Origin of the sequence: Psychroserpens algicola, from assembly GCF_014526325.1 — a bacterium.
Classification (GTDB): domain Bacteria; phylum Bacteroidota; class Bacteroidia; order Flavobacteriales; family Flavobacteriaceae; genus Psychroserpens; species Psychroserpens algicola.
Genome location: NZ_JACNMJ010000001.1, coordinates 1,210,783 through 1,268,453 on the forward strand (window position 1 = coordinate 1,210,783; position 57,671 = coordinate 1,268,453).

At 34.0% G+C, this 57,671-nt stretch carries 48 protein-coding genes and 1 tRNA gene (1 of these 49 running past the window's edge); 20 read left to right on the plus strand and 29 right to left on the minus strand.

The features are described from left to right. A protein-coding gene (locus H7350_RS05105; RefSeq protein ID WP_235989262.1) for a tetratricopeptide repeat-containing sensor histidine kinase crosses the window boundary here: on the minus strand, positions 1 to 203 show its 5' portion. Its footprint begins 1,777 nt before the window's first position; only the first 203 of its 1,980 coding nucleotides appear in the window; the start codon lies at positions 201 to 203; its stop codon lies off the left edge, out of view. Between the two features lies 1 nt (position 204). After that, positions 205 to 939, minus strand: a complete 735-nt coding sequence (locus H7350_RS05110; protein ID WP_204344781.1) for a LytR/AlgR family response regulator transcription factor — start codon at positions 937 to 939, stop codon at positions 205 to 207. A gap of 686 nt (positions 940 to 1,625) precedes the next feature. Here H7350_RS05110 and H7350_RS05115 point away from each other — a divergent pair. Further along, complete coding sequence (locus H7350_RS05115; protein ID WP_204344782.1) at positions 1,626 to 2,615, plus strand: ribonucleotide-diphosphate reductase subunit beta; 990 nt, start codon at positions 1,626 to 1,628, stop codon at positions 2,613 to 2,615. Positions 2,616 to 2,803: 188 nt separating this feature from the next. Then, positions 2,804 to 5,287 (plus strand): ribonucleoside-diphosphate reductase subunit alpha, encoded by a 2,484-nt coding sequence (locus tag H7350_RS05120; RefSeq protein WP_204344783.1) that lies wholly within the window; start codon positions 2,804 to 2,806, stop codon positions 5,285 to 5,287. 70 nt (positions 5,288 to 5,357) lie between these two features. On the opposite strand, the gene H7350_RS05125 is transcribed toward H7350_RS05120, so the two are convergent. Next, positions 5,358 to 6,080 (minus strand): DUF6503 family protein, encoded by a 723-nt coding sequence (locus tag H7350_RS05125; RefSeq protein WP_204344784.1) that lies wholly within the window; start codon positions 6,078 to 6,080, stop codon positions 5,358 to 5,360. Between the two features lie 87 nt (positions 6,081 to 6,167). Between H7350_RS05125 and H7350_RS05130 the strand changes: the two genes are divergently transcribed. Next, the gene (locus H7350_RS05130) at positions 6,168 to 6,683 is read left to right on the plus strand and encodes an RDD family protein (protein ID WP_204344785.1); all 516 of its coding nucleotides are present in this window, start codon (positions 6,168 to 6,170) and stop codon (positions 6,681 to 6,683) included. Positions 6,684 to 6,729: 46 nt separating this feature from the next. Here H7350_RS05130 and H7350_RS05135 read toward each other — a convergent pair whose 3' ends face one another. After that, positions 6,730 to 9,009: an inorganic phosphate transporter gene (locus H7350_RS05135; protein ID WP_204344960.1), complete on the minus strand. Its 2,280-nt coding sequence runs from the start codon at positions 9,007 to 9,009 to the stop codon at positions 6,730 to 6,732. Positions 9,010 to 9,301: 292 nt separating this feature from the next. Between H7350_RS05135 and H7350_RS05140 the strand changes: the two genes are divergently transcribed. Continuing rightward, positions 9,302 to 9,658 (plus strand): toxin-antitoxin system YwqK family antitoxin, encoded by a 357-nt coding sequence (locus tag H7350_RS05140; protein WP_204344786.1) that lies wholly within the window; start codon positions 9,302 to 9,304, stop codon positions 9,656 to 9,658. A 73-nt stretch (positions 9,659 to 9,731) separates the two neighbouring features. On the opposite strand, the gene H7350_RS05145 is transcribed toward H7350_RS05140, so the two are convergent. Together H7350_RS05145 and H7350_RS05150 are read right to left on the minus strand one after the other, a co-directional pair. Further along, complete coding sequence (locus tag H7350_RS05145) at positions 9,732 to 12,560, minus strand: TonB-dependent receptor (protein WP_204344787.1); 2,829 nt, start codon at positions 12,558 to 12,560, stop codon at positions 9,732 to 9,734. Between the two features lie 117 nt (positions 12,561 to 12,677). Next, the gene (locus H7350_RS05150; RefSeq protein WP_204344788.1) at positions 12,678 to 13,952 is read right to left on the minus strand and encodes a hypothetical protein; all 1,275 of its coding nucleotides are present in this window, start codon (positions 13,950 to 13,952) and stop codon (positions 12,678 to 12,680) included. A gap of 200 nt (positions 13,953 to 14,152) precedes the next feature. Here H7350_RS05150 and H7350_RS05155 point away from each other — a divergent pair, with 200 nt between their 5' ends. Beyond that, positions 14,153 to 15,496, plus strand: a complete 1,344-nt coding sequence (locus H7350_RS05155; RefSeq protein ID WP_204344789.1) for a deoxyguanosinetriphosphate triphosphohydrolase — start codon at positions 14,153 to 14,155, stop codon at positions 15,494 to 15,496. Positions 15,497 to 15,726: 230 nt separating this feature from the next. After that, positions 15,727 to 15,900, plus strand: a complete 174-nt coding sequence (locus tag H7350_RS05160) for a hypothetical protein (protein ID WP_204344790.1) — start codon at positions 15,727 to 15,729, stop codon at positions 15,898 to 15,900. On the opposite strand, the gene dxs is transcribed toward H7350_RS05160, so the two are convergent. Next, a complete protein-coding gene (dxs, locus tag H7350_RS05165) occupies positions 15,878 to 17,656 on the minus strand; it encodes a 1-deoxy-D-xylulose-5-phosphate synthase (RefSeq protein ID WP_204344791.1) in 1,779 nt (592 codons plus the stop codon). The two genes, H7350_RS05160 and dxs, sit on opposite strands and share 23 nt — an antisense overlap. 22 nt (positions 17,657 to 17,678) lie before the next feature. Continuing rightward, a complete protein-coding gene (locus H7350_RS05170) occupies positions 17,679 to 18,563 on the minus strand; it encodes an energy transducer TonB (RefSeq protein WP_204344792.1) in 885 nt (294 codons plus the stop codon). Positions 18,564 to 18,642: 79 nt separating this feature from the next. Here H7350_RS05170 and H7350_RS05175 point away from each other — a divergent pair, with 79 nt between their 5' ends. Further along, on the plus strand, positions 18,643 to 19,092 hold the full coding sequence (locus H7350_RS05175) for a nucleoside deaminase (RefSeq protein WP_204344793.1): 450 nt from the start codon (positions 18,643 to 18,645) through the stop codon (positions 19,090 to 19,092). Positions 19,093 to 19,248: 156 nt separating this feature from the next. Here the strand turns inward: H7350_RS05175 and H7350_RS05180 are convergent, their stop codons facing one another. From H7350_RS05180 to H7350_RS05220, 9 genes are all read right to left on the minus strand, one after another. Beyond that, positions 19,249 to 19,440 carry a cold-shock protein gene (locus H7350_RS05180; protein ID WP_040252334.1) on the minus strand — a complete coding sequence of 64 codons (192 nt, stop codon included), beginning with the start codon at positions 19,438 to 19,440 and terminating at the stop codon, positions 19,249 to 19,251. 223 nt (positions 19,441 to 19,663) lie between these two features. Beyond that, on the minus strand, positions 19,664 to 20,278 hold the full coding sequence (locus H7350_RS05185; protein ID WP_204344961.1) for a MarC family protein: 615 nt from the start codon (positions 20,276 to 20,278) through the stop codon (positions 19,664 to 19,666). A 32-nt stretch (positions 20,279 to 20,310) separates the two neighbouring features. Next, entirely contained in the window at positions 20,311 to 20,547 is a 237-nt protein-coding gene (locus H7350_RS05190; protein ID WP_204344794.1) for a hypothetical protein, read from the minus strand. Positions 20,548 to 20,567: 20 nt separating this feature from the next. After that, a complete protein-coding gene (locus H7350_RS05195) occupies positions 20,568 to 22,346 on the minus strand; it encodes a chloride channel protein (protein WP_204344795.1) in 1,779 nt (592 codons plus the stop codon). Between the two features lie 123 nt (positions 22,347 to 22,469). Beyond that, a complete protein-coding gene (gene aspS / locus H7350_RS05200) occupies positions 22,470 to 24,224 on the minus strand; it encodes an aspartate--tRNA ligase (protein WP_204344796.1) in 1,755 nt (584 codons plus the stop codon). A gap of 172 nt (positions 24,225 to 24,396) precedes the next feature. Beyond that, positions 24,397 to 27,909 carry an efflux RND transporter permease subunit gene (locus tag H7350_RS05205; protein ID WP_204344962.1) on the minus strand — a complete coding sequence of 1,171 codons (3,513 nt, stop codon included), beginning with the start codon at positions 27,907 to 27,909 and terminating at the stop codon, positions 24,397 to 24,399. Continuing rightward, the gene (locus H7350_RS05210; protein WP_204344797.1) at positions 27,899 to 29,092 is read right to left on the minus strand and encodes an efflux RND transporter periplasmic adaptor subunit; all 1,194 of its coding nucleotides are present in this window, start codon (positions 29,090 to 29,092) and stop codon (positions 27,899 to 27,901) included. The genes H7350_RS05205 and H7350_RS05210 overlap by 11 nt, the downstream gene beginning before the upstream one ends. Before the next feature lie 18 nt (positions 29,093 to 29,110). Continuing rightward, complete coding sequence (locus tag H7350_RS05215; protein ID WP_204344798.1) at positions 29,111 to 30,454, minus strand: TolC family protein; 1,344 nt, start codon at positions 30,452 to 30,454, stop codon at positions 29,111 to 29,113. A 9-nt stretch (positions 30,455 to 30,463) separates the two neighbouring features. Next, positions 30,464 to 31,069, minus strand: coding sequence for a TetR/AcrR family transcriptional regulator (locus tag H7350_RS05220; protein WP_204344799.1), 606 nt, complete (start codon positions 31,067 to 31,069; stop codon positions 30,464 to 30,466). 123 nt (positions 31,070 to 31,192) lie between these two features. Here H7350_RS05220 and H7350_RS05225 point away from each other — a divergent pair, with 123 nt between their 5' ends. Continuing rightward, positions 31,193 to 32,167 (plus strand): polyprenyl synthetase family protein, encoded by a 975-nt coding sequence (locus tag H7350_RS05225; RefSeq protein ID WP_204344800.1) that lies wholly within the window; start codon positions 31,193 to 31,195, stop codon positions 32,165 to 32,167. Further along, positions 32,167 to 32,520: a hypothetical protein gene (locus H7350_RS05230; protein WP_204344801.1), complete on the plus strand. Its 354-nt coding sequence runs from the start codon at positions 32,167 to 32,169 to the stop codon at positions 32,518 to 32,520. The genes H7350_RS05225 and H7350_RS05230 overlap by 1 nt, the downstream gene beginning before the upstream one ends. A gap of 5 nt (positions 32,521 to 32,525) precedes the next feature. Here the strand turns inward: H7350_RS05230 and H7350_RS05235 are convergent, their stop codons facing one another. Further along, positions 32,526 to 33,041 carry an alpha-ketoglutarate decarboxylase gene (locus tag H7350_RS05235; RefSeq protein ID WP_235989264.1) on the minus strand — a complete coding sequence of 172 codons (516 nt, stop codon included), beginning with the start codon at positions 33,039 to 33,041 and terminating at the stop codon, positions 32,526 to 32,528. Positions 33,042 to 33,180: 139 nt separating this feature from the next. Between H7350_RS05235 and H7350_RS05240 the strand changes: the two genes are divergently transcribed. Both H7350_RS05240 and odhB read left to right on the plus strand, forming a co-directional pair. Beyond that, a complete protein-coding gene (locus tag H7350_RS05240) occupies positions 33,181 to 35,937 on the plus strand; it encodes a 2-oxoglutarate dehydrogenase E1 component (RefSeq protein ID WP_204344802.1) in 2,757 nt (918 codons plus the stop codon). 50 nt (positions 35,938 to 35,987) lie between these two features. Then, positions 35,988 to 37,256 (plus strand): 2-oxoglutarate dehydrogenase complex dihydrolipoyllysine-residue succinyltransferase, encoded by a 1,269-nt coding sequence (odhB, locus tag H7350_RS05245; RefSeq protein ID WP_204344803.1) that lies wholly within the window; start codon positions 35,988 to 35,990, stop codon positions 37,254 to 37,256. Positions 37,257 to 38,079: 823 nt separating this feature from the next. Here the strand turns inward: odhB and H7350_RS05250 are convergent. Continuing rightward, complete coding sequence (locus H7350_RS05250) at positions 38,080 to 38,715, minus strand: response regulator (RefSeq protein ID WP_204344804.1); 636 nt, start codon at positions 38,713 to 38,715, stop codon at positions 38,080 to 38,082. Positions 38,716 to 38,768: 53 nt separating this feature from the next. Beyond that, entirely contained in the window at positions 38,769 to 39,209 is a 441-nt protein-coding gene (locus tag H7350_RS05255; RefSeq protein WP_204344805.1) for a retropepsin-like aspartic protease, read from the minus strand. A gap of 77 nt (positions 39,210 to 39,286) precedes the next feature. On the opposite strand from H7350_RS05255, the gene H7350_RS05260 reads away from it, so the two are divergent. The 8 genes from H7350_RS05260 to H7350_RS05295 all read left to right on the plus strand — a co-directional run bounded on the left by H7350_RS05260 (position 39,287) and on the right by H7350_RS05295 (position 45,399). Continuing rightward, the gene (locus H7350_RS05260) at positions 39,287 to 40,054 is read left to right on the plus strand and encodes a TatD family hydrolase (RefSeq protein ID WP_204344806.1); all 768 of its coding nucleotides are present in this window, start codon (positions 39,287 to 39,289) and stop codon (positions 40,052 to 40,054) included. Positions 40,055 to 40,056: 2 nt separating this feature from the next. Continuing rightward, entirely contained in the window at positions 40,057 to 41,088 is a 1,032-nt protein-coding gene (locus H7350_RS05265; RefSeq protein WP_204344807.1) for an asparaginase, read from the plus strand. A 59-nt stretch (positions 41,089 to 41,147) separates the two neighbouring features. Beyond that, positions 41,148 to 41,235: transfer RNA gene (locus H7350_RS05270), tRNA-Ser, on the plus strand. A gap of 983 nt (positions 41,236 to 42,218) precedes the next feature. Then, a complete protein-coding gene (locus H7350_RS05275; RefSeq protein WP_204344808.1) occupies positions 42,219 to 42,989 on the plus strand; it encodes a MotA/TolQ/ExbB proton channel family protein in 771 nt (256 codons plus the stop codon). A 27-nt stretch (positions 42,990 to 43,016) separates the two neighbouring features. After that, positions 43,017 to 43,460 carry a hypothetical protein gene (locus H7350_RS05280; protein ID WP_204344809.1) on the plus strand — a complete coding sequence of 148 codons (444 nt, stop codon included), beginning with the start codon at positions 43,017 to 43,019 and terminating at the stop codon, positions 43,458 to 43,460. Positions 43,461 to 43,473: 13 nt separating this feature from the next. Further along, positions 43,474 to 44,082, plus strand: coding sequence for an ExbD/TolR family protein (locus H7350_RS05285; RefSeq protein WP_204344810.1), 609 nt, complete (start codon positions 43,474 to 43,476; stop codon positions 44,080 to 44,082). Positions 44,083 to 44,099: 17 nt separating this feature from the next. After that, positions 44,100 to 44,573: an ExbD/TolR family protein gene (locus tag H7350_RS05290; RefSeq protein WP_204344811.1), complete on the plus strand. Its 474-nt coding sequence runs from the start codon at positions 44,100 to 44,102 to the stop codon at positions 44,571 to 44,573. Positions 44,574 to 44,670: 97 nt separating this feature from the next. Next, on the plus strand, positions 44,671 to 45,399 hold the full coding sequence (locus H7350_RS05295) for a porin family protein (protein WP_204344812.1): 729 nt from the start codon (positions 44,671 to 44,673) through the stop codon (positions 45,397 to 45,399). Positions 45,400 to 45,405: 6 nt separating this feature from the next. Here H7350_RS05295 and H7350_RS05300 read toward each other — a convergent pair whose 3' ends face one another. Beyond that, positions 45,406 to 46,011, minus strand: coding sequence for a hypothetical protein (locus tag H7350_RS05300; protein WP_235989265.1), 606 nt, complete (start codon positions 46,009 to 46,011; stop codon positions 45,406 to 45,408). Positions 46,012 to 46,022: 11 nt separating this feature from the next. After that, positions 46,023 to 46,364 carry a helix-turn-helix domain-containing protein gene (locus H7350_RS05305; RefSeq protein WP_204344813.1) on the minus strand — a complete coding sequence of 114 codons (342 nt, stop codon included), beginning with the start codon at positions 46,362 to 46,364 and terminating at the stop codon, positions 46,023 to 46,025. Positions 46,365 to 46,501: 137 nt separating this feature from the next. Here H7350_RS05305 and H7350_RS05310 point away from each other — a divergent pair, with 137 nt between their 5' ends. Further along, the gene (locus H7350_RS05310; protein WP_204344814.1) at positions 46,502 to 48,115 is read left to right on the plus strand and encodes a hypothetical protein; all 1,614 of its coding nucleotides are present in this window, start codon (positions 46,502 to 46,504) and stop codon (positions 48,113 to 48,115) included. A 186-nt stretch (positions 48,116 to 48,301) separates the two neighbouring features. On the opposite strand, the gene rpoN is transcribed toward H7350_RS05310, so the two are convergent. The 7 genes from rpoN to tsf form a co-directional block, all read right to left on the minus strand. Beyond that, the gene (gene rpoN / locus H7350_RS05315; protein ID WP_204344815.1) at positions 48,302 to 49,762 is read right to left on the minus strand and encodes an RNA polymerase factor sigma-54; all 1,461 of its coding nucleotides are present in this window, start codon (positions 49,760 to 49,762) and stop codon (positions 48,302 to 48,304) included. Positions 49,763 to 49,900: 138 nt separating this feature from the next. Further along, the gene (asnS, locus tag H7350_RS05320) at positions 49,901 to 51,331 is read right to left on the minus strand and encodes an asparagine--tRNA ligase (protein WP_204344816.1); all 1,431 of its coding nucleotides are present in this window, start codon (positions 51,329 to 51,331) and stop codon (positions 49,901 to 49,903) included. 30 nt (positions 51,332 to 51,361) lie between these two features. Beyond that, entirely contained in the window at positions 51,362 to 53,770 is a 2,409-nt protein-coding gene (locus H7350_RS05325; RefSeq protein WP_204344817.1) for an efflux RND transporter permease subunit, read from the minus strand. A gap of 73 nt (positions 53,771 to 53,843) precedes the next feature. Continuing rightward, entirely contained in the window at positions 53,844 to 55,121 is a 1,278-nt protein-coding gene (locus H7350_RS05330; protein ID WP_204344818.1) for a DUF5686 family protein, read from the minus strand. A gap of 61 nt (positions 55,122 to 55,182) precedes the next feature. Continuing rightward, positions 55,183 to 55,740: a ribosome recycling factor gene (gene frr, locus H7350_RS05335; RefSeq protein ID WP_204344819.1), complete on the minus strand. Its 558-nt coding sequence runs from the start codon at positions 55,738 to 55,740 to the stop codon at positions 55,183 to 55,185. Between the two features lie 49 nt (positions 55,741 to 55,789). Beyond that, positions 55,790 to 56,497, minus strand: a complete 708-nt coding sequence (gene pyrH, locus H7350_RS05340; protein ID WP_204344820.1) for a UMP kinase — start codon at positions 56,495 to 56,497, stop codon at positions 55,790 to 55,792. Between the two features lie 119 nt (positions 56,498 to 56,616). Beyond that, complete coding sequence (tsf, locus tag H7350_RS05345) at positions 56,617 to 57,591, minus strand: translation elongation factor Ts (RefSeq protein WP_204344821.1); 975 nt, start codon at positions 57,589 to 57,591, stop codon at positions 56,617 to 56,619. Positions 57,592 to 57,671 lie beyond the last annotated feature (80 nt).

The window sequence follows — 57,671 nt, forward strand, 5'->3', positions numbered from 1 at the left end:
ATACTATCTCTCGTATGAGTTTTGAATAACGAATCTATTGTAGCATACTGTTTAGGCTGTTTTGATTTTAAAATTTTTAGCTGGTCATCAAAACTTGATTGCTCCTGGGCAATTGTCAATGCAGGATAGATATATACCAATAGAAGTATAACTAATATCAAATTAGAACAACATACTGAAATATGTGATTTTTGAAACTTCAAATTATAACTTTTCTAAGAAATCAGATTTACGTTGTCTTGCAACAGGAATTTTATGATTAGACTCCATGACAACATAGCCTTCACTTTTAATAAACTCTTTTATTTTAGTTAAGTTAATAATAAATGAGTTATGGATTCTAAAAAAATAATGCTCAGGTAGAATGGCATTAACCTCTTTTAGTTTTTTGGTGATTACAATATTTTGCTGTTTGCTAGTAACTATCGTACTGTAATTGCCGTCAGATTCTACAAAAAGGATATCATCTACATTCAAAAAAATTAACTTTCCGTCGGTATTAATCGTGATTTTTTTCTTGTCAAACTTTTCATTGAAATTCACTAGAACTTCTTCTATTTTGGAAGAAGTGACTAATCTGGAATTAAACTTTTTAATTTTTTTAATGGTTTCCTGTAAATCGTCAGAATCTATTGGTTTTAACAGATAGTCAATAGCTTCGTGCTTCAGAGCTTTAATAGCATATTCATCATAAGCTGTTGTGATAACGACCGGAAAATCTTTATTAGAAAGTTTTTCTAGAAACTGAAAACCATCCATGGTTGGCATTTGAATATCTAAAAACAAACAATCGGGCGTGTTCAGATTTAGATAGCGAATAGCTTCTTCAGGATTTGAAAACGTTTCTAAGATTTCGATGTCGTTGCTAAAATTAGTAAGTTCCCAAGACAGGCCTTGGATAGCTTTAGGTTCGTCATCAACTATAACTGCTTTGATCATAGTATCAAATATAGAATATATTACAATACCATGTTTTTATTATGTATAGTTAGCACGTTTTTCTGTGTAATATGTTTTAAAGTCGATGTTTAAAATTTTAGCCTTACCAATTATACACTTTTTGTAACCAACTATACAAATCGAAACTTTTAGACGAAGTTATTTTATCATATTTGAACTGAAATTAAGATAACCAATCAAAAAAAAATTGAGTGATCGTGGGGATTCACTTTTTGATTAAATGCTATTAATCATAAAAGTCAGGGTCAAACCTGACTTTTTATCTTAGTTTCAATTAACACGACTTTATATTAGTAAATAGTTTTAGTTAGTTTAGTTAATTATTAGGGGGAAAAAGAGAGCAAGAAAAGCTCTCTTTTTCGTTTGGTTTTTATCCCATTTTTTTTCTTTTCGATTCTCTAGTAAACATCGCTTGTCACTACCAATTTAATAGGATTATACTTACGTTTTTAAATTCACAGCTTATTTTTTAATTATCTGATAATCAATATCTTATTATTATTTTTAACAAATCTTTAAAATTTTTATGAAATTCACATTGTTAAAAACTTGTTGAAAAGGTTTCGCAAAAAACACCAAAATATCTCCTACAATTTTCAATCTTTGTTAGTCCCAAATCACACTAGATTTTTCAGCTAATTTTTTAATAAAAAAAACCAATTAATATGTCTCAAGTTGTAGAACCAATTTTGCAAGAAAATAAAGATCGATTCGTGATTTTTCCTATCCAACATCATGATTTGTGGGAATGGTATAAGAAATCTGAAGCTAGTATGTGGACTGCAGAAGAAATTGATTTACATCAAGATATTACTGATTGGACAGGGAAATTAACAGACGATGAGCGCTACTTTATCAAACATGTATTAGCATTTTTTGCTGCTAGTGATGGTATTGTAAATGAAAATCTAGCTGAAAATTTTGTGAATGAAGTGCAATATAGCGAAGCTAAATTTTTCTATGGATTTCAAATCATGATGGAAAATATTCATAGTGAAACCTACTCTTTGTTAATTGATACTTATGTAAAAGACGAAAAAGAAAAAGCCAAGCTTTTTAATGCAATTGAAACGTTTCCTGCGATAAAAAAGAAAGCGGACTGGGCATTGAAATGGATTGAATCTCCAAGCTTTGCTGAACGATTAATAGCTTTTGCAGCTGTTGAAGGGATTTTCTTTTCTGGATCGTTTTGCTCTATATTTTGGTTGAAAAAACGTGGTCTTATGCCAGGTTTAACGTTTTCAAACGAGTTAATTTCTCGTGATGAAGGTATGCACTGCGACTTTGCAGTTCACCTTCACCAACACCATTTGGTAAACAAAGTGCCAAAAGAGCGTATTAAAGAAATTATTGTAGATGCTTTAAATATTGAAAGAGAATTTATTACAGAATCTCTTCCTGTAAGTTTAATAGGAATGAATGCTAAGCTCATGTCTCAGTATTTAGAATTTGTAACTGATGGTTTGCTTGCAGATTTAGGTTGTGAAAAAGTTTACAATACAGCAAATCCTTTCGATTTCATGGATATGATTTCTCTACAAGGAAAAACAAACTTCTTCGAGAAACGTGTTTCTGAATACCAAAAAGCTGGTGTTCTTAACAAAGAGGAAGAAGAAAATAAATACGATTTCGGTTCAGATAATTTCGATTTCTAGAACCCTAAGTAAAAACAGAAGTATTTTAACTGGTTAACGATTTCCGAAGAATACGTAACAACCAGTTTTAATTTCAGTATATAAACCTAATAATTAATCCATTGTTAATCAGTTTCCTGCTGATTAATGATAACTAACTAATCCTTTTTCTGAATGGTAGCTTCAGAAAACTAAAAAAAGTGTAACGTATGTTTGTAGTAAAAAGAGACGGAAGAAAAGAACCAATAATGTTCGACAAAATTACGGCTAGAGTTCGTAAATTATGTTATGGGCTTAATGAACTTGTTGACCCAATTAAAGTGGCAATGCGTGTTATTGATGGCTTGTATGATGGTGTCACCACTAGTGAATTAGATAATCTGGCAGCCGAACAAGCGGCAACAATGACCACAGCTCATCCTGATTATGCACGATTGGCAGCTCGAATTTCTGTATCCAACTTACATAAAAACACTAAAAAGACCTTTAGCGAGGTCATGACCGATTTATATACCTACGTCAACCCAAGAACAGGTAAAAAAGCACCTTTACTAAGTGATGAGGTTTACAAGGTTATTACTGATAATAAAGACAAACTGGATTCGGCTATCATTTATAACCGTGATTTCGGATACGATTATTTCGGATTTAAAACTTTAGAACGTTCTTACCTTTTAAAATTAAACGGTAAAATTGCCGAACGTCCGCAACACATGTTAATGCGAGTTTCCATCGGGATTCACCTTAACGATTTAGATGCTGCTCTAGAAACCTATGAGTTGATGTCTAAAAAATACTTTACACACGCTACACCAACCTTATTTAACTCAGGAACTCCAAAACCACAAATGTCATCTTGTTTCTTATTAACGATGAAAGATGATAGTATTGATGGTATTTACGATACATTAAAACAAACGGCTAAAATTTCGCAATCTGCAGGTGGAATAGGATTATCTATTCATAACATTCGCGCTACAGGAAGTTACATTGCAGGAACCAACGGAACAAGTAACGGGATTGTACCAATGCTTAAAGTGTTTAACGATACAGCGCGTTATGTAGATCAAGGTGGTGGAAAGCGTAAAGGAAGTTTTGCCATGTACATCGAGCCTTGGCATGCTGATATTATGAGTTTCTTAGATTTAAAGAAAAATCATGGTGCCGAAGAATTGCGTGCTCGTGATTTATTCTATGCGATGTGGATGCCAGATTTATTTATGAAACGTGTGCAGGAAGATGGCGAGTGGACCTTAATGTGTCCTAATGAATGCCCGGGATTATGTGATGTTCATAGTGAAGAATTTGAAGCACTATATACCAAATACGAAGCTGAAGGTAAAGGACGTAAGTCAATAAGAGCTCGTGAGCTTTGGGAGAAAATATTAGAATCTCAAATTGAAACCGGAACGCCTTACATGTTGTATAAAGACGCGGCAAACCGTAAGTCGAATCAGAAAAATTTAGGAACCATTCGTTCTTCAAATTTATGTACAGAAATCATGGAGTACACGTCTAAAGACGAAGTTGCTGTATGTAATCTGGCATCGATAGCCTTACCTATGTTTGTAAAAAATGGTGAGTTTGATCATAAAGAGTTATTTAGAATCACAAAACGTGTGACTAAAAACTTAAACAGAGTAATCGATAGAAATTACTATCCTGTAAAAGAAGCTGAGAACTCTAATTTCCGTCACAGACCAGTTGGTTTAGGGGTTCAAGGCTTAGCCGATACGTTTATTAAATTACGTTTGCCTTTTACAAGCGACGAAGCAAAAAAATTAAACCAGGATATTTTCGAAACTCTATACTTTGCAGCAGTTACTGCCAGTATGGAAGAAGCAAAAGCTGACGGGCCTTACCAAACCTATGAAGGATCTCCAATTAGTAAAGGCGAATTCCAATACAACCTTTGGGGTATTAAAGATGAGGAGTTAAGCGGACTCTGGGATTGGGCGAAGTTACGTAAGCAGGTCTTAAAAAATGGTGTGCGTAATTCATTATTAGTAGCGCCAATGCCTACAGCTTCAACATCTCAAATATTAGGAAATAACGAATGTTTTGAACCTTACACATCCAATATCTACACACGTCGTGTATTATCTGGAGAGTTTATCGTTGTCAATAAGCATTTATTAGAAGACTTAGTCGAATTAGGACTTTGGAATGAAGGTTTAAAGAATGAAATCATGAGAGCAAATGGATCTATACAAGGTGTAGATGTGATTCCTCAAGACATTAAAGAACTTTACAAAACGGTTTGGGAGTTAAGTATGAAAGATATTATCGATATGTCTCGTCACAGAGGCTACTTTATCGATCAGTCACAATCGCTTAACTTATTTATGGAAGGAGCGACTATGGCAAAATTAACGTCTATGCATTTCTATGCTTGGAAGAGTGGCTTAAAAACCGGAATGTATTACTTACGTACCAAGAGTGCTGTTGATGCTAAAAAGGTAACTATTACTAGAGAAGAAAAAGCACAGCCTGTTGCCGAAGTTGCACAACAAGTAGTAGAGGTTGATAATGTAGCGCAAAAGCAACAAAAAGCAGCTGAAACTGCAGCAAAATTTGCTAAGAAAACAGCAGATAAAGTAGACGTAGAACCAATGAGTGCAGAAGAAATGAAAGCCTTAATCGCTCAAGCTAAAGAAGCTGAAGGTGATGATTGCTTAATGTGTGGTTCTTAATAATTAAGTGTTATATATAAAAAAGCGTCTCGTTTAATAATGAGACGCTTTTTTTTACCAAAATGGAGGTTTAATTCTTTAAGATATCGGTCCCCAAATACTTACCGTCTTTATTATAATACCAGGCTCGATTTTTTGGCATTTTAATATCATTTATGACTGTGGTTTCGGTCAGCAGAATGTATTCACCACTATCAGATTGTAGCTCACCTTTGTCGTCTGTTTTAAAAAACTGGTAAACTTCCATTGCATAGGTTTCAGGATTAAAATAAAAAAACCACACATCGCTACCTACGCTTTTTTCATAAGATACTTTTATCACTAGATAAGTTTTACCTTTAAATGTTTTACGTTCTACTTTGTCATGAATGATAGTGCCTTTATCTTTCAATTTCATAGGTAATCCGTAGAGATAAGTGTAATAATTCTTATACATTTTAGCACGTTCACAACTTAGGTTATTAGCTTTTAATTGCGCTTCACTAAGGTTCGTTTTACCATTCAATGTAATGGAACAATCTGTGGTTTTAACCGTGTATTCAGTAGTTATAGTATCCCGTTTAGCTTTAACATAAAAATAATCTTCTGGTAAATTAATAATGATTTTGCTTTTACGGTTAGAAGTATTTGGGGTTTCCATAGTGACATGAAGTGTGCCGTTAAATCTTGCCCAATTTCCGTTAGGATCATGATAATTAATAGCTTTTTCAAGAAGTTGAATAGCAGAAAGCTCTTGTGCAGATGCTGGCAGAAAACTAATAATTGCAACAATAACCAATGTCAGGTATTTCATAGAGATATAATTTTAATAGTCTAAAATAAACTATTTGAGTTTAATCATAGAATACTATATTTGAAATCTACTAACCAAAGTTATATTATGAATCACCACGCTAAATACAGAATTACTCAAGACGTACTAGCATCTAAGGGTAAGCGATTTTTAAATTTTATCATTGATTATATTATTTTATACCTATTGAGTTTTGCTTTGGGAATTGCTATAGCACTCATTTCAGAGTTAACAGGGAGTTATGAATTGTACGAATTTATAGCTTTAAACGATAATTTCTGGGTGAGTTATATTTTAGGAATGTTTATTTGGTTGTTTTATTATACGCTAATTGAAACCTTTACTAAAGGACGAACTATTGGCAAGTATATTACAAAAACAACAGTTGTATTATTTGATGGAAGTAAGCCAACCATTAATGAGATACTCATACGCTCATTGTGTCGATTGATTCCATTTGAGCAATTTTCATTTTTAGGTCAGGATGCTAAAGGTTGGCACGACTCTTTATCCAAAACTTATGTTGTAGACGTAGAGAAGTTTGAAGCCAAGAGAGCGACTATGAACGAATTAAATGAAATAGGTAAGATAGGCGTTGACTAGAAGTGTTTTATAAACATAAAAAACCGACTTTAAAGTCGGCTTTTTTTTATTCTTCTTCATCTATAACTGGTAAAGTTGCAGGAACAACATCGCTATCATGAGCATCGTGATATTCCTCTAAAAGACTCATTGTAGCTTTTAATAAATCTTTGGTTTCCAATAATAGACTAAAATATAAGGTGGTATTTTTCGGACTAGATTCTTCAGTTCTGGTACGTTCAACTTGTTTTTGAATTTTTTCAGTAACCATCTCAAGAATAGCGTTCTTTTCTTTGAGAACAAGCCCAATATCTTCAAACGAATTGTTGTCGAAAGCCGTTTTTGTATCATTAAAAAGTTGCTCCATGACTTCGTCAATTTCCTTAAGTTCTTTAATTTGACTGAACTTTAACTTTTTGTGATTGTTGTTAATATGTTTGTAGCTAACATTAGAAATATAATCTAATGATTGCGCCATATCTTGAAGGTAGCCTAAGATATTAATGTAAAAGTTACTCGCTGTGACACTAGGCTCTTCAAGGTTTTTAATGAAGTAAAAAATATTGTCACGTAAATCGTCAATTTCGTTAGATAGTTTTTCAATATTCTTTTTATTCTTCTTCAAGAGTTTGTGGTTTTGAGTAGCTAAACCATTAATTGCGCTCGTGTATATTTTATTACCACGTTTTACCACGTTAGCAATATTACTTGCACTTTCAACAATTACACCCTGAGTAGAGCTACTTTCAGCTTTTTGAAGGCTATCCACTTCTTTTTGTACTTTAGAATTTTTGCGATGGCTCAGGTAGTTTTTTATTAAAAGCATTGTTGCTAAAACAAGCAAACCAGAAAGCGCATAGCCTCTTCCGTAGAATAAGATAACTGCCATAATTGCTGCAGCTACAAAAGCACTCAATGCTGTAAAAAACCAGCCACCAATAACATTTAATACTCCGGCAACTCTATATACCGCACTTTCGCTTCCCCAGGCTCTATCTGCTAATGATGTTCCCATAGCAACCATGAAAGTAACATAGGTTGTTGATAACGGAAGTTTCATTGATGTTGCAATTGAGATTAGAACACTGGCAACCATTAAGTTTACTGCTGCACGAACCAAATCGAAAGCAGGCAAATCTTCAGTTTTTGAAGCAATGAGCATTGGTTTTTCAAATTGCTTTTCAATATATGCTTTTGATGATGGTGATAATAAATTATTAAATCCTTCAGAGGCTAACATGCTAACACGAACGATGCTTCTTGATAAATAATTAGGTTCAAATCGTTCCTTGACATTATCTTGTCTCGATAGGTCTACAGAGGTTTTTACAACAGCTTTGGCTTTACTCGAAAACCATAAGGTAAGTACCATAATGAGTCCAGCAGCTAATAATAAATAATTATTTGCTTCTACTGCTTCGGCTAAAGCAGACATAGAATATTCGGTAGCTAATTGTCCACTACCAGACCAATCCAAATACCCATTATAGGCAGCCATTGGAACACCAATAAAATTCACTAAATCGTTACCAGCAAATGCAACAGCCAAAGCAAATGTACCTATGATGATGATGATTGTGTATATGTTATTCTTTGTGTAGTGAATGATTAAATATGATAATAGCGTAAATAATAAAAAGCTAATTCCTATGATTTCTAATGGGCTGCCTGCCACAATACCTTTTATGTTCTCACTCATAAAAGATGCGTTTTTCACACCTTTGATTAAGATGAAATATAAGATTGAAGTTACGGCTACACCACTAAAAATAGCTCCATATATCGAAGGTTTGTCTTGAAATTTAAAGCTTAGTAAAAGTCGTGATATAAACTGAATAAGAGCACCAACCGTAAATGCCACAACAACCGAAAGTAAAATACCTAGAATAATCTCTATTGCCTTTTCATTGTTTATGTATTTTCCTAAGTCTAATAAGCTCTGTGCGTCATCAGAATAAATTTTTAAAACCGCAACACACACAGATGCTCCAAGAAGTTCAAAAACGATAGAAACAGTAGTAGAAGTAGGCAATCCAAGAGTGTTAAAAAAGTCTAAGAGCAATATGTCTGTTATCATAACCGCCATAAAGATGATCATGATTTCATCAAACATAAATTCACCAGGATTGAAAATACCTTTTCTGGCCACTTCCATCATACCGCTGGATGACATAGCACCTAAAGCGACACCAAGACTGGCAACGATAATAATGGTTTTAAACGATACTGCTTTAGAACCTATTGCAGAGTTTAAGAAATTAACAGCATCATTACTGACACCAACTACAAGATCTGCTATTGCCAAAAAGGCGAGTGCAACGAGCATGTAGATGTAAATGTTTTCCATGTAGGATTCAAAAAAATTAATGAGAACAAATTTCATATTTTAAATTGAACACTATGTTATGTAAATGTTATGTTCTATTTAAAAATGAGATTATTTTTAGCTTTTTATCAATTGGAGTGCGGGAGTTTTACTGCTTTTTTTATGATTTAAAGCATATAAAATGAAACATTAAAACACTTAAAATCAGTATTTTAAGAGTTTAATGTTAATTTAATGTTACGTAAATGTTTGAATAGTGTAAACTTTTATATATATTTGTTATGTAATTATTAATCATTATCCCAAATTCAAGATGAAAAAGATATTCGCAATTTTATTAATGTTTAGTGTGACATTAGCATTCGCTCAGGAAGCAAAAAAAGTTGATGTCAATAAAGATGGAGACTTAACAGTAGCTACTTATTATTATGATAATGGTGCAATAGAACAACAAGGAACATTTAACGAGGAAGGTCAGCTTCACGGTATTTGGACGAGTTACAACCTTGACGGAGATAAAGTAATGGTTGGAAATTACGTTAACGGAAAAAAAGTGGGTAAATGGCTATTTTGGTCAAATAACAAACTTAAAGAAGTAGATTATGTTGACTCTAAAATCGCTAGTGTAAGTGAATGGACAGACAAAGTACAAGTTGCAATAAGTAACTAAAAGAAATAAAATTTTAAGAAAAAAAATCCCAACCATTTGGTTGGGATTTTTTTTGACTAAACTTAAACTAACTTTAAAATTTATAAGAGTATCCAAGAGAAATTTCTGTTCCTGGTTCTCTTAAAGAATATATTTGGTTTTGCGCACCAAATGATTCAAAATCACTTTCTCTTTTACTGTTTAGAATATTTGTGATTTTAAAATCTATTGCAGATTTTTTGTCTTCACCAAATGCTTTATTTAATGTGAAATTTAAACTGTTAAACGGTTGTGTGTAAACATCTGGTACAAGACCAATACCAACAACCTGAAGTGTTTCACCTTGTACATTGTAGAACAATCCTGTTTGTAATCCTATATCAGAATTATTGTAATCAAATCCAAAGTTAATCACATAAGGAGCCTGACCTTGCAGGTCACGTTCTCTTTCAATAGTTTCACCATCTCTTGCTGCCAGTTGACGACTTGTGAATTCATCCTCAGACATCGTTAATTCTGATTTGGTGATCGAGATATTTGTGGTAAATTTTAAATTTCTTAAACCTTCAGAAATAAAACCTAAACGTTGTCTTAGTTCAAATTCAGCACCATAAACTTTAGCATTACCTAAGTTAGCAACGGTTAATTGTGTTGGTGCTTGTAAGAAAAATGACTGTTCGATAGGATCTTTAAAATCTTTGTAAAACCCACTAATAGCAAACATTTGTCCGTCTTCACCAAAGCGCTCATATCGCAAATCAAAGTTATTGACATAAGTTGGTACTAAATCAGGTTCACCAATAAAAAGTCTGTTTGTAATAGGGTCAAAGATTCGAGCTGTTGACGATTCTTTAAACGAAGGTCTTGCTGTTGTACGCGAATAAGATGATCTTATGTTCGAATTATCTGTAACCGCATAAATTAAGTTTGCTGACGGAAATATGTCAAATTCATCTAAAATCAATTCTCGGTCAAAATTCCTTTCATTGTTTTGTCCCGTGTAAAATGAAGTAAAGAACTCAGTACGAACTCCTAAAACAGATTTTAATTTTTCGGATACATTAAATTCTGCTGAAACATATGTAGCTCCAATATTCTGTTCACCTTCATAAGAATCAATGGCGTTAAACTGATCACCAAAAACTAAGTAAGTTCCTGAATCTGATGTTGGATTCCAGAGGTTTTCAGAAGCGAGTAAGTTATCTGCATTACCATCAGCGATAAATGCATCATCACCTTGAATATTGAAGGTATAATCATCAATACTAAAATCTCTAAACTTGTAAGTATAAGCACCACCAAATTTAATTTTTGCAGGTTTTCCGAACATTTCTACTGTTTTGTCAAAATCTACTTTTCCAGCCCAGTTTTCTTCAATTAAATTTCTCCAAAGTTGAATTGGGAATGTCGAAGCAGAAGGGCTCACAAAAAACTGACCTTCTCCAGATTCCTGAAACGGAGTGATTCGGTGAGCTTTATCCATCACTTTAGAAAATGTTGGTGATAATTTCCACTCTAAATTAAACGCGTTTTCATCATTACTTAATCGGTGTTGACCACTAAACAATATGTTGGTAATAGAGCGTTCGGTATACGTTAATGAGTTTTTAATTAAAGGCTCAATACCACCACCTACACCATCTTGAGAGATGTTTTGCTCAAAAAAACCAGCAGTAGATTCTCCATTTTGAATGTGTAATACATTTGCTTTATACTTAGCTTTGTCTGTCTTGTAAGTAAGGCCAAGCATTCCATTTACAATCACGTTATTGATCCCTTCAGAACCTCTGGAGTCTAAAACAGAGTTTAATTCTTTTTCAGAAGCATCATTAAAGTTTTTTACATAAGCACCATCATTTCTATTTTCATAAAATGTGGTTTCGTTTTTATATGAAAATGAAGCTTGGTATCCTATTTTGTTATCACCAACTTCATATTGGTTGCCTAATGTAAAACCTAAATCGAAGTTCATTCCACTTGTCTCTTGTTTCGCTTGAAGTTCCTTTTGAAATCTATCGGTTAATGATGTTAACAGTAATCTGTTTTCAAAAGTTCCTGGAATAGGTTGGTATCTGTTAATCGGTAAATTTCTGGTACCATCGTCAAATCCTAAGAAGTCAGTGTCACTTCCTGTATAGGTTAAATATTTATCATTAAAGTGCATATCAGGATTGTATCCTGTGCCTAATGAAATTGTATATTCTGGTTTTGTTGGGAAATCTTTAGTTACAATGTCAACAATTCCTCCTGTAAAATCTGCAGGATATTCGGCAGAAGCCGATTTCAGAACAATAACGTTATCTAAGATGTTTGTAGGAAATAAATCCATTTGAATTGTATTTCGGTCTGGATCAAGACCAGGAATATCAATACCATTTAAAATAGATTTTGTGTATCGGTCTCCCAATCCACGAACATAGACATATTTTCCGCCTTCAATAGACACACCAGGAACACTTTTAACAGCGCTTGCAAGATTACTCGCTCCAGAGCTTTTTATAGATTGAGCAGATAATCCATCCATAACGACTGCAGATTTCTTTTGCATATTCAATACAGCACTTTCTGTATTTCGTTTTACACTAGTCGTTAAGATGATGGTGTCAAGTGAATTGGTTTCTAAAGTGACATCTAAATTAGTGACTTCACCAGCTTTAATTACAACATCACTAATTTCTTGTGTATTATATCCTACAAACGAAAATATGATGGTGTACGTGCCTGGATCTAATTCTAACTCGTATTTACCATCAAAATCAGATGTAGTTCCAGTGGTTGTGCCTTTTATTAAAATGTTGGCAAAAGCCATAGGTTCAACAAACTCACCATCTATAACATTTCCTGCGACTGTACCTTTTTGAGCATTAGCAAAACCAACACATACTAGTAAAAGCAGTAGGAGTGAGACTATTTTTTTTTCCATAATTAGTTAATTATCTAAACCATACTACTCGTTAAAAAGTAGTTAACGAGTAGTAGTTTATATTCTGTTAGAGTTTTCTTGACTTAATAAACACTGTGGGTTAACATAGGGTTTCAATTAGAAACCTAAGCCACCAGCAGTGTTAGAGTATGTCCAAGCTAACTCAGAAGTAGTAGCTCCAACTGTATTTGAACCTTGAGTTACTGCAGATGCAGTAGATCCAAACCCAGTAACTGTTACTGTTTCGGCTTTATTTACAAAAATGCTGTTTACATCAGTTACACCTGATGGTAATACGATTTCCCAAGTTCCAAATATTAAGTCACCATTATTGTAGTTTGTAGCAACACCATCGTTATCTAATTCAACATCAGAAGATGCTTTAAATCCGTAAGCGTAAACATTGTTTGTTGTACCTGTAGCACCACTTCTATAATCAGCATATTCACCATTTTCTGTAACGGTGTTACCAATAATTGTTGCATTTAATAATGTAAATGAACCAGTAGCAGAACCTTCTGGGCCATCGATTTCAAAAGCATGATCAGAGAAATCTCCTAATACTACTACTGCATTGCTGATTGTACCAGAATAAGCCTGATCGATGTCTAAAGCATCATCTCCTTGAGCCCAAACTAATAAGTTAGAAGCGTCAACAGTTCCTCCGAAAAACTCAATACCGTCATCAACGTTGGCAACAACCTCAATGTTATTGATAATTGTTCCAGTTCCAACACCACCAAGTGTTAATCCGTTAATTTCGTTACCTTCTCCAATTAAAGCACCACCATGACGAATAGAGATGTAAGACAATACTCCAGAGTTATCTGCTGCATCAGTTCCTCCGTATAATCCAAAAGTATCATCAGCAGGTATACCTTCAATTTGTGCTTCAGTAATATCACCAGAGAATGAACAAGGTGCATTACCTAATACTAATAATCCTCCCCAAAGACCTCTGTCATTTTCATCTAAATTAGTTCCAGCAGTTTCACCACAAGCGATATTGTCACTAGTTGATGTAAAGATAATAGGTGATGTAGCTGTTCCTACAGCGTTAATTTTAGAACCTCTAGCAATGATTAATGCTGAAGCTAAAGAACCAGTTCCAGGTGTTCCTTTAATAATAGTTCCGGCTTCAATAGTTAATGTCGCTCCATTATCTACTACAACTTTTTGGTTTAACTGATAAATATTATCGTTAGTCCAGGTTGTGTTTTCAATAATAGCTCCTGTTACAGAAACTGTCGGACAATCTTCACCATTTCCACCACCATCATTATTATTGATAATTGTAGTTTCTTCAATTATAATTGGTGTGTCGTCATCTTTGAAACATCCAGTAAATACTAAAGATGAAGTGATTAATGCTGATAATACTAATTTTTTCATGATATTTTTTTTAAATATTTTTATGTTCGTTTAGTAATTGTGCAAAGATGATGTCATTATGTAAAGTTTAAGTTAAGACCACATTAAACCTAAATCATAAAACTGTTAATTCAGTGTTACGGAATGTTACTTATTTTTATGAGTAGTAAACATTAAATTAACATTGAAATAGTTATCTTGCTGTTGCTTAAATCACAGCTATGAATTGGGAACAATTACTCTCCTTAAAACGATTTGGAGACACTCACAAACGCTTAAGAAAAGAACAAGATGAAACACGATTAGGGTTTGAAGTTGACTATGATCGTATTATTTTTTCTTCTGAATTTAGAAGCCTTCAGGACAAAACTCAAGTGGTTCCGCTATCCAAAACCGATTTTGTACATACACGATTAACACATAGTTTAGAAGTTAGTGTGGTTGGTCGTTCTCTTGGAAGACGTGTAGGACAAAAACTTTTAGAAAAACATCCACATTTAAGAGATGTTCACGGCTATCAGATTAATGATTTTGGTGCTATTGTTGCAGCTGCTGCTTTAGCACACGATATTGGAAATCCGCCTTTTGGTCACTCTGGTGAAAAAGCCATAGGTGAATTTTTTAAAACTGGTGATGGACGCTATTTTGAAGATCAATTAACCAAAAAGGAATATGAAGACCTTTGTAGCTTTGAAGGTAATGCTAACGGATTTAAAATATTAACCGAAAGCCGACAAGGTCGTATAGGAGGTTTAAGATTAAGTTATGCTACTTTAGGCGCTTTTACAAAATACCCTAAAGAATCACTCCCAAAGAAACCAACACAACATATAGCCGATAAAAAGTATGGTTTTTTTCAAAAAGACAAAGCTCTGTTTCAAGATGTTGCTAATGAGTTAGGTTTGGTGAAAAGAGGAAACGATGACAGTATTAGTTACTGTCGTCACCCATTAGTGTATTTGGTTGAAGCAGCTGATGATATATGCTATACTATTATTGATTTTGAAGATGGTATTAACTTAGGACTTATTCAAGAAGAATATGCATTAGAATATCTCATAAATCTAGTCAGAGATTCTATACAAACTAAAACGTATAATGCACTTTTAAGTACTCAAGACCGTTTAAGCTATTTACGCTCTTTAGCGATTAATACTTTAATTAATGAGGCAGTTGAGCTATTTATGACTCATGAAGAACGTATTCTATCGGGCGAGTTTTCAAAAGCATTAATGGATTACAGTACCTATGAAGCTCAAATAAACGATATTATTAAACTTAGTATATCTAATGTATATCAATCTGCCGAAGTTTTAGATAAAGAAATTGTTGGTTATAAGGTCATAGATGAGCTTTTGAGCGTTTTTTCAAAAGCGGTTGTCAACAATTTAAAAGGAGAACTGTCTAATTTTGACAAACTTATTTTAAAATCTATTGAAAGTCATGTCGACTTGACGAAAGACAATGTTTATGATTGTTTGGTATCTGTTTGCTTTTATATTTCAAAAATGTCAGATAGTAACGCTATGCTTACGTATCAAAAATTAAAAGGAAATCACTTGTAATTTAGCGAATTAGCAAAAATAAGTATCAAGTATTGGCGTTTTGTTAATATAAGTGTTGATAATTATTTAGATACTGAAAAAAACTCAAGTAAATAAGTGAGATATTTGATTCATCTAAAGTAGGTAGCTCATGGTGAGCTATTTTTTATCGCATGCATTTCATCGATTAAATTTGTGTTTAAACGATAAATGACTATATTTGTTTAACCTAATCTTTTAAACCTACACAGATGAAAAAGAATATTCTTGGAGCCGCAGTCATTTTTTTTGTAACTCTTGCATTTTTATTAATGTTAGATGATATTACAAGTAATGGTAACCCTGAAACGCAAATTAACAATGTTGAGGTATATGATTTAGATAATCAACAACCTGATATTGCTACGACTGACGAAGAGCAGTAGAACGAAATAAAATACTTAAATTTTCAGCATCAATCTTAACCGATTGATGTTGTTGTTTTATAGAGGCATGTTCGATAAATGTATCAGGTATTCCAAGAGTTTTCACTGGAACAGTATAGTTGTTTTTAGAAGCAAATTCTAAAATTGAACTGCCAAACCCTCCTATTAATACACCGTCTTCAATCGTTATAATCTCCTTATAAGTTTTAAAAATGTGATGTAATAATTTATGGTCTAATGGTTTAACAAAACGCATATCATAATGTGATATCATACTGTTAGTCTTACTCATGTCGATGGCTTCTGCTACGTTATGAGATATAGAGCCAACAGATAAAACAGCAATAGTACTTCCTTTTTTTAGCTGTATACCTTTGCCTATTTCAATTTCAGAAAAAGGTTGCTTCCAGTTTATTGTATGACCACGACCTCTAGGATAGCGAATGGCGATAGGATGTTCTAAACCATTTTGAGCGGTAAACATTATGTTGCGTAATTCGACTTCATTTCGAGGCGCAAAAATAATCATGTTAGGGATGCATCTTAAATATGCCAAATCATAAATACCATGATGCGTTGCGCCATCTTCACCAACCAAACCCGAACGGTCTAAACAGAAAATTACTGGCAGATTTTGAAGGGCTACATCATGTATCACCTGATCATAAGCACGTTGTAAAAATGTGGAATAGATATTACAAAACACAGTTAAGCCTTGAGTTGTCATTCCGGCGGCTAAAGTGACCGCATGCTGCTCGGCAATACCAACATCAAAAGCTCGTTCTGGAATTTGTTCCATCATATATTTTAATGAACTTCCGGTAGGCATTGCAGGCGTGATCCCAACAATAGATGTGTTGTGTTTTGCAAGCTCAACAATAGTATGCCCAAATACATCCTGAAACTTAGGAGCCTGTTCGATGGTTGACTTTGGAAGGAGGTCTCCTGTAACCGAATCAAATTTTCCTGGTGCATGATATTTTACCTGATCGTCTTCGGCTTGCTTTAAACCTTTTCCTTTTGTGGTAATGACATGAAGAAATTTAGGCCCTTTAACCGATTTTAAACGTTCCAATTCTGAAATTAATTCCGGTAAATCATGACCATCTATTGGACCAGAATAGTCGAAATTTAAGGCCTCAAAAATATTGTCTTGTCGTTCTTTCCCTTTTTTAACATTAGTTAAATATTGCTTTAAAGCGCCAACACTTGGGTCAATTCCAATAGCATTATCATTTAAAATCACTAATAAATTTGCCTTGGTAACACCAGCATGATTAAGACCTTCAAATGCCATTCCACTAGCGATAGACGCATCTCCAATGACAGCAATATGATGCCTATGTTCACCTTTTAATTGAGATGCAATGGCCATTCCTAAAGCCGCCGAAATTGAAGTAGAGGAGTGTCCGACGCCAAAAGTATCATAGATACTTTCATCTCGCTTAGGAAATCCGCTAATGCCATCGTGTTGTCTGTTGGTATGAAAGATGTCCTTTCTTCCTGTTAAAATTTTGTGACCATAAGCTTGATGTCCTACATCCCATATCAATTGATCTTTGGGTGTATTAAATACGTAATGTAAGGCTATTGTAAGTTCAACAACACCAAGACTTGCACCAAGATGCCCTTCTTTGGTTGCCACAATGTCAATAATAAACTCACGTAACTCTTTAGCGAGTTGAGGTAACTGGTCTGGATTTAAAAGTTTTAAATCTGAAGGGAAATCGATATGGTCTAACAGTCGTTTTTGCACCACACAAAAATACGAGAATTAATTAGTCTTCGATATCAAAGGAGATAGGCAAATTAAAAATTAAATCAACTGCCTGACCTTTATGTTTTGCGGGTTTAAACTTCGGAAATAGATCAACTACACGCCTAGTCTCTTCCTCTAATTTTGGATGAGGAGACCTGATTTTTAGATGTTTAACTATGCCTTCTTTACTTATATTAAACTGAATATAAATGCGTTGCCGTCCTGATAAGCCTAGGTTTGAAGCAATATGTGTATCAAAATTTTGTTTTACAATATCACCTAATCTTTTGTTGAAATAAGTTTTAATTTCTTGATCTGATTGCTGCTTTGGAGCGTCTACGAAATTCGGTTTTTCATCCACGGCATGCCACGACATTGGCGCATTTGGATCAACTTCTTCAACGATTATCAGGCCATCTACAATGGCGATATCTCCCATAGTCACGATTTCAGGAGGAGGACAATGAGGTGGTTTGTTTTGTATTATAATGCTATCTTTTTTTGTAGAGGCTTTGAGTTGAGATGAGTCGATGATGTGTTTAACAATTTCAACACGTTCTATTTTTTTTGATTGCCCTTTGTCATCAGAACAATTGAATAGCGTTGTTCCCATGGCTAATAATAAAGCCAACAGGAATAGTTTATGAAAAGTTAATTGTTGTTCGAATACCGTTTCTGAAATCTGTAAATTGAAGGTGTCCAATTGTTTCTGTTTGATATGTCCGCAAATACGTTGGTGTTTATTTTTATGAATAAACTCTTGGATATCATTAGTATCCATTTGGGTAAAATCGACAACTGTTTTTGAGCAGGATTGGCAAAAGCGTCCTTTGTCGTTAGGTGTCATTGTAGACCAGTTTTCGTGACAGGGTTTTGGGATAGTAATAGAATAGCGAGGTTTCATCGTTGAGTGATTTTTAGAATAGCATCAAATGTCTTGCCATGTTTGTGTTGAAATCATTTAGAATTGTATTTTTACAGCTATGGAAAATCCTTTTGACGACACCTATTACATGAAAAAAGCTTTATTAGAAGCTGAAGATGCTTTTGAAAAAGGAGAAATTCCTGTTGGAGCCATTGTGGTTATAAACGATCGTATTATTGCAAGAGCCCATAATTTAACCGAGCTTTTAAATGATGTCACAGCACATGCTGAAATGCAGGCAATTACTGCAGCAGCTAATTTTCTTGGAGGAAAATATCTGACGAATTGTACTTTATATGTGACTTTAGAACCTTGTCAAATGTGTGCAGGTGCTTTGTATTGGAGTCAGATTTCTAAAATTGTATATGGTGCCAGAGACAAAGAGCGTGGTTGTATTGCATTAGAAACGAAGTTGCATCCAAAGACTAAAATGGTTGGAGGTGTTTTGGCTGAAGAATCTTCTGCGTTATTAAAACGCTTTTTTATTGAAAGACGTAATTTGAATTAAGACTTAATTTGCGTTAAGGATGGAGGTATTGTTGGAGCTCCTTGAAAAGAGCGACTACCGAGAGCCTGACTCTCTGAAGCTTTCAGTGAGGAGAGTAACGCACAAAAAAAACGTCTAACTTTCGCTAGACGTTGAAACTGTAATAAAGTATATCTCTTAGAGAACTTGCACGTTAGCGGCAACCATCCCTTTTCTTCCTTCTTCTTCGTTGTACTCTACACTATCGCCTTCACGTAACTCAACACCATTAAGGTTTGATACGTGTACGAAAATGTCTTTTCCTGTTTCGTCGTTGGTAATGAATCCAAATCCTTTTGAATCATTGAAAAATTTAACTGTTCCAGTCATTGTAAAAAAATATATTAATTAAGCTACAAATGTACGGCATAAAATGATGCCATGTGTTAAATAATCGTAATTTTTTAAATATTTGATACTTAATAGTTTAAAAATATAAAACGTTTAGGTTTAAATTATAACAGGTTCATTTATTGTTCATCCTGTTATCATAACGCAGCATAAATAAAATACTGCCTGGTGAAAACATATGCATAATTAATTTTAAAATCTTTTATTTTAACACGATGAAAAAGTCTTTTAAACCTGTTAAAATACTTTGAACGGCATAGGCTGCCAATATCAATCCCATCACTTTACTAATTACGGTAATTCCATATTCTCCGATTCGCTTTTGAATCAAATTAGCAGCAAGTAAAATTAACATTGTAATACTAACTACAATTAAAACTAATCCTGTAGTTATAGCTTGCTGTTCGATAGTGTAAATATTATTATCGGTTAATAAAACAACTGCCATTATAGCTCCAGGAGATGCTATCGACGGAATAGCTACAGGGAAAATAGTAACGTCTTTATAATTATTAATTAAATGTTTTTCTGACTCTGGTTTACCTTCTCCAAAAATCATTGTTAAGGCAAATAAAAATAATATAACACCACCAGAAATTTGAAAGGCATCTAAAGTTACTTCCATGCCTTCAAGAATTAGCTGTCCAACTACTATAAAAAATAACAGAATGAGAAATGCGATAACTGAGGCTCTAATCGCTACCTTTTTCTTATGTCTTAGATCTAACTGTTTTGTGGCTTCTAAATATACAGGAACTGAGCCAAGAGGATCAATTACGGCTATTAAAAAGAAAATTTTTGTAATAATTTCTGCAATCATTGAGTTAATGTCTCGTTTTTGTATAGGGTTTAGTTGGTTTTGTTTTTCTGATTTTCTCGCATCTTATCAAGGTTTTCTTGGGTTAACATATAATCTTTTATGTCTTTATGTTTCCAGCGTTGATACCCAAATAACGGAAATACAACAACAAAAAGTCCGATAACGCCAAAGCCTATAAGTTTTTGTGAGTATGGTACGTCTAATACATAACCACAGATAATACTAGCAAGTGATGCGATTAAAGCGATAAGAGTAATATATTTCATTTATTGTTTCAATTCTAGTTTTATGATGTAAAATTAATCAACTCACGTCGATAAGCTGTTAGCAATTTAGACTTTGAAACAAAACCGTAATATTTTTTATGTTTTATTACTGGTAGATTCCAAGCTCCTGTATCCTGAAATTTTTTCATCACTACTTTCATAGAATCTGTTTCGTAATGAATATGTTCTGGTGGACTATGCATAAAGGTTTCTACTGAAGTTGTCGTATAAAGCGACTGGTCAAACATAACAGTTCTAATATCATCGAGTAAGATGATACCAACAAGGTGCTGGTTTTCATCTACAACAGGAAATAAATTCCGACTTGATTTAGCAACACCTTGATGTAGCATATCACCAAGTGACATATCGGGATTAAGGATGGTAAAGTCTTGCTCAATAACACTATCTAATTTCATCAATGTTAAAACTGACTGATCTTTATTGTGTGTTAACAAAGCTCCTTTTTCGGCGAGTTCTTTTGTATAAATGGTATGATCGACGGCATTTTTAGTAATAATAAACGACATTGAAACGGTAATCATTAAAGGGACAAACAATTGATAACCTCCCGTAATTTCTGCAATTAAGAAAATAGCAGTTAAAGGTGCATGAAGTACACCTGCAATAAGTCCAGCCATACCTAAAAGCGTAAAATTAGATTCAGATACCTGAAACCCTAAACCGATATTATTGATGATTTTTGCGACTACATTTCCTAAGGCGCTACCCATCACCATCGTTGGTATGATAATTCCACCAGCACCACCAGCAGCAAAGGTCGTTGTCATGGCAACAGCTTTAAAAACAGTAATTCCTATGAGTAATGCTATGACTACCCAAATATTATCGAGATAGTCATCAAAAGGCGTTTTACCTAATGCGTGCAAGTGATTGCCGTCCAGAAGGTCATTTATAAATCCGAAACCTTCACCATACAATGGCGGAATAAAATACAGCATCACACCAATGGCCAAACCTCCAACAATAAGTTTTTGTCCGTTGGTTTTAAACCGTTCAAAAAACTTATAAACGGCAAAGTATATTTTAGAGAAATAGATGGAAGCGATTCCGGTTCCAATACCTAAAATAATCAAAAACATGGTGTCTTTTAATGCAAAAGGTGTTGCCACATTATAATTGAACAATACCCCATTTCCGAGGAAAAAATAAGAGGTTAATACCGAAGACACTGAAGCGATTAATAATGGTAATAAGGAAGCGAAAGTCAGATCGAGACTAAACACTTCTACGGCAAAAATAATAGCAGCAATAGGCGACTGAAAAATAGACGCAATAGCACCAGCTGCAGCACAGCCAATTAATAGAGTTCTTGTTTTTCTGTCGACGTGAAATAATTGGCCAATATTAGAGCTTACAGCAGAAGCCGAAGCAATTGCTGGACCAAGTAAACCAACCGAACCTCCAAAACCAGCTGTTAAAGGCGCTGTAATTAAAGGCAAATACATTTTGCTTCGCTTGAGGAGTCCGTCTTTTTTTGATAATGAAAATAGGATGCTTGGAATAGCATGTTCTACCTTTTGTTTGGAGACGTATTTCACAAATAAGTAAACCAGCCACAATCCGATAACTGGTAGAATAAAATAAATACCTTTATAAGAATTGATAATACCTTTTGAAAGTATCCATTCAATACCATAGGTGATATTTTTAATGGTTACCGAAACTAATCCCGAAAGTAAGCCAATAAGAATTGCCAGTAGAAACACAAAGTTTTTTTGCGAGATGTATTTATACCGCAAAATGAGTAAACGCTTTATGAGGTTTTGGGTTGGCATAGATTAAATCTACTAAAAAATCCTGTCAAAATACACAGAAGCCTAAGCAAAGATGTAAACTTAACTTAAATTATTAATCTAAAATTATGAGATGCTGAACCAAGTTCAGCATGACAAAAAAATTTATGATTTTAAGTTAAGTTTTAAACTCAACTCTGTCAATTGCTCCTGATCAATTGGAGCAGGTGCATCAATCATGACATCTCGACCATTATTATTTTTTGGAAACGCAATAAAATCGCGAATGGTCTCTTGTCCGCCAAGAATAGCTACCAGTCGATCTAATCCAAAAGCGAGTCCACCATGAGGAGGCGCACCATATTGGAAGGCATCCATTAAGAATCCGAATTGCGCTTTAGCTTCTTCAGGAGTAAAACCTAAGTAATCAAACATTAAGGCTTGTGTTTCTTTATCATGAATACGAATTGAACCACCTCCAATTTCATTTCCGTTAAGCACTAAATCGTAAGCATTCGCTTTTACAGCTCCAGGATCGGTTTTTAATAATTCTATTTGTCCAGGTTTTGGAGAGGTAAACGGATGGTGCATCGCATGGTAGCGTTCGGTGTCTTCGTCCCATTCTAAAAGCGGGAAATCCATAACCCAAAGTGGCGCGAATGTCTTAGGGTCTCTTAATCCTAGACGTTCAGCTAATTCCATACGTAAAGCACTCAATTGCGCTCTAACTTTGTTCGTAGCTCCTGAAAGTACACAGATTAAATCCCCTGATTTTGCACCAGTCACTTCAGCCCATTTTGCTAAATCGTCCTGGTCGTAGAATTTATCTACGGAAGACTTATAAGTTCCGTCGTCATTGCATCTACAGTACACCATTCCTAAAGCGCCAACTTGCGGACGCTTGACCCAATCAATGAGTTTATCAATCTCTTTTCTAGTATAAGAGTTTCCACCAGGAACTGAAATTCCAACCACTAATTCGGCTGAATTGAAGACGTTAAAATCTTTATGTTGAGCGACAGCGTTTAATTCGCCAAATTCCATTCCGAAGCGAATGTCTGGCTTGTCATTTCCATAGAGACGCATGGCATCATCATAAAGCATTCGTGGAAATTTTTCAACCTCTACACCATTAACTTCTTTTAATAAATGACGTGTTAATCCTTCAAAAGCGTTTAAAATATCTTCCTGTTCTATAAAGGCCATTTCGCAGTCAATCTGAGTAAATTCAGGTTGTCTGTCGGCACGTAAATCTTCATCTCTAAAGCATTTTACAATCTGAAAGTATTTGTCCATTCCTCCAACCATTAATAGTTGCTTGAAAGTTTGAGGTGATTGTGGAAGTGCATAAAACTGACCTTCATTCATACGAGAAGGCACTACAAAATCACGAGCTCCTTCAGGTGTTGATTTGATTAAGTAAGGTGTTTCAACTTCAATAAATCCTTCTTTAGATAAATAGTTTCTGACTTCTTGAGTTACTTTATGTCTAAAAATCAAGCTATTTTTTACAGGATTACGACGAATATCCAAGTAGCGGTATTTCATTCGTAATTCTTCACCACCATCAGTATCGTCTTCAATAGTAAATGGAGGTAACTGCGCTTCGTTCAATATGTTTAATTCTGAAACCAAGATTTCAATATCACCTGTAGGCATATTAGGGTTTTTGGAAGCACGTTCGATGACGTTTCCTTTGACCTGAATGACGAACTCACGGCCTAAGTCCTGAGCTTGTTTCATCATGTCTTTAGAGGTGCGTTCTTCATCAAAGACCAATTGTGTAATGCCGTATCGATCGCGTAAATCGACCCAAACGATAAACCCTTTATCTCTTGATTTTTGAACCCAACCTGCAAGGGTAACTTCTGTATTGATGTGTGATGCTCTTAATTCACCACAATTATGACTTCTGTACATATCGAAATTTTAATCGTGCAAATTTAATGAAGTTTACTGAGTATTAAATAAAAAAGCCTCAACAATTGTCGAGGCTCTTTTCGCTATTAATCAAACCTTTTCTAATTCCCTAAAAGGTTTCTCATACTTTAATATAAAATCAAAGTATATTGTTAAAATTGAAATTCAATTTTTAGTCGTTATTTGTGTCTTGCTCAGTCAGTGGAATTACTTCTGCTGAGGTGTTTTTACTTCTCATCCACATTTTTAAACGTGTCACTAGATAAAATAAAATAGGCACCACAATTAAGGTTAAGAAGGTGGCTATGAGTAATCCGTAGATGACAGTCCAAGCTAAAGGTCCCCAGAACACTACATTGTCACCTCCCATATAAATGTTAGGATTGAAATCGGCAAATAATGTAAAGAAATTGATATTTAAACCAATCGCTAAAGGAATTAACCCTAAAATAGTGGTAATAGCAGTAAGTAACACAGGTCTTAAACGTGCTTTTCCAGCTTTGACGATACTTTCAAAAAGATCGTCTTTAGATAAGTAAGCATCTTCATCTAGGTCTAATTCATTTTTCTTACGGTCTATTAAAAGTTGCGCATAATCCAGAAGGACTACACCGTTATTTACTACAATTCCGGCGAGCGAAATAATGCCCACCATAGTCATCATAATTACAAAGGCACTACCAGAGATCACAATACCACCAAATACACCAATAAAACTCAAAAAGATAGCAAGCATGATGATAGTTGGCTTCGATACCGAATTAAACTGAAATATAAGAATGAAGAAAATCAATCCTAGACCAGTAAAAAACGCACCCATTAAAAATGCCATTTGTTTATTCTGTTCTTCAATTTGACCTGTATAATCTATTTTGATATCATCAGGCAAGCCTTCATAGCTTTTCATTTCATTCTGAATTTGAGCAACAATCGCTCCAGCATCTGTATATCCAGGTGCTAATGCAGAGTAAACCGTCACGACACGTCTCGTGTCTTTATGCTTGATAGCACTAAAACCAGAATTGTTTTTCTGCTTTGCAACCGCAGATAAAGGGATCTCTTTAATTTGTCCTGTATTATCTCTAAAGGTGATGTTTTGATTAAATAAAGCACTGGTGTTATATCTATTAGCTTCATTGAATCTTACATAGATATCAAAATCGTCACCATCTTCTTTATAAATGCCTGCTTTCGCACCAAAAATAGAGTTTCGCAGCTGGTCACCAATTTGTTTCGCACTAACGCCTAACTCACCGGCTTTTTCTCGATCAATTTCAACCAACATGGTTGGCTTGTCTTTATTAACATCTATTTTAAGTTCGTCAATACCAGCAACATTTTTTGAATTGATAAATTCACGCATTTGCTCGGCAGTGGCAATAAGTTCGTTATAGTCATTACCTTCAATTTCAATATTAATCGGTGAACCTGCAGGAGGTCCGTCAACATTTTTCTCTACAGAAATTAAAACACCAGGATAAATACCAACTAAGGCTTCTTGTACCTTCTGACGAAGTAATTCACTGTCTTTGCCACGACGGTATTTATATTCTCGCATCGATGCCGTAATCTTAGCTTTGTGAGGCATTTCGGCAGAAGAGCCACCATCGGTTTGCGGATTTCCGGCACCTTCACCAACTTGAGATACGGCACTTTCAACTAAGAAGTTTCTGTCGCCATCCATGTATTCACTTTGGTTGATAACCTGGTAAACACGTTGTTCAATTTGTTTGGTGATGGCATTGGTTTTTTCAATCGCAGTTCCTTGTGGATATTCGATATACACAATAATCTGGTTAGGTTTGTTGTCTGGGAAAAATTCCACTTTTGTACGTTGTGTTCCTAAGGAAATTCCGAAGGCAATAAACGCAGCAATAAGTAATAAAAACGTACCAATACTTAAGATGTAAGGACGCTTTTTAGACAAGGCGCGACGTAATTGACGTTCGTACCAATTCTCTAATTTTACTAAAGATTTATTCTGAAAATTATTGGCCCACTTTCTGATAAAAAAGCGATAAGCCCAAAGCATTATAGCTGTAAAAATCATAATGGTTCCTAAACCTCTGTAAGCACCTCCAAATAATAGGATAAGCAAGCCAATAACAGCAACAATAATGGTGATTCTAATAATTTGTTTAAGAGGCATATCCTTATCTTCAATCGTCATGTATCGTGAAACCAAAACAGAGTTAAAGAATATAGCCACAAATAATGAGGAGCCTAATACAATGGATAAGGTGATAGGTAGAATTTTCATAAACTCACCCATGATGCCTGGCCAGAGTCCTAATGGTACAAAGGCAGCAACTGTGGTTAAGGTTGAGATAATAATTGGGAAAGCAATTTCTCCAATACCTTTCTTTGCAGCTTCAATACGGCTCATGCCTTCTTCGTCCATTAATCGATAGACGTTTTCAACAACCACAATACCATTGTCTACCAGCATTCCGAGTCCCATAATGAGACCAAAAAGTACCATGGTATTTAAGCTATATCCAATGAGGCTCAATATCATGAGTGACATAAACATGGACATTGGGATCGCAAATCCGACAAATAAAGCGTTTTTAAATCCTAAGAAGAACATTAAAACGGTTACCACGAGAATGACACCAAAAATGATATTATTGACTAAGTCATCAACTTGCCCAATAGTTACAGACGATTGGTCGTTAGTGATTGAAACCTCTAAATCTTGAGGAAACTCATTATCTATTGCATCCTGTACGATAACTTGTATTTGCTCAGCAGCAGCCACCATGTTTTTTCCCGCACGTTTTTTGACATCGAGCATAACAACAGGTTCGCCAGACTTTCTTGCAAAGGTGGTTTTGTCTTCTTCTTTAAATGATACAGAAGCCACATCTTTAAGATAGGTAGCATTACCGTTTTCAGATTTAACGACGAAATTTTCAAGTTCAGAAGGTGTTTCAATTTCTCCAATAATTCTAATGGTACGACGCTGACCACTCGCTTTTAAATTTCCGGCAGATTGTGTAAGATTCCCATTTCCGATGGCACCAAGTATATCGCTAAACGTGACTTTTGCAGCCATCATTTTATAGATATCTACGGCAACTTCTACTTCTTTTTCCTGGGCACCTCTAATATCTGCTTTTTTGATTTCTTGTAAATCTTCAATTTCATCTTGAAGGTATTCAGCATAATCTTTAAGTTTTTCAACAGGATAATCTCCAGAAATATTAATGTTTAAGATGGGCATCTCTTCCGAAAGGCTGAGCTCAAAAACATCAGGTTCAACTTTAGCGCCATTAAAGGTTGGCCAATCTTCACCAGCAGTTTCACTGTCTATCTCATCTTTTACTTTTTGCTTGGCTTGATCAACAGTAATGTTTTCATCAAACTCTACAATAAGCATCGAATAATCTTCTTGAGATGTTGAGGTGATTTCTACAACATTACTTACAGTTTTCAGCTGGTCTTCTAGAGGATCTGTGACGAGTTTTTCAATATCTTCTGCTGTATTTCCCGGAAATACTGTGCTTACGTAAATTTTAGTTTCGTTTACTTCAGGGAAATTTTCTCTAGGCATGCTAAAAAATGCAGAAACACCCAGATAGAAAAAGACAGCAATAAGCACATACATCGTGGTTTTGTTGTTTATGGCCCACGATGAGAACCCGAACTCTTTATCCGTATTTTTCTTTTTCTTAGTTGTCATCATTGCCTTCTTCTTTATAGTTAATGACTTCAACCGATTGACCGTCTTTTACACTACGTGCTCCTTCTTTAATAATTTCAACTCCTTGTTCAAGATTATTTAAGACTTCGATAACATCACCTTGCGTTTTTCCTGTTTCAATAATTAAACGTTTTGCAATACCAATGCCTTTTTCATTTTTATCGGTCACGATGTATACATATTGTTCACCATCTGCATTTTCAGATATAACACTCTGCGGAATTAATATCGCATTCTCGTTAGTGTAATCGTTAATTTTTAATCGTGCGGTAAGATTAGGCTTTATGTTTTTATCTTTATTTGGAACTTCAATTTCTGCTTTGAAAGTTCGGTTAGCTGGATTGATAAAATCACTGGCTTGACGAATCTTTGTGTCTATAGTTTTACCTAACACTGGAAGGTTAACTTCAACTTTTTTGCCTTTAGTAACATTAGAAACATAACTTTCAGGAACTTCAACCTCGATGTACATATCATCAAGATTTACGATACGCATCAATTGTGTTTGTCCGGCAGCTACAACACTTCCTTGTTCAGTAATCACATCATCAATAGTTCCTGTAAAAGGCGCTCTTACCGAAGTTTTAGCGATTTGTTGTTGTAATTGATTGACCACTTCTTGCTGTGATTCGTAGGTTGATTTCGCTTGTAAAAACTGGATTTCACTACCAATATTTTGATCCCAAAGGCGCTTTTGACGCTCGTAAGTGGTTTTAGCTAAATCGGTTTGAATACGTAATTGAGCTAATTGCTGACTTAAGCCGCCATCGTCAATTTTAGCAAGTAGTTGTCCTTTATTTACTTTCTGTCCTTCTTTTACATACACCTTAGTTAAAATCCCGTTATACTCTGGAGTAATAACTAAGAGGTTTTTAGTAGTGACATTTCCCTGAAGTTCTAAAACGTGCTCAAATTTTTCTGTTTGTGCTGTGAAGGTTGTTATAAGCGGTACATGTTTGGTCGTATCTATTGTTTTGATTTTTTCATCTAACAATTTAATTTGTTCGTTAATGGTTTGTTGCTCATTAACTAATTCACCACGTTTTTTACGAATGACTTCTAAGCTATTGCTTTCTAAAACGTTTTCTACCGAATTCTTCTTTTGTTCACCGCAAGAGGCCAGAAGAATTGAGGCTAATAGGATTGTATATAAATTTTTCATGTTTTGATGTATGCTTGATTAGTTTAATGATATATTGTTTAATGCAGTTTCTAATGCAGTTTTTGAGTTGATGACATCGAGCATCGCCTGTAATAATTCCTGCTGTGCTGTGTATAGTTGTGTTTGTGCCTGGCGTAGCTCAAAACTAGACCCAATACCTTCAAAGAATTTGGTTTGATTTTTTTGTTCGATACGTTCAGCTAGTTCTAAATTTTCTTTTTTGTTTTCATAATCTTCAATCGCAAATTGGTAATCACTTTTTGCTGAAGCAATCTGAAGTTTTATGCGTTGTTCGGTTTCGGTTAATTCGGTTTTAGCTTTTTCATAATTAATTTGAGCACGTTGGGTTGATGCGCTTCTCATTCCTGAACTAAAAATCGGAATGTTTAAACTTACACCAATTAAAGAAGACCCAAACCAATCCTGGCTTTTTTTGGCAAAACTAAATTCATCACTATAAGCAGAATAACCACCATTAATAAAGGCATCAAGTGTAGGTAAGGCTTTGCTTTTTTCTAATTTCAAGAGTAAGGCTTTAGACTCGGTGTCATTTTCGGCAATTAGATAATCGATGGTGTTTTCTGGATTAGCTTCAGCTTCAAGAATGTCAAGAGACATGTTTTGCTGGGTTAAACTTTCTAAATCATCGGTAAGTGTTAGCGAATCATAGACGTCTATTCCTAAGGTGATGTTTAGCATCTGATACGCCAAAGTTTTAAGTCTGTTGGTATTATTTAAACTGCTTTTTACTCCAGACAATGTGATTTTAAGTTGCTCTACGCTTTCTTCTTCCTCTAAACCATTTTCAAAAATTTTATTCGTCTCGAAGAGGTTTTTTTCAAGGACTTCAATGTTACGCTCTAAAATGGTAACACTTTCTTCGGCTAAGAGCACATTTCCGTAGGCTTCTATAACCGATTTTCTGACTTCTAAATCTGTTTTTACTTTAGCATTTTTAGAAATTTCCAGAAATACTTTAGCCGATTGCAAACCGACAATATAAGAACCGTCAAATATTTTCTGATTTAATGTTGCAAAAGCAGTCATGCTTTGTTTGGTGCCAAAAACCACTTCAGCAAATTCACCTTGTTGACCACCAAAAAATTCGGCAGGAATAACCTGAACCTGTTGTTTTAAAAAGTTTTGATAATCAATACTGGCATTAATTTGAGGTAAGCCCGTAGCAATGGTTTCCCATTTTTGTTTTTCGGCAGCTGTAATATCGCGTTCAGCATTAAGTGCTGTGCGATTGTTTTCTAAAGCATAATCTATAGCTTCTTGAAGCGATAAGCTTGATGGCTTGTCTTGTGAAAAGCCCATACAAGTTATAATCATGCTTAATGCTATGAGTGTTTTTCTCATTTGGTAATACTAATTTTGATTGATGTTTAATAATTCTGTTAGTGTTTCAAGACCTTTTGGTGTACAAATGCCTCTTAAATGATATTCTAAATAATATTCCATCAAGGCATTCATAGAAAATGTTTTTAATGGAAATAATTCTTGGTCTTTAAGAGACACCATACCATAGAAATAAATTCTGGAAATAAAATCAATATTTAAATCTTTTCTATAAAGTCCTAACTCCATCCCACGTTTTAAATTTTCGGTAACACAACCTTGCATGACTTCAAATTGCTTTGATTTTAGTGATGCAAAAATCTTGGGATAGTATTTTTGTAACTGGTATTGAGGTGAGGTTTTTTCATTTTTTAAATGCTCCATTATAAACTGCTTGATGTCATAAACCTCTTCGATAGGGTTCTTTTTTAATTCACATATGCAGTCAATACCATGCGAAATGGTTTCAAAAATATGTAGCGTCGTGGCTTCTACTAATTTAGTTTTATTAGGGAAATGCACGTAGATGGTTTTTTTTGAAATGCCCATTTCATTGGCAATATCATCCATTGTAACACTTTTAAACCCTAAGGTTAAAAACAAATCTACCGACTTATGTATAATTTTTTCTCTCATAATCAGGGACAAAGATATGGCAGGAAACTTTAAAAACAAAAAAAGTTTCCAAAGTTTTAAAGTTTTTTTAACATTGCGTTAAAGTCTTGCGATAGGTTTATTGATTTGCACTATTTTTGTGCAATGCAAAATATTCAATTCTATCATGACGCATTTATAGAGCATCTTAACGCTTTTGTTGAGCCAAAAAAACCTGAAACGCTCTATGAACCAATCAACTACATATTGCAACTTGGTGGTAAACGTTTACGACCTGTTTTAACCCTGATGACTGCAGAAATTTTTGGTTGCGATTATACTAAAGCATTGCATGCCGCACTTAGTGTTGAGGTGTTCCATAATTTTTCACTTGTACATGATGATATTATGGATGATGCGCCATTGCGACGTGGAAAAATAACCGTTCATGAAAAATGGGACATCAATACAGGGATTCTTTCTGGTGATGCGATGCTCATCATGGCTTATCGCTTATTTGAAAATTATGAGCCAAAGGTATTTCAGGATTTAGCCAAATTATTTAGCAAAACAGCTTTAGAAGTTTGTGAAGGGCAGCAATATGATGTGGATTTTGAAACGCGTGATGATGTGACAATTTCTGAATATCTAAAAATGATTGAATACAAAACAGCCGTTTTAGTTGGTGCAGCGATGAAAATGGGTGCTATTGTTGCCGATGCGTCTGAAGAATGTAGAAATTCTATTTATGATTTTGGAAAAAACTTGGGCATTGCCTTTCAGTTGCAAGATGATTATTTAGATGTTTTTGGAGATCCAGAAACCTTTGGAAAACAAGTTGGAGGTGATATCATTGAAAATAAAAAAACGTATCTCTATCTTAAAGCTCTTGAGTTTTCTAACGCTGAAGATCGTTTACAACTCGAACATTTGTATAGTGTTAGTCCTTCTAATCCAAATGATAAAATAGACACTGTTAAGCAATTATTTGTATCTAGTGGTTCTGCTCAAGCAACTAAAGCTGAAATTGAACATTATACCAATAAAGCTTTTTCTGTTTTAGAATCTATTAAGGTTTCCGAAGACAATAAAGAAGCACTAAGGGCTTTTGGGAATAGTTTAATGAATCGAAATGTCTAATGCAACAGCCTGTTAGTTTTGAGGATTTAATAGCTAAGGCAGAAGCATTAAATCTCTATCAAAACCTTGTGATACAAGTAAATAAAGATTTTCTTCTGGCAAATATTGACCTCGATTTTGAAGTTGATATTTTACCGTCTAGTATGAAATATCTTTTGCATGAAGTTATTTTTAAACTCATTCAAGAGAAATTTGCTGACTATCTTAACCTACTTTATATCATAGATGTTTCCGAAGAAAAAATAAAACAACTTGACGGTAGTGATACTCTAGTATTATCTGAGCAAGTCACATTTTTGATATTGCAACGTGAATGGCAAAAAGTGTGGTTTAGAAATCACTATAAGAGTTAAATAATTTAGAAAAACACTCTTATAAAAGGCATCCAGGGATCAGCATAAATACTTTTTTCTCTGTCATATAACACATCATATCGAATGCCTAATGTTATATTATTACTGCGATATCCAATGCCTGCAAAAAGTGCAGGATACCAGTAATTTTGATCTTCGAAAGCCGAATTGTCAAACTTCCGACTCACATTTAATTCTTCAAATTCACCTGATAACTGAAGTTCGGGAATAGGGTTGTACAAACCAATAACACTCGCGCCAAATATGGTCGACTTAAAAACATTCTTTTGCTTATTGTAGGTTCCATTGAGACCTAATCCCATAGCGAATTCTGAATTAAATTGATATATAGCACTCGGCGCTAATGTGCCACTAAAAAAACCGTCTCCAAAACTCAAGCCTATACCACCTCCAAAACGCACATGTTCCCAAAAATTAGTTTGTCGATCAGAATTTTGATTTTGAGAAAAAGCAACAATTGAAAAATTCATAAAAACGAATACAAAAACTAAGGTTTTCATTTTTAATAGATGTGAAAAGTTCATAATCCAAAATTTGAGTTAAAATACATTCATAAATATATCAAAAACGCACCTATTTTTAGTAATTGTTGTATTTTTGTTTAAATTTTGTTGAAGCGAAAACGACTCACATCAAATAATGGATAAATATTCCTTTTTAAACGCAGCACATACAGCATACTTTGCTGATTTATACGAACAATACCAAAAACATCCTGATTCTGTAGAACCAAGCTGGAGAGCTTTTTTTCAAGGTTACGACTTTGGAAGCGAGACCTACGGCATGGAAGGTGATATTGTAGAAGGTGTTTCTGCACAAATTCCAGAGCACGTACAAAAAGAATTTCAGGTTGTAAAACTGATCGATGGCTATAGAAGTCGAGGTCATTTATTTACGAAAACCAACCCTGTTAGAGATCGTAGAAAATACGAGCCGACTTTAGCAATTGAAAATTTTGGCCTTTCTAAAGCAGATTTAGACACCGAATTTAATGCAGGTGAAACGCTAGGGATTGGGAAACAAACTTTAAAAGAAATTATCAGGCACCTGGAAAGCATTTATTGCGACTCCATTGGTGTTGAGTATATGTATATTAGAAATCCATTAGAGATTCAATGGATTCAAAACAAGTTGAATATTAATGATAATCAACCTCGATTTTCTGCTGAAGAAAAAAAGCATATTCTCAAAAAACTAAACGAAGCTGTCTCTTTTGAGAGTTTTTTACATACCAAGTATGTTGGACAAAAACGTTTCTCTTTAGAAGGAAACGAATCGTTGATTCCTGCATTAGACTCACTTATTGAAAATGCCTCTGTTCATGGTGTTAAGGAGTTTGTTATGGGAATGGCACACCGTGGTCGTTTGAGTACTTTAACCAATATCTTCGGAAAATCTGCTAAAGACATTTTTAGTGAATTTGATGGAAAAGATTACGAGCAAGAAGTGTTTGATGGTGATGTAAAATACCATTTAGGCTGGACGAGTAATCGTGTAAGCGATAACGGAAAAGAAATTAATCTGAATATCGCTCCAAACCCGTCTCACCTTGAAACAGTTGGTGCTGTTGTTGAAGGTATTGTAAGAGCAAAACAAGACGATAAATATCCAGATAATCCATCGCAAGTACTACCAATTGTAGTGCATGGTGATGCTGCAATTTCTGGTCAAGGCTTAGTTTACGAAGTTGTTCAAATGGCTAAGTTAGATGGCTATAAAACAAACGGAACGATACATATAGTGGTTAATAATCAAATCGGATTTACAACTAATTATCTCGACGGACGATCAAGTACTTACTGTACAGATGTTGGTAAAGTGACCTTGTCTCCGGTTTTACATGTTAATGCTGATGATGCGGAAGCTGTGGTTCATGCCATGCTATTTGCACTCCATTTTAGAATGAAGTTTAAGCGTGATGTCTTTATCGATTTACTGGGTTACAGAAAGTATGGCCATAATGAAGGTGACGAACCACGTTTTACACAACCAAAATTATACAAAGCGATTTCAAAACATAAAAACCCAAGAGATATTTATGCTGAAAAGCTAATAGCTGAAGGTGTTATTGATAAACAATATGTATCGCAACTAGAAAAAGAATACAAAGATAAACTGGAAGAAAATCTTGAAGATTCCAGAAAAATTGATAAAACAGTTATCACACCATTTATGCAAGATGAATGGGTGAATTATCAAACTGTTATTGAAGATAAAATGCTTCAGGCTGTTGATACGACTTATCCTAAAGAAGGTTTGGCTAAAATCACAAAAGTGATTTCAAACTTACCAGAAGACAAAAAGTTTATCCGAAAAATTGAACGTTTAGTACAATCTCGCCAAACCATGTTTGACGAGGACAAGCTAGATTGGGCCATGGCTGAACATTTAGCTTATGGAACTTTATTAGAAGAAGGTTACGATGTTCGTATTTCGGGTCAGGATGTTGAGCGTGGGACGTTTTCACACCGGCATGCTGTAGTTAAAGTTGAAGATAGCGAAGAAGAGATTTTATTGCTTAATCAAATCAGTGACAAGCAAGGTCAATTTTTTATCTATAATTCATTGCTTTCAGAATATGGAGTCGTTGGTTTTGATTATGGATATGCTATGGCTAGTCCGAAAACATTGGTTATCTGGGAAGCACAATTTGGCGATTTTAGTAATGGTGCTCAGATTATGTTAGATCAATACATTTCCGCAGCTGAAGACAAATGGAAACTTCAAAACGGTTTAGTCATGTTGTTACCTCACGGTTATGAAGGTCAAGGTGCCGAGCACTCTTCAGGTCGTATGGAACGTTACTTACAGTTATGCGCAAAAGATAATATGTTTGTTATGGACTGTACAACGCCTGCAAACATGTACCATTTATTACGTAAGCAAATGAAGGCCGAATTTAGAAAGCCTTTAATCGTGTTTACACCTAAAAGTTTGTTACGTCATCCTTTAGTCGTTTCTACTGTAGATGAATTTGCAAATGGAAGCTTCCAAATGGTTATTGATGATGCTTCAGTTAAGACAGATAAGGTTAAGACTCTGGTATTTGTAACAGGTAAATTCTATTACGACTTATTAGAGGAGAGAGAAGACCTTAAAAGAGAGGATGTAGCATTGGTGCGAATAGAACAATTATTCCCGTTACCAGAGCAACAAATTAAAGATGTCATTGCAAAATATAAAAATGCAGAAGATATTGTTTGGGCCCAAGAAGAACCAAGAAACATGGGAGCTTATGGTCATATCTTAATGCACTTAGATGAGGCTAAATCATTTAGAGCAGCTACGCGTCGACCTTATGGAGCGCCAGCAGCAGGAAGTAGTGTGCGTTCTAAAAAACGCCACCAGGAAGTGATTGATTATGTCTTTGATAAAACCAAAAACAACCAACGTTAGATTACTAAAATATAAACCGATACAAACGCTTAAAATAAAATTATAGAACGATGATTTTAGAAATGAAAGTTCCTTCACCAGGAGAATCAATCACAGAAGTAGAAATTGCTGAATGGTTAGTTGCCGATGGCGATTATGTTGAAAAAGATCAAGCCATTGCTGAAGTTGATAGTGATAAAGCTACATTAGAGTTGCCTGCTGAAGCAAGCGGAACAATTACACTTAAAGCAGAAGAAGGCGATGCTGTTGAGGTTGGAGCTGTTGTGTGCTTAATTGATACAAGTGCTGCTAAACCTGAAGGTGGAGATGATGCACCAGCTACTTATGGTGGTGGAGACGAAGGAGGTAATGCTAATGCAGAAAAGGATTTAGCTAAAGATCAAAAAGCGACACCTAATTCATCTAACCATGAAAAAGCACCAAACCCAGCAAAAGGCACCTACGCTTCAGGTGTTGCGAGTCCGGCAGCAAAAAAGATATTAGACGAAAAAGGTATTGAGTCTTCTTCAGTTTCCGGAACAGGAAGAGATGGTCGTATTACTAAAGATGACGCAGTAAATGCTGTACCATCAATGGGAACACCAACAGGAGGAAATCGTGGGACATCGAGAAGTAAAATGTCAATGTTACGTCGTAAGGTTGCTGAGCGTTTAGTAGAAGCAAAAAATACAACTGCCATGTTAACGACGTTTAACGAAGTTGATATGTCACCTATTTTTGAATTACGTAAGCAATATAAAGAAGACTTTAAAGCGAAACACGGTGTAGGCCTTGGGTTTATGAGTTTCTTTACATTAGCCGTAGTTCGTGCATTAAAATTATATCCAGCCGTGAATTCTATGATTGATGGTAAAGAGATGTTGAGCTATGACTTTGTTGATATTTCTATAGCAGTATCTGGTCCTAAAGGATTAATGGTGCCAGTAATTAGAAATGCTGAAAACTTAAGTTTCAGAGGCGTAGAGTCTGAAGTAAAGCGTTTAGCGATTCGTGCTCGTGACGGACAAATTACTGTTGATGAAATGACAGGAGGAACATTTACCATTTCTAATGGTGGTGTCTTTGGAAGTATGTTATCGACACCAATTATCAATCCGCCACAAAGTGGAATCTTAGGAATGCACAACATCGTTGAGCGTCCTGTTGCGATTGACGGAAAAGTTGAGATCAGACCAATCATGTATGTGGCCTTATCTTATGATCATAGAATTATTGATGGTAAAGAATCTGTTGGTTTCTTAGTTGCTGTTAAAGAAGCACTGGAAAACCCTGAAGAATTATTAATGAATAATGATGTGAAGAAAGCTTTAGAAATGTAAGCTTAACATTAGTTAACGTATATAAAAAAGCCCAATTCAAAGTTTGAATTGGGCTTTTTCTTCCTAATAAAAAATAACTAACTAATAACTAAAAAAAATTAACAAGAATGTTAATTGATATTATTAAAATGGCACTAAAGATTAAGCCTACAATAAATATTCTGTTTGTTAGACTTTGTTTGTTTTTCATCGTTTCCATTTTTTATATGTTTTAAATTAAATGTTTTTTGTTTTCAATAAAGCTCTGAGCTTATGAAGACACTCAGAGCCTTATATACCCTAATTAATTAATAGAGTTACCATAAAAAAATCCCTCTAATTCTAATAACTCTGGTGTAAAATTCGACATTATAAGCATGTCAGACAATACGTAGTTCTACGTATATTTTGATTTTTTATTAATTTTTTTGTTAAAGATGTGTTCCCGATGAAGGTTAAAAACAAAAAAGCTCTAAACCAAAAACAGTTTAGAGCTTTAATCCTTTTTTTAAGAAAGGAAATTGATTAATAGCATTACAAAAATCGCTATTAATGCAACACCAATCAATACGTAGTTCTACGTATATTTTTGGAATACATAAAAAAACTCTAAACCAAAAAATTGATTTAGAGTTTTAGATAAATTAAATTCTCCCTTAGAAATTAATAGATGTGTAAATATCCATATTAAAGCATATGAAGTCAATAGGTATATTTACCTGTTTTTCAAAAAAAAACTCTGAATCGTTTTAACAATTCAGAGTTTTGTGATTTAATTCTCCCTATAAGAATTAATAGCTGACACAAATATCAGCATTAAAAAAAGGGAAGTCAATACGTAGTTCTACGTATATTTTGATAAAAATTCTTCATATTCTTTTGCATATAATACAATACTATTGGCTTTTGATTCTAGTTTTAGCTTTGTACGTATATGACTTTTATGTTTTTCTACTGTGCGATCTGAGATAAATAAGTCCTTTCCAATCTCTTTTGCAGTTTTATTCAACGCTATAAGTTTCAGTACTTTCATTTCGGTATCTGTAAGCGTTTTTAATTCGTCTGGCGTTTCAGTTATTTCGAGATACTCTATAAGTTCTGGACTAAAATAAGATCGCTCTTCTAGTACAGAAGCAATACAATTTTCTATTTCAGCGATAGCAAATTCCTTAAGAATGTATCCGTAGATACCAAGAGATTTGGCTTTATTATAGATGTCTTCACTTTTTTCAAAAGTGATGATTATAATTTTTGTTTTTAAACCTATTGTTTTACATTTTTCAGCAACCTGTAAACCTGTTAGTATAGGCATCTGAATGTCTAAAATAGCAATATCAGGCTTATGGGCATTTATGAGCGTAAACGCTTCCTTTCCGTTTTTTGCACTAGCAATAACATTAAAATGTTTTTCAAGAAGAAAGTCATTAAGACCTTTAAGAATGAGTGGATGATCGTCTGCTATGATAATTGACGTCGACATAGGGCTGTTATTGTGAGGGATTTTATATAAAGATAATGAGATTTTATCTTTTCTTATAATTTTAAGTACAAGTATTTTTTTTCATAATCTATTATAGCCTTCGATTTTTTTAAAATATCAGCACCAATTATTCCATCTACAGGCTGTGCATTATGCGTTGTAAGCGCTGTGTTGACGTGTGTAAGATTGAACAAGATTAAAGCGACTTTCTCTTTTTTCCATTTGCCAATTTTAAGAGTGTTCTTTTTTGACACCTGAGTGAGCATATCAGTCGCTCCAGCACCAGCAGCCTTGACCTCAGAGTCTTTTGCAATCAAATTAAAAGTCTCAATGGCATCAAAACCTACACAAGAATTTGAGGCTCCTGTATCTAAAATGAACAGACCTGTAACACCATTAATCTTTGCCTTGATTTCAAAATGATTGGTTTTAGTGAGTTTTAATTTCACTTTAGTATAACCTTTATCTAACAAATAGTCTTTTAGCGTTTCCATTGCTGCAATTTTAAAGCAAATATAATAGGAATGCATTTACCTACGGAAATTATTATTTATTCATTTATTTTTGCAAAATGATAATTACAGACACACATACACATTTATATAGTGATGCTTTTGATGAGGATCGACACGATATGATACAACGTGCTATGGCACAAAACGTAACGCGCTTTTTTATTCCAGCTATAGATTCGGGATATACCGATGCAATGTTACAGCTTGAGTCTGATTTTCCTGAGCATGTGTTTTTAATGATGGGTTTGCATCCTACATCAGTAAAAGCTAATTATAAGGAAGAGCTAAAGCATGTTGAAGCCATGTTAGCCAAGCGTCATTTTTATGCGGTTGGTGAAATTGGAATCGACTTGTATTGGGACACATCAACACTAGAGATTCAAAAAGATGCATTTAAGCAACAAATTAATTTAGCAAAGCACTATGGTTTGCCTATAGTTATTCATTGTAGAGAAGCTTTTGATGAGATTTTTGACGTCTTAGAGGAAGTGAAAGATGATAAACTTTTTGGGATTTTTCATTGTTTCACAGGAACGCTTGAGCAAGCACATCAAGCCATATCCTATAATATGAAATTAGGTATTGGAGGTGTGGCGACTTTTAAAAATGGAAAGATTGATCAGTTTTTAAATAACATTGATTTAAAACATATTGTTTTAGAAACAGATTCGCCTTATCTGGCTCCAAAACCCTTCAGAGGGAAGCGAAACGAAAGTGCTTACATCACTAAAGTTTTAGAGAAATTAAGTGAAATTTATACTGTTTCCGAAGAAAAAATTGCCGAAATTACAACTCAAAATTCCAAAGAAATATTCGGAATATAAATATGTCTACAAATCAGCCTAACATATTATTAGTTTACACAGGAGGAACCATTGGAATGATTAAGCATCCTGAAACAGGAGCGCTCAAATCGTTTGATTTTAAAAATTTACTAAAAAACATTCCGGAGCTTAAGTTGTTAGATTGCAATATTGACGCCGTATCATTTGAAGAGCCAATAGACTCAAGTAATATGAATGTCACCTATTGGGTTCAAATTGCTGAAATCATTGAAGACAACTATGACGCTTTTGATGGCTTTGTGGTATTGCATGGTAGTGATACTATGAGCTATTCGGCTTCAGCATTAAGTTTTATGTTTGAGAATTTAGCAAAGCCTATCATTTTTACGGGCTCACAATTACCAATTGGAGACTTAAGAACCGATGCTAAAGAAAACCTGATTACTTCCATACAAATGGCATCTTTACAAAAGAGAGGTGTTCCTGTGATTAGAGAAGTAGGGTTGTACTTTGAATATAAATTATATCGCGGAAATCGAACGACAAAAATAAATGCAGAACATTTTGAAGCATTTGAGTCTATGAACTACCCTCACTTAGCAGAATCAGGTGTGCATTTAAAGGTATCCTATGAAGATTTGTTTAAACCTAATGTTCGAAGAAAATTAGTGGTTCATAAACAATTTGAAACGGATATACTATTGGTAAAGCTATTTCCAGGGATATCAGAATCGGTTTTAACTCCGTTATTCAATCTCACACATATAAAAGGTATAGTGCTTGAAACTTATGGCGCAGGAAACACGTCAACAGCGTCCTGGTTCATCACCTTATTAAAAGAAACGATTAAAAGAGGTGTTCCAATTGTAAATATTACCCAATGTGCTGGAGGTAGTGTGAATATGGGACAATATGAGACTAGCACACAATTAAAATCGATTGGTGTCATTTCTGGAAACGACATCACAACAGAAGCAGCTCTTGCTAAAATGATGTTTATGCTGGGAGAAAAAGTATCTCTTAAAACGTTTAAAACTATTTTTGAAACACCACTTAGAGGTGAAATGTCTTAAAAAATAAGATCAAAGTTTTTTAAATATAATTTGAGTTGTATGTTTGCATGCTCAAAACTAGAGAGGTGGCCGAGTGGTCGAAGGCGCACGCCTGGAAAGTGTGTATACTCCAAAAGGGTATCGAGGGTTCGAATCCCTTCCTCTCTGCGAATACATGAAAACACCCAAATAAATTTGTCGAAGCTTGCTTCAGTAAATTTATTTGGGTGTTTTCATAAGCAAACGGGAGTTTGCTAATAGCATGTATTACCAGCATAGCATATTGGGATCAGCGCAGCTCATCCCTTTAGATTATTGAAGCTTGCTTCAGTAAATTTATTTGGGTGTTTTCATAAGCAAACGGGAGTTTGCTAACAGCATGTATTGCCAGCATAGCATATTGGGATCAGCGCAGCTCATCCCTTTAGATTATCGAAGCTTGCTTCAGTAAATTTATTTGGGTGTTTTCATAAGCAAACGGGAGTTTGCTAATAGCATGTATTACCAGCATAGCATATTGGGATCAGCGCAGCTCATCCCTTTAGATTATTGAAGCTTGCTTCAGTAAATTTATTTGGGTGTTTTCATAAGCAAACGGGAGTTTGCTAACAGCATGTATTGCCAGCATAGCATATTGGGATCAGCGCAGCTCATCCCTTTAGACTGTCGAAGCTTGCTTCAGTAAATTTATTTGGGTGTTTTCATAAGCAAACGGGAGTTTGCTAACAGCATGTATTACCAGCATAGCATATTGGGATCAGCGCAGCTCATCCCTTTAGATTGTCGAAGCTTGCTTCAGTAATATAATTACTATTTAATCTACAATTTAAATAGTAATTCCTAAACAGCGTTTATCAAAAACGTATCGTTATATAGATTGTCGGTTGGTTGTTTAAAACGAGCTATAAGGAAAGAAATTTCTTTAAAAAAGAGGTTTTGTTACTTTTTATCTGCACTATTTTGTTAGAATTTGTAAGTTTTTTTCAAATCAGAACCATAAATCCAAAACATTTTATTTAAATTCGTCATCATAAAATATCAAATTGAGAGAAACAACGTTAAACCTCACGACTCAATTGGTGTTTTTATTTTTTAATTACAATTTTTTTATATCTTTAACACTTTAGCTAATAAAATTAAGAACAAGAACGATGAAAAGACTATTTTCTATCTTAGCCATAGCATGTATCATGGCTTTCGGTACTGTTAATGCAAGTACAAATGCTTACACAGTAGAAGCTGCAACTACAGCAGTTGCCACATCATTTCAAGAAGAACCAGCAGCAGCTGAAAAATCTTTTACTCAAAAAGTAAAAGAACGTTTTATTGAAGGTGGTCCATTCTTTATGGGAATTGTATTGCTATGTTTAATTCTTGGATTAGCTATTGCTATCGAAAGAATTATCTATTTAAATCTTGCAACGACAAATTCAAAGAAATTAACAGCAAATGTAGAAGATGCACTTAATTCTGGTGGAATTGAAGCTGCAAAAGAAGTTTGTAGAAATACAAAAGGTCCTGTTGCATCTATCTTTTATCAAGGATTAGATAGAGCCGATGAAGATATTGATGCTGCTGAAAAAGCTGTTGTAGCTTATGGTGGTGTTCAAATGGGACAATTAGAAAAGAATGTATCTTGGATATCATTATTCATCGCTTTAGCACCAATGCTTGGTTTCATGGGAACTGTACTTGGTATGATTGATGCCTTTGATAAAATTGAAGCTGCAGGTGATATGAACCCTTCTTTAGTAGCGGGTGGTATTAAAGTAGCCTTATTAACAACGGTATTTGGTCTAATTGTTGCTATTATATTACAAATCTTTTACAATTACATTATATCAAAAATTGATAGCATCGTTAACGATATGGAAGATGCGTCTATCTCACTAATGGATTTATTAGTTAGACACAAGAAATAATAAACCAATTATTAAATCAAACATAACATGAATATTCAAAAAATAATCAAAATTGTTGCTTTAGTAATCGGTCTAATTGCAGTATTCTTTTTAGTAAGAATAATGATGATAGGAGATGAAGCAATCGAGGCTGATCCAGCTAACCAAGGTATATTATCTGGTTTTGCGAATTTGGCTTATGTTGTTTTAGCAATTGCAACGATATCTGCTGTTGTTTTTAGTTTGGTTAACCTCGTTAGCCATCCTGATAAACTTAAAAAAGCATTAATGTCTTTAGGCGTTTTTGCTCTAGTTCTAGCAATCGCATGGTTTGCATCTTCAGGTGAAGAGCGACTATTAAGTGATGGTACAACGCTTTCAGAAGGAGGATCTCAATTGATTGAAGCAGGAATTAAAGCATTTTACATTTTAATTATGTTAGCAGCAGGCTTAATGTTGTTTTTCGGAGTTAAAAAGATGCTAAGTAAATAATATATTATTAATTATGGCAAAACGATCAGCACCAGAAGTTAATGCAGGATCTATGGCAGATATTGCATTCCTACTTCTTATATTTTTCTTAGTGACAACTACAATTCCTAAAGATTCAGGAATTAGTCGTAAGTTACCTCCAATGGAGCCACCTAATGACGAAGACGTTATCATTAAGCAAAAAAATATTTTTACTGTTTTATTAAATGGTAAAGATCAGTTATTGGTAGAGGATGATCTGATGGAGTTAAAAGATTTGAGAAAAGCTGCTATCGAGTTTTTAGATAATGGTGGTGATGGTACATGTAACTATTGCAACGGAAGAAAAGATCCTAAGTCATCTGATAATCCTGATAAAGCTATCATCTCTCTTAAAAACGAAAGAGAAACATCTTATTCTGCATATATTTCAGTGCAAAATGAATTAGTAGCTGCCTATAATGATTTGCGTAATAAGAGAGCACTCCAAATCGGACCTCAAAGAGGATTCAGAGAAATGGACTTTGTATTGATGGAGAAAAATTATAAAGATCCAAAGTTCAATGGCGATAAGGACAAGTTAAAAGCTGTAATTGATCAAATTAGAGCCGAATATCCTGAAAAGCTTTCTGAAGTACAATAAAAAAAACATTAAGAATTATGTCTAAATTTAAAAGTAAAAAAGACAATGCTTTACCAGCTGTAAATACAGCATCTTTACCAGATATTGTTTTTATGCTATTGTTTTTCTTTATGGTAGTAACAGTTATGAGAGAAGATACTCTTTTAATTGAAAACAGGTTACCTTTAGCCGATCAGGTTGAAAAACTAGAAAAGAAATATCCAATAAGTTATATCTACGCAGGTAAACCAGCTCGAGGTTATGAGAAATACGGAACCGAAGCTAGATTACAACTTAATGATAAATTTGCTGAAATAAGTGAAATTAAAGCTTTTATCAATGCCGAAAGAGCAGCAATTAGAGAAGAACTTGTCGATTACTTGACCGTGTCTTTAAAAGTTGATAAGGAAGCTAATATGGGTATTGTTGGAGATATAAAAGAACAGCTTAGAGAAGCTAATGCGTTAAAAATTAATTATAGTGTAGGTACAGGTAGTGCACTCGATAATTAATACTAACCATATGATTTATTTTAAAGCATCCAAATTTGGATGCTTTTTTTAGTTATGAGCTGAAATTTTCTTTAAACTATTGAGTTATATTTGTGATATGAAACACCTGTTATTGTATTTTTTTATTTTGATTCCTTGTATTGGCTTGATGGCTCAAGACAATGATAATCCCATTGCAGATGTTAAAGTTCAGGATAGTATAAAAGTTGTTGATAATAAGTATAGAGAAGACCAGTTCTATGTATCTATTACTTATAATTTACTTGGTAACAAACCAGATGGTGTTTCTCAGAGTGGTTTTTCGAGTGGCTTTCATTTCGGATTCATAAGAGATATGCCAATTAATGATAAACGTAATATTGCCATAGGACTTGGTTTGGGACTGTCAACCAACTCATATAACCAAACCCTATTAATCTCTAAATTCAATAACGATTTTGCATACTCTGTCATTGATGGTGATGTATCATTTAGCAAAAATAAATTTACGACTTACCTTCTAGAGGTTCCTTTAGAATTTAGGTGGCGAACATCTACACCAACTGATTATAATTTCTGGCGAATTTATGGTGGTATTAAATTTGGATACATAGTGTATAATTCCTCTAAGTTTAATGGTAGTGCTGATACAATTAAATTATCTAATATTGATGATTTTAACGATTTTCAATATGGGTTGACCTTGAGCGCTGGTTACTCTAATGTGAATTTTCATTTGTATTATGCGCTCAACAGTATTTTTAGCAATGAAGCCAAACTAGAGAGTAGTGGTAGTTCAATTGATATGAATACAGTTAAAATAGGACTTATTTTCTACATTTTATAAGCCGAACTACATCCAGTAATTTAATAAAACAAGTTGAGGTAATAAACCGACAAAACAACCTACGATTAACTCAATGGGTGTATGCGCTTTTAAATGTAATCTCGATGTAGCAATTGCACCTAAAATAATACACATTAAGGCTATAGTTCCATTGATATTTATCTTAAAATGAATGGCCACAGCAACTGCAAACATAAAAAAACCTGCAGATGCGATCATATGTATACTCGCTTTAAATTTTGCGAGAGCTAAGGCCAGACAAGTTATTGTTGAAATAAGTATGCCTATAAAAAAGAAATATAATTCTGGAATGTCATTAATAGGTAGCACACGAACTAAAATAAGTACGATTATACAACTATTGATAATTAAAGGTAATTGCCGCTCTTTAACGGTTTCTAAGTGAAATGACTGGACTTTATTTATGGTCTTTAATAAATAAAAGAGTAGAATTGGTAAAATTACGGTAAGAATGGTAATTGAAAATAACTTAGCTTTTATGACTGGTTCTGGAATAAAGCGAGGTGATTTTGAAAAATAAAATATCACACCGAGTAATGGCATCAATAATGGATGAAAAATGTATGATATGCTTTTGAGGATTTGGTTCAAATGATTTTAAACTATAAATTACGTAATTGTGATTTTAATTGTTCAATAAGAATGTCTTTTTCTTTTAACCGTTTCTCGTATTGATCTTTTAATTGGTCGAACAAATCTAAATTTAATGTATAAATACTGATACTTTTAATTCTTCTTGAATCTAGCGGTGAATTATTCGCTATTAATTCTAAAATATTTGTATCTAGGATGTTTGCGATTTTTTGTAAGCGAACCAAATCTATTTTAGTTTTATTATTTTCTAAATCAGAATAAGCACTTTGAGAAATGTTAATTTGATCTGCTAAAAATTCTTGTGAATACCCTTTTAGCTCTCTAATTTTTTTAATCAGCGTTCCAACCATGATGATAAAGTTTTAAAGTTAGTAAATATATCTGTTTAAGCGATATCTTATTTGAAAATCTAATAACACAATATATAGAAAATATTCTATATTTGAATATCAAACTGAAATTTCATTGATATCTGATCTTGAAAGATATGCCATTAACACTTAAGGCGTATCCATTAATATTAATTATTAAATCCAATAAAATGAAAACAAATATTAATTACTTAATACGATTAACTTTAATTTGTGTAATGCTATTCTCTAGTTGTCAAAAAGATGATGACATGATAGAAGAGTCTAATGTCTCAAATAAAATGAAATTTAAAATTGACACTTATGAATTGATTAATTACACAACAATTAATGATTATAAGGTTAAACAAAAGGTCGATTTATTAAATTCCACTAGAATTGATAAAGGTAAATTCGGTATCGCAAAAAATAATCAACATGAGATTATTATAGATACAACATCTGTTAAGTTTGTTTCAACCGATATGGGGTATGAGTCATATACATTTAATGTACTAAATTCAGAAGAGGGCAATTATATAGAAAATATTGTTGTTTCTCGATATCCAAATGACAGCATTCAAACTGTTTTAGTTACTCATCATTTAAGCCATCCTTTAAATGACATAAACCTCAATGAATTAGACAGTAATATTTCATATACTACATATGACATAATAGATGATACAACAAATGTTGTACAGTCTAAGAGTTCAAATTACTCTTGTGTAACCGTCACAGTAACAATTATGGTTGACAAGTGCAAAGGTGAAAACCAAGGAGCTGATACATGTAATGATGAAAACGGACAGCCATTACAAGTTCCTCACACTATGATTATTGCAGAAGCATGTGGTTTTAACGGAGGAGGAGGGTCCTCAGGGGCCAACACAGGTTCTGCTCCTGGAGATCCTGGTGGAAATGGAACTACAACAGGTGGAAATGTTGATGTTTCTAATTTACCTGAAGATTTTATTATTACCACTCCGAACGTTAATATTGTAAATGTGTTAAAACAAACTTTTGGTCTAAGTGATTTTGATCAAGATGATATAGAACTTATTAATTATATGAATAATAACTATTCTCCATTTGAAATTGAAGGATTTGAAAATATTACTGAAAAAGCTTATTTTTATTTATTAAATAGCTCTTTTACTGAAGCTTCAATTAATTTTATGTACAGTTCATTGATATTAATGATGACAGATTCCTCAGTAAGTTTTACTGATATAATGAATTTTCGTTTATCAGAATTATATGAGCCAATTGTTGAAGATGGTGATACATATATCTATGACATAACTATTACCGAAGAAAACGCCATGAATTTTGATACAGTGCAAGAGTTTGTAGAATATAAAAATGATATTGAGTATGAACTAAATGCAAATAATGAATTATTACTCAATGGACAATTTTCAACAAAAGCTGAAATTTCCCTTGGACTAAGAGCATTAATAAATATTAATGTCAAACAAAACCTAAAAGATGAAAGTATCAATCAAGATTATGAAATTACCGATGTAATTACTAGTTTTACAGGTTTTACATTAGGAGGTAGCTGGGAACAAATCTCATTACCCAGTGATTATACGGTTTTAGGTAATGTGGCTATTGTTACTGTTGAAGGGATATTGCATTACAATTTGTTTGCAGAAGGTATTGGAACAGTATTCTCAGAGCTTAAGGTATTTGAGTTAAAGATTAATATAGAAACAGGTGAACTTATATCAATTATTGAAATATAAAGCTAAATGAAAACAATTATAGCAATAAACTATATTCAATCTTTTACGATTTGGCAAATATTTAATATTGTAGTATTATTTGCTATCATATATGTTTTGTATAGATGGATACATAGAAGAAATAAAAAATAGATTTTACTGAAACAGAACGACAATTTGTCGTTCTGTTTGTTTTAACTAATGAGATTATATTTTCTTCCGCAATCTCGCCACTGGAATATCTAGCTGTTCACGATATTTTGCTACTGTTCGACGTGCAATAGGATAGCCTTTTTCCTTTAGGATTGTAGCTAACTTTTCATCAGTAAGCGGTTTTTTCTTGTCCTCTTCCTCTATAACAGTTTCTAAAATTTTCTTGATTTCTCTTGTAGATACTTCTTCACCTTGATCGTTTGTCATCGATTCACTGAAAAATTCTTTGATGAGTTTGGTACCATAAGGCGTGTCTACGTATTTACTATTTGCTACACGAGATACTGTCGATACATCCATGTCAATTTCGTCAGCAATATCCTTTAAAATCATAGGTTTGAGTTTACGCTCATCACCTGTAAGGAAGTATTCTTTTTGATAATGCATAATAGCACTCATGGTTACAAAAAGAGTTTGTTGACGTTGTTTGATAGCCTCTATAAACCATTTGGCAGCGTCAAGCTTTTGTTTGATAAACATGACTGCATCTTTTTGAGATTTGCTTTTGTCTTTAGATGCTTTATAGCCTTTCATCATGTCACTATACTCTCTTGATACGTGAAGTTCGGGAGCATTTCTTCCGTTAAGCGTCAATTCTAATTCACCATCTACAATTTTAATGGCAAAATCAGGAACAACATGCTCTACGATTTTATTATTTCCAGCATAAGATCCTCCAGGCTTTGGATTTAAACGTTCTATTTCTTCGATAGCATCTCTAAGCTGTGCTTCAGTAATATCAAATTTTTGAAGTAATTTCTTGTAATGTTTTTTAGTGAATTGATCAAAAGCCTTATCAATGATATTGCAGGCCAATTCTACATCGGGATACTTTTCTTTTCTGTGTAGCTGGATGCTTAAACACTCTTGAAGATTCCGAGCGCCAACTCCAGCAGGATCCAGCTGATGGACTTTGTGTAATACTTGTTCAATTTTTTCTTCGGTGGTAAATACGTTTTGAGTGAAGGCCAAATCATCCATAATATCACTCAATGAACGACGAATGTATCCACTTTCATCAACACTACCAACAAGAAACTCGGCAATCTCACGTTCTTCATCACTAAGTCTGAACGTATTTAACTGTTGCCTCAAATGTTGGGTAAAAGAAGTTCCTGCAGCATAAGGTACATTTTTTTCCTCGTCATCAGCACTATAGTTATTAGCTTGAGTACGATATTCAGGGACATCATCATCACTCAAATATTCGTCAATATTGATGTCTTCTGTATTAATTTCTTCATTGTCATTATAGTCATCTTCCGAATTATCAAATTCGTCGTATGCATCCTCATCTTTGGTTTCTTTTCCGGTATCTAAAGCTGGATTTTCTTCCAATTCTTGCTTAATGCGTTGCTCAAATGCTTGTGTTGGCAGCTGTATCAACTTCATGAGTTGAATTTGTTGCGGTGACAACTTTTGCGATAATTTGAACTGTAAATATTGTTTAAGCATGTTTTGGTTTCCTTTAAAGTAAAGTTAAAAAAACTATTGATATAAGTTTATAAAATCAAATGCTTTTAAGAATAATTTAAAAGACCTATTAGGTTTTAATTCTAATAGGTCTTTTTTTTTATAAATGAATATTAGTTCCTAAAATTCTGCATTTTGAGGCGTTCTTGGATAAGGAATCACATCTCTAATATTGCCCATTCCAGTGGCAAACATGACTAATCGCTCAAATCCTAACCCAAAGCCAGAATGTACAGCTGTACCATACTTTCGTAAGTCTAAGTACCACCATAATTCTTCTTCTTCAATATTTAAGGCTTTCATTTTTTCTTTTAAAACATCCAAACGTTCTTCACGTTGTGATCCACCTACCATTTCTCCAATACCAGGAAATAAGATATCCATAGCACGAACGGTTTTACCATCTTCGTTTAAACGCATATAAAATGCTTTGATATTTGCTGGATAATCAAATAAAATTACTGGACACTTGAAATGTTTTTCGACTAAGAAACGTTCGTGCTCACTTTGTAAGTCGGCTCCCCATTCTTCAATGATGTAGTTGAATTTTTTCTTCTTATTTGGTTTGCAGTTTTTTAATATTTCTATCGCTTCTGTATAGCTTACACGTTTAAAATTGTTATCGACAACAAACTTTATTTTCTCAATTAAACTCATTTCCGAACGCTCAGCCTGAGGCTTAGTTTTTTCCTCATCTAATAAGCGTTTTTCAAGGAATTCTAAGTCCTCTTTGTTATAATCTAAAACGTAGCTTAATACCGATTTCATAAAGTCTTCGGCTAGATCCATATTTCCAGCCAAATCCATAAACGCGACTTCAGGTTCAATCATCCAAAACTCAGCTAAATGACGTGACGTATTTGAATTTTCAGCTCTAAATGTAGGTCCAAATGTATACACTTTTCCTAAAGACATCGCATAAGTTTCAGCTTCTAATTGCCCAGATACAGTCAGGTTGGTTTCTTTTCCGAAGAAATCGTCTTTATAGTTTACATTTCCGTCGTCATCTAAAGGCGGGTTTTTTGCATCTAAAGCACTTACTCTAAACATTTCACCTGCACCTTCAGCATCACTACCAGTAATAATTGGCGTATGCATGTAATAAAACCCATTATCATTAAAATATTTATGAATGGCAAATGATAGTGACGAACGTAAACGCATTACAGCGCTAAAAGTGCTTGTACGTGTGCGTAAATGTGCATTTTCACGAAGAAATTCAAAGGTGTGCTTTTTAGGCTGAATAGGATATTCTTCAGGATCTGAATCGCCAAGAATCTCAATAGAGTTGACTTGTATTTCTACCTTTTGACCCTTTCCTTGACTCTCTACCAATTCACCTTTAATATGAACAGCAGCACCAGTTGTTATGCGTTTAAGAATCGTTTCATCTGTATTTTCAAAATCAACGACACATTGTATATTATGTATTGTAGAACCATCGTTTAAAGCGATAAATCGATTGGCTCTAAACGTTCTTACCCAACCTTTAATTTCTATAGGTTGAAATGTAATGTCTTGTGTCAATAATTGTGAAACTGTATAGCTCATTATTTTGAAATTTTATGCAAATATAAATGTTTAAGAATTTATGGTTTCCTCAGAATCATCATCTTCCTCAGGAATAATATTTATGGATGGTTTACGCATGACTTCTTTATTTGCAATGCTTCGTTCTAAAGATAATAATAGCGAAGGCAGTAACAATAAATTAGATAACATAGCAAACAATAAAGTAGCAGAAACTAAAGCGCCTAAAGCTACGGTTCCACCAAAACTTGAGGTTGTAAATACAATAAACCCAAAGAATAATACGATGGATGTGTAGAACATGCTCACACCTGTTTCTCGTAATGCCGCATAAACCGACTTGCGTATTTTCCAATGGTTTGATTGCAATTCTTGACGATACTTTGCCAAAAAGTGAATGGTATCATCCACCGAAATACCAAAGGCAATACTAAATACCAAAATTGTAGATGGTTTAATAGGAACACCTAAATATCCCATCAATCCGGCAGTGATGACTAAAGGAAGCACGTTAGGTATTAATGACACAATAATCATTCGAAGAGACCTAAACATATACGCCATAAATAACGAAATAAGTAATATGGCTAAGGATAGCGATATGGCTAAGTTTTTAACTAAATATTTTGTGCCTTTTTGGAATACTAATGCCTTTCCGGTCATGGTCACATTATAACGATCGGCAGGCTGAAATACTTTCTTTATTTTATTCTGAAGGTCTTCTTCAATACGTTCCATTTTATCTGTTCCAACATCTTTCATGAATGTTGTTATACGAGCATACTGACCTGTGCTATCAACAAAATTTTGAAGTAGATTTACATCAGAAGACGAGTTTTTTGCATAGGCCAGAATAAAACTGTTTTCCTGACTTGTCGGTAACTGATAGTATTTCGGATTGCCATTATAATAAGCTTGCTTACTATATTTTACCAGACTCACTACTGAAATTGGTCGTGATAGTTCAGGTATTTCCTCGATGAGTTCTTCGACTTGCTCCATCTTTTTGAGCGTACTCAATTTCATGACACCTTTTTTACGTTTGGTATCAACCATAATCTCCAAAGGCATTATGCCATCAAACTCTTCCTCAAAAAAGCGAATATCTTTAAAAAAGGCCTCTTCTTTTGGCATATCTTCTATGAGGCTACCAGAGATTTTTATTTTGTAAATACCAATAATACTTGCTATGATAAGTACAAGAGAGGTGACATAAATGGCAATTTTTTGTTCTCTTACCATACGTTCTATCCAATTGACAAAACCACCAATCCATCGTTTGTTTAAATGCTCCAGGTGTCGCTCTTTAGGGTAAGGTAAAAATGTGTAAATGATTGGAATGATAAGCAAGCACAATATAAAAATTGCCAGTATACTCAATGATGCTACAATACCAAACTCTTTGAGTAATTTGCTTTCAGTTAAAATAAACGTCGCAAATCCAGAGGCTGTAGTAACGTTAGTCATTAAAGTGGCATTACCAATTTTGGTAATTACACGCTGTAGCGACTTGACTTTATTACCATGTAATTTTACTTCGTGCTGGTATTTATTAATAAGAAAGATGCAGTTAGGGATACCAATAACAATGATTAAAGGTGGAATTAACGCTGTAAGTACTGTAATTTCATAGTTGAGTAAACCTAAAATTCCGAAGGTCCACATCACACCAACACAAACGACGATGAGTGAAATAAAAGTAGCTCTAAATGACCTAAAAAATAAAAAGAAAATAAGCGACGTAACACCTAAAGCTAGACCTATAAAAAGACCAATTTCATCAACTATATTTTGTGAATTTAAGGTCCGTATATAGGGCATTCCAGAAATTCGAACATCTAAATCTGTAGTAGCTTCAAAGGCTTTAATTTTTTTATCAAGCGTAAGCATGATAAAGTCTTTTCTAGCCGATGTATTTACGATATCTTTTTTTAAATAGATGGCCGTTCTGATGGTTTTCGTTTCTGTATTGAACAGGAAATTGTCATAAAACGGATATTTTTTAAATAACTCCTCTTGCAGAATATCAATTTGTTCAATTGACGTTATAGAATCTTTTATAAAAGGAATTAAATCAAACTTTTCTGTAGTGTCATTTTTGACAAGTTTTTGTAAATCGTTTAAAGAAACGACAGTTTCAACTTCCTCATACGCTTTAAAATCTTCGGAAAGTTGATTCCAGGCATTTAGTTTTTCAACAGTAAAAAGGGTAGAGTCTTTAACACCTAAAATGATTAAATTACCTTCTTCACCAAAGATATCAAGAAACCCGTTATAGGTGATATTGACTTCGTGATCGTCGGGAAGCAAATTGGCTTCAGTATACGTAAAACGCATGTGTTTCCACTGATAACTGAAGAATAATGTCGCCAAAATGATGATTACAAGTATGCCAATTTTGTTGCGTAATATCAATCGCGCAACAATTTCCCAAAAATCCTTTGTAAACAATTTAAACATCTGAGTTCTAAAAGAAGCGCAAAGGTAGAAAAAACCTAGGGATAAGCTATAAAATTAACGATATATTATCGTCTTATAAACTAACATTAAATGTAAACTTAGCTGCAATATTATCAGCAATCGATGGCAGGTGATAACCGCCATATCTGTAGGCAAAACTAAGACCGAAACCAAAAAGTAATTTGTTAAGTTCAAACCCAGCTTCAGAATACCCTTTTCTTAGCGTACTAAAATTAATCCCTTGATGACGTTCTATATCTTGCATATCTCCCAAAGCAAATCTTGAAATAAGGACCAATTGTGGTTTGTATCGTTCGGAAATTTTAAACGGTTTTACAAAATGTTTGAATTGAAGGGTTGCAAACCGATCTGAGAAAAATTCATTAAAATACATAGTTTCAAAACTATTGATACCAGCAACAGAGAAACGTTGAAGGATAGTTTCTTTAGTAATGTTGTTTGGGTAAGCGTGATACAAGTGCGTTAGCGGTGTTTTTCCTGATGCGATTCCGCTGGTAAGAATGGCTTCAGTAAATACCTGATCATTAAAAATAAAGCGATGTACCGTTCTAAAATCTGCTTTTGAGAAATTAAAATCACCATTTAAAACGCCTTTAAAACTTTGGGTAAGTTGAAATGAAAATTTAGGGTATCCGTTTTTAACTTCTTTAGTTTTTCCTTCGGAAATTTCAAAATCACTAAACGGACTCCATTGAAATGCGACTTTTGCCAAACTAACATCAAAATTTTCAAATGAATTTCCGTTGATATCAAAGCTGTAGTTGTAAGTTGGGTCAATTTTACTTACTGATAGTTCTGTTTCAGTAAGCAAATGATTTGAAAGTTCATGCTCAACAGCAATTGCTTTGGTGATGTGCTTATGAAATAAATCTATGTTTAATAAACGAGGTTCAAAAAAAGAAAAAAAGCGCTTATCGGTTAAAAAGTTTGAACTTCCTGTTTCTTGTAAATCATCTGTATAGGAAAAGTTCAACCAGGTATTTGTTGCTTTATTAACTCTAAATCCTCCGCCAATTTTGTATTTAAACCGATGATCTCTAAAGCCATAAACAACATAGCTGTTAATTCGGTATTTTTCTGAAAACTCATCGTTTGTTTCTCCTCCAAGTCCGCTCCTAAGCCCTTCATACTGGTTGTACTTCACCAAATACCTCATGTCAATATTTAGAAATTTTGTTGGAAAAAACCCATTGCCTAACTGTCTTAAAAACTCTTTTTTACTTAAGGAGTCGTTTTTGACTTTAGTCGAATCAGTGGAAGGGGAATTTGTTTGCGAATGTAATGCACAAGTCAATAGCGTAATAAAAATTAAGCAACAAATCTTATGCATTGAATAACTTGATAAATTGGATTAATAAAAAAAGCGACTAACAAGGGTCGCTTTTTGAGGTTTATACGGTCATGATTTCTTTCTCCTTGACTTCAAAAATATCGTCTATTTTTTTAACGTATTTATCGGTCATTTGTTGTATGTCAATTTCAGCATTTTTCTGTTGATCTTCAGAAGCATCATCCAGACCTTTAATCTCGTTATTAGCATCTTTACGTGCATTTCTAACTCCAATTTTAGCATCTTCAGCTTCTGCTTTAGCCTGTTTAGATAAATCACGTCTGCGTTCTTCGGTTAAAGGTGGTACATTAATGATGATGGTTTCTCCATTATTCATAGGGTTGAATCCTAAGTTAGCAACCATAATACCACGTTCAATTTCCTGTAGCATACTTTTTTCCCAAGGTTGAACTGTAATGGTTCTACCATCAGGTGTATTTACATTGGCTACTTGGGATAAAGGTGTTTGAGATCCATAATAATCGACCATAACACTACCTAACATAGCCGGACTTGCTTTTCCTGCTCTAATATTTACAAATTGTTTTTCGAGATGCTTAATAGCACCATCCATTGCTTCTTGAGCTGTATCTAGTATAAATTTTATGTCTTCGTTCATATTTAAAAACTTTAATATGTAAAATGTTTACCAAAAAATGCGCCAAACATTATAGATTAACTTTAGTACCTATGTTTTCACCGGAAACAACTTTTAATAAATTTCCTTTTTTGTTCATATCAAAAACGATGATAGGTAATTTATTTTCTTGACTTAGTGTGAATGCTGTTGTATCCATCACTTTAAGTCCTTTACGCAATACATCGTCAAATGTAATATGATCAAATTTTACTGCATTTAAATCTTTTTCAGGATCTGCAGTATAAATACCATCTACTCGAGTTCCTTTTAAAATGACATCGGCTTCAATTTCTATCGCTCTTAATACGGCTGCAGAATCGGTTGTAAAATACGGATTACCAGTCCCACCACCAAAAATGACAACACGACCTTTTCTAAGGTGGCTCATTGCTTTTCTTCTAATAAAAGGCTCGGCAACTTCGTTGATTTTAATAGCCGTTTGTAATCGTGTTTTTACATTAGCATCTTCAAGTGCATTTTGTAAAGCCAGACCATTAATGACCGTTGCGAGCATTCCCATATGATCGCCTTGAACGCGATCCATTCCTGCCATAGCTCCAGCAACACCTCTAAAAATATTTCCGCCACCAATAACGATAGCAACTTCTACACCTAAATCGGTAATTTCTTTAATGTCTTTAGCGTACTCTGCTAAACGTTCTGGATCAATTCCGTATTGGCGTGATCCCATTAGTGCTTCACCAGATAATTTCAGTAGAATTCTTTTGTATTTCATTTGTTTCGTGTCGAAAGTTTAGCAAATATAATCATTATTGTAATTTAGAAAAGTAGAATTTAGATATAAAAAAACCTCTCATAAACTGAGAGGTTTTTTTATAAGCAGTATTATAAAGTTTATCCTACTGTAGCACGCTTAAACCCTGTAACGGCAACATCACCGTAAGATTCAACATATTGAGCAACAGTTTTCTTTTCATCTTTGATAAACTTTTGATCTAATAAACATTGTTCTTGATCTAAAGTTGTGTTATCAGAAATGAAACGCTCCATTTTTCCTGGTAAGATTCTATCCCAGATTTGTTCTGGTTTACCTTCAGCTTTTAATTCGGCTTTAGCAGCTTCTTCAGCTTGAGCTAAGACTTCAGGAGTTAATTGTGCCATAGAAATATACTGAGGTACATTTTTTAAGGTCTTACCTAAACGTCCTAATTCTTCATTATCTTTTTCAATAACTGCAATTCTCGCTTCAGTTTCAGAAGCAACATATGCAGGATCAAAATCTTTGTAAGACAATGTTGTTGCTCCCATAGAAGCAACTTGCATAGCAACATCTTTAACTAAAGTCTCAGCGTTATCTACTTTTGCAGATAAACCAACTAAAGCAGCAATTTTGTTAATGTGAACATATTGTCCAACAAAAGGTGCATCTAATCTTTCAAAAGCAGTGATGTCTAATTTTTCACCAATAACTCCTGTTTGTTCTGTTAACTTTTCAGCAACAGTCATTCCACCAAAATCAGCAGCTAAAAATTCGTCTTTAGTATTGTAGTTTAATGCAACTTCTGCTAATTCGTTAGCTAATGCTACAAAGTTTTCGTTTTTACCAACAAAATCAGTTTCACATCCTAATACGATAGCAACACCAGAAGTGTTATCATCATTAATTTTAGCGATTGCAGCACCTTCAGATGAATCTCTGTCAGCTCTTTTTTCTGCAACTTTTTGTCCTTTTTTACGAAGTACTTCAATGGCTTTATCAAAATCGCCTCCAGCTTCAACTAAGGCTTTTTTACAATCCATCATACCAGCTCCTGTAGCTTGTCTTAATTTGTTTACTTCTGCGGCTGTAATTTTTACAGTATTTTCCATTGTTTAAAAAATTTAAAAAAGTCGTTTAATTTATATTCCGTAAAGAAAACAATTAAACGACTTATTTATATTGTGTAATT

Coding starts and splice junctions, on each gene's coding strand:
- asnS (WP_204344816.1), bottom strand. CDS start 51,331: ATGAGCTATACAGTTTCACAATTATTGACACAAGACATTACATTTCAA.
- odhB (WP_204344803.1), top strand. CDS start 35,988: ATGATTTTAGAAATGAAAGTTCCTTCACCAGGAGAATCAATCACAGAA.
- H7350_RS05175 (WP_204344793.1), top strand. CDS start 18,643: ATGGAAAATCCTTTTGACGACACCTATTACATGAAAAAAGCTTTATTA.
- H7350_RS05170 (WP_204344792.1), bottom strand. CDS start 18,563: ATGAAACCTCGCTATTCTATTACTATCCCAAAACCCTGTCACGAAAAC.
- H7350_RS05160 (WP_204344790.1), top strand. CDS start 15,727: ATGAAAAAGAATATTCTTGGAGCCGCAGTCATTTTTTTTGTAACTCTT.
- H7350_RS05140 (WP_204344786.1), top strand. CDS start 9,302: ATGAAAAAGATATTCGCAATTTTATTAATGTTTAGTGTGACATTAGCA.
- H7350_RS05150 (WP_204344788.1), bottom strand. CDS start 13,952: ATGAAAAAATTAGTATTATCAGCATTAATCACTTCATCTTTAGTATTT.
- H7350_RS05280 (WP_204344809.1), top strand. CDS start 43,017: ATGAATATTCAAAAAATAATCAAAATTGTTGCTTTAGTAATCGGTCTA.
- H7350_RS05115 (WP_204344782.1), top strand. CDS start 1,626: ATGTCTCAAGTTGTAGAACCAATTTTGCAAGAAAATAAAGATCGATTC.
- H7350_RS05310 (WP_204344814.1), top strand. CDS start 46,502: ATGCCATTAACACTTAAGGCGTATCCATTAATATTAATTATTAAATCC.
- aspS (WP_204344796.1), bottom strand. CDS start 24,224: ATGTACAGAAGTCATAATTGTGGTGAATTAAGAGCATCACACATCAAT.
- H7350_RS05120 (WP_204344783.1), top strand. CDS start 2,804: ATGTTTGTAGTAAAAAGAGACGGAAGAAAAGAACCAATAATGTTCGAC.
- H7350_RS05220 (WP_204344799.1), bottom strand. CDS start 31,069: ATGAGAGAAAAAATTATACATAAGTCGGTAGATTTGTTTTTAACCTTA.
- H7350_RS05110 (WP_204344781.1), bottom strand. CDS start 939: ATGATCAAAGCAGTTATAGTTGATGACGAACCTAAAGCTATCCAAGGC.
- pyrH (WP_204344820.1), bottom strand. CDS start 56,497: ATGAAATACAAAAGAATTCTACTGAAATTATCTGGTGAAGCACTAATG.
- H7350_RS05135 (WP_204344960.1), bottom strand. CDS start 9,009: ATGGAAAACATTTACATCTACATGCTCGTTGCACTCGCCTTTTTGGCA.
- H7350_RS05285 (WP_204344810.1), top strand. CDS start 43,474: ATGGCAAAACGATCAGCACCAGAAGTTAATGCAGGATCTATGGCAGAT.
- tsf (WP_204344821.1), bottom strand. CDS start 57,591: ATGGAAAATACTGTAAAAATTACAGCCGCAGAAGTAAACAAATTAAGA.
- frr (WP_204344819.1), bottom strand. CDS start 55,740: ATGAACGAAGACATAAAATTTATACTAGATACAGCTCAAGAAGCAATG.
- H7350_RS05305 (WP_204344813.1), bottom strand. CDS start 46,364: ATGGTTGGAACGCTGATTAAAAAAATTAGAGAGCTAAAAGGGTATTCA.
- H7350_RS05330 (WP_204344818.1), bottom strand. CDS start 55,121: ATGCATAAGATTTGTTGCTTAATTTTTATTACGCTATTGACTTGTGCA.
- H7350_RS05295 (WP_204344812.1), top strand. CDS start 44,671: ATGAAACACCTGTTATTGTATTTTTTTATTTTGATTCCTTGTATTGGC.
- H7350_RS05130 (WP_204344785.1), top strand. CDS start 6,168: ATGAATCACCACGCTAAATACAGAATTACTCAAGACGTACTAGCATCT.
- H7350_RS05215 (WP_204344798.1), bottom strand. CDS start 30,454: ATGAGAAAAACACTCATAGCATTAAGCATGATTATAACTTGTATGGGC.
- H7350_RS05240 (WP_204344802.1), top strand. CDS start 33,181: ATGGATAAATATTCCTTTTTAAACGCAGCACATACAGCATACTTTGCT.
- H7350_RS05225 (WP_204344800.1), top strand. CDS start 31,193: ATGCAAAATATTCAATTCTATCATGACGCATTTATAGAGCATCTTAAC.
- H7350_RS05255 (WP_204344805.1), bottom strand. CDS start 39,209: ATGGAAACGCTAAAAGACTATTTGTTAGATAAAGGTTATACTAAAGTG.
- rpoN (WP_204344815.1), bottom strand. CDS start 49,762: ATGCTTAAACAATATTTACAGTTCAAATTATCGCAAAAGTTGTCACCG.
- H7350_RS05325 (WP_204344817.1), bottom strand. CDS start 53,770: ATGTTTAAATTGTTTACAAAGGATTTTTGGGAAATTGTTGCGCGATTG.
- H7350_RS05190 (WP_204344794.1), bottom strand. CDS start 20,547: ATGAAATATATTACTCTTATCGCTTTAATCGCATCACTTGCTAGTATT.
- H7350_RS05235 (WP_235989264.1), bottom strand. CDS start 33,041: ATGAAAACCTTAGTTTTTGTATTCGTTTTTATGAATTTTTCAATTGTT.
- H7350_RS05195 (WP_204344795.1), bottom strand. CDS start 22,346: ATGCCAACCCAAAACCTCATAAAGCGTTTACTCATTTTGCGGTATAAA.
- H7350_RS05210 (WP_204344797.1), bottom strand. CDS start 29,092: ATGAAAAATTTATATACAATCCTATTAGCCTCAATTCTTCTGGCCTCT.
- H7350_RS05265 (WP_204344807.1), top strand. CDS start 40,057: ATGTCTACAAATCAGCCTAACATATTATTAGTTTACACAGGAGGAACC.
- H7350_RS05250 (WP_204344804.1), bottom strand. CDS start 38,715: ATGTCGACGTCAATTATCATAGCAGACGATCATCCACTCATTCTTAAA.
- H7350_RS05180 (WP_040252334.1), bottom strand. CDS start 19,440: ATGACTGGAACAGTTAAATTTTTCAATGATTCAAAAGGATTTGGATTC.
- H7350_RS05230 (WP_204344801.1), top strand. CDS start 32,167: ATGCAACAGCCTGTTAGTTTTGAGGATTTAATAGCTAAGGCAGAAGCA.
- H7350_RS05155 (WP_204344789.1), top strand. CDS start 14,153: ATGAATTGGGAACAATTACTCTCCTTAAAACGATTTGGAGACACTCAC.
- H7350_RS05125 (WP_204344784.1), bottom strand. CDS start 6,080: ATGAAATACCTGACATTGGTTATTGTTGCAATTATTAGTTTTCTGCCA.
- H7350_RS05145 (WP_204344787.1), bottom strand. CDS start 12,560: ATGGAAAAAAAAATAGTCTCACTCCTACTGCTTTTACTAGTATGTGTT.
- H7350_RS05290 (WP_204344811.1), top strand. CDS start 44,100: ATGTCTAAATTTAAAAGTAAAAAAGACAATGCTTTACCAGCTGTAAAT.
- H7350_RS05275 (WP_204344808.1), top strand. CDS start 42,219: ATGAAAAGACTATTTTCTATCTTAGCCATAGCATGTATCATGGCTTTC.
- H7350_RS05205 (WP_204344962.1), bottom strand. CDS start 27,909: ATGACAACTAAGAAAAAGAAAAATACGGATAAAGAGTTCGGGTTCTCA.
- H7350_RS05260 (WP_204344806.1), top strand. CDS start 39,287: ATGATAATTACAGACACACATACACATTTATATAGTGATGCTTTTGAT.